This window comes from Bradyrhizobium sp. HKCCYLRH3097, assembly GCF_051167875.1.
GTDB lineage: Bacteria > Pseudomonadota > Alphaproteobacteria > Rhizobiales > Xanthobacteraceae > Bradyrhizobium.
This window is the reverse complement of the sequence record NZ_JBNPTX010000009.1, coordinates 57,672-115,342: the sequence shown is the minus strand read 5'-3', so window position 1 is coordinate 115,342 and position 57,671 is coordinate 57,672. Positions and strand designations below refer to the sequence as shown.

The following is a 57,671-nucleotide window of genomic DNA, read 5'->3' as shown; positions in this document are numbered from 1 at the left end:
CGTGAGGTCGCCGATCATCTCGCGCAGCACGACCAGCAGATTGGTGCCGCCGTCGACGAACAGCGCGACATCGCGACCATTGTGCCGGAACTGAAGTGGGGTCTTGGCCATGCTCTAGCTCTCCTGTCCCGACAACAGCCGCCGCAGATGGACGCCGACCACTTCGCGGCGATACCACGCGCTGGCCAGCGAATTGTCGGTGGGTGCCGTTCCCTCGGCCGCCGCAGCAGCGGCGGCACTGATCGCGCCGGCGTCGAACGGCCGCCCTTCGAGCGCGCGCTCGGCCGCCTTGGCGCGGATGGCGGTCGGGGCCATCGATCCCAGCGCGATCCGCGCGCCGGTCACGCGGCCGCCACTCTGTGGAAGATGCGCCGCAAGCGTGATCACCGATCCGCCCTTCGGCTTGATCCGGGCGATCTTGCGATAGCGGAACGCATCCGCCGACGCAGGACGGATGCACGACACGCCGACCACCAGCGCACCGGCCTGGCGGTCGCGCGATTGCAGGAACTCCTCGATCGGCATGTCCCTGACGCCGAAGCTGCCCTGCAGCGAGACGATGCCGTCGAGCGCCAGCAGCGCCACCGTGAAGTCGCCGAACGGCGCCGGAGCGAACAGATTGCCACCGACGGTCCCCATGTTGCGCACCGCCGGGCCGCCGATCGAGCGCGCCGCCGGATGCAGGAAGGCGAGATCGCGCTCGGCCAGCACGCGGGCGAAGGTGACGCCGGCGCCGATCCTGATGCGCGCGCCTGCCGCATCGATGCCCTGCAAGGTCCGGTCGGTGGCGCGGATGACCGTCGCAATCGAGACGTCGCCCTCATTGAGATCGCGCATGACCAGCGTGCCGCCGCCCAGGTAGCGCGCCGCGCGGTCCGACGACAGCGCAGACGCAGCTTCGCTCGCGGCCTGAAACGTCTTCACCGTGACTGGCATCGATTCACCTCGTCCTCATGCCGCCTGCTTCAGATGCGATCGGATCGCCTCAAAGCCGGCCTGGTAGATGTCTTCTGCCACCATGCGCGACAGCGCCTCGGCCAGCTCGGGCCGCGTCGTGAAGCGGCTCTCCCAGTGCCAGAAGGTGCGATCACCATCGGTGACCGGCAGCAGCCGGACATGGGCGACGTAGTTGAACAGCTGGACCGGCGTATCGAGCAGACAGTAGCTGAAGCTCTGCTCGAGATCGGACAGCGCCAGCAACTGCTCGCGCAGCTCGGAGCCGTCCTTCAGACGAAAGCGCCTGACACAACCGATCTTGTCGGACGTCTGCGAACGCTCGATCGCAGAGGTCGCCACCGCCGGGTGCCAGCGATCATGACCGTTGAAGTCGCGCAGCACCTCCCACACGGCCTCGGTCGGCGCATCGATGATGGTGCTCTTGACCACGTGCGGCACGGCGTCAGCCCCCAAACGCGCGCTTGAGCGCATCGAAGCCGCCCTGGAACACGCCGCCGCCGATCGAAGCCACCAGATCAGCCTCGCGCTCCGGCGCGCAGTCGAACTCGGCGGTCCACTCCAGAAACGTCTTGTCGCCGTCCGTGACCGGTGTCAGCCTGAGGGTCGCGACGTAGTTCGATACGCCCATCGGCGATTCCAGGATCGAGTAGGTGCAGAACATGTCGTAGTCCGACAGGCCGAGCAGCTTCTCGCGAATGCGGTCGCCGTTGCGAAGCCGGAAATCCCTGACGCAGCCGATCTTGTCGGCGGGCTCGCCGCCCTCGATCCGGCTTTCGGCGATCGCCGGATGCCAGTTCGGCAGGCCGTTGAAGTCGCGGACGCGCGCCCACACCCGATCGTTGCGGGCACTCACGACGGTGGAGACGTAAACCCTCGCCATCTCGCATCAACCCTTCTTGCGCGGACCGCGATCGGTCGGCGGCTCGGACGGGCTGCCCTCGCCCGATCCGGCGCCGCCGCCTGTCTCCTTGCGCGCCGAGGTTTCTTTCCGGATTCCCTGCATGTCCCTGGCCTCGCGGATCAGGCCCGGCATCTTGGCAAGGCTGCCGCCCTCGACGCCGATATCGGAGAGAATGGAGTCGATCAGCGGCGCCTGGACGCGGTAGCGCAGCGCGGAGTCGATCACCTCGTCGGTCGCGCTGCGGCCGCCATTGCCGTTGCCGCCATTTCCGTTCAAGCCGTCGACCTGCAGGATGCGGATGCCCTCGATCTTCTCCATCGGCTTGACGCTCTCGCGCACGATGCCCTCGATGCGGTCGAGCAGCTTGCGCCGGAACAGCGAGTAGCGTGCCTGGTCGGTCAGGACGTTCTCGGCCTCGTTGAGCAGCTTCTGCGCCTCCGCTTCGACCGCGGCACGAACCCGCTCGGCCTCTGCGGCGATCCGCGTCTCCTCGGCCTGCTTCTCGGCCAGCAGCACCTCGACCGTCTTACGGCGGCGGGCAATCTCGCTCTCGCGCGCCGTGACGACTTTCTCCGCCGCTTCCGTTGCACGCGAGCGCGCCTCTTCGGCCGCGACCTTGGCCGCGGATTCCTCCAGCGATTTTTGATACAGCGCGATGGCCTTCTCCATCAGCGCAGTCTCGACGTCCTTCTCGCGGTTCACTTCGAGCTTACGCAGCTCGCGCTCGCGGCCGATGCGGGCCTCGTCGAGACCACGATCCGAGGCGATGCGGGCGCGTTCGACCTCCTCACGGGCCGCGATCTCGGCCTCCTGCAGCGACTGGACGCGCGCGACCTCGAGCTGCTCGATCGCCCGGCGACGCTCCAACCGGACGGCCTCCAGCGCCTGCTCGCGCGAGACATCGGCGGTCTCGACCTGCCTGCGCGCGACGATCTCGGCTTCCTTGACCTGACGATCCGCATCGATGCGCTCGGCTCGCTTGGCGGCGAGCTCGATGACGCGGGTTTCGTCGGCGAGCTCGATCGCCTTCTTGTGGTCGATGTTGAGCACCTCGCGCGTCCGCGACGAAGCAATGCGCTCGGCCTCCAGCGCCAGCTCGACCTCGATGCGGCGCCGCTCGACCGCCTCCCGACGCTTGAGATCGGCGGCCTCGACGGCCTCCGTGCGCTCGATCTCCAGGCTGCGCGTCTCCTTCTCCGACTGGATCCGCTTGGCTGTTACAGCCAGCTCCTGGGCGATGCGGGCCGCTTCGATCGCCTCGCGCGAGGCGATGTCGGCCTCCTCGATGGTCCTGACGCGCGCGATCTCCAGCGCACGCACCCGCTCCTCCTGCGCGATACGGCTGGCCTCCGTCGCCTCGCGCGCGGCGATGCCGGCGATCTCGATGCCCTGGTTGCGCTCGATCTCCAGCCTGCGCGTGGCGTGCTCGGCGGCGATCCGTTCCGCAGACAATGCCTGCTCGCGCGCGATCCGGGCGGCCTCGACCGCTTTCTGCGCCTCGATCTCAGCCTCCTGGATGTTGCGCACTTGGGCAATCTCGGTGGCGCGGGTGCGCTCGTCGGAGCTGATGCGCTCCAGATTGACGATCATGGTCTGCGCGATGCGCGCCTTCTCTGTCGCCTCGCGCGCGGCGATCTCCGCCTGCTCGATCGCGCGGGTGCGTTCGATCTCGCGGCGGCGTGTCTCCTCGTCATTGGCGATGCGCGCATCGGAGACGACGCGGTCCTGCTGAATCCTGGCCTTCTCCACCGCCTCGCGCGCGGCGATCTCGGCTTCCTCGATGGTGCGGGTCCGCTCGATATCGCGTTGGCGCACCTCGCGCTCAGATTCGATGCGCGCGGCGTCGATCGCGCGCTGGTTGGCGATCCGCGCCTTCTCGATGTCCTCGCGCGCCAGCAGCTCCCTCTCTTCGACGGCACGCGTCCGCTCGATCTCGCGCTGCCGCGTGTCGCGCTCGGCAGCGATTCGGGCCTCGGCAATCGTCAGTTCGTTCGCGATCCGCGCCTTCTCGATCGCCTCGCGCGCCATGATCTGTGCCTGCTCGGCCTCGGTCTCGCGCAGCGCCCGCTCGCGCGCCACCTCCGTCCGCTGCAGGGCGCGGCGCATCTCGATGTCGCGCTCCTGCTCCAGCCGCGCCGTCTCGCTCTCGCGCTCGATATCGAGCGCCTCGCGCTCAGCTTCGAGGTTGCGGGTGCGAATCTTGATCATCGAGTCCTGCTCGATGTCGTTGCGCAGCTTGCGCTTGCTCTCGATGTCCTCCATCAGCCGCGTCAGGCCCTCGGCATCGAACCGGTTCGAGGGGTTGAAAAATTCGAGATCTGTCTGGTCCAAATCGGTGATCGCCACCGATTCCAGCTCCAGGCCGTTCTGGGCCAGCGCCTCGGCCGCGGCCGCCTTGAGACGGGACACGTAGTCACCGCGCTGCTCGTGCATCTGCTCCATGGTCATTTCAGCGGCAACCGAGCGCATGGCCGAGATGAACTTGCCGGACAGCAGCGCATGCAGCCGCTCCGGCTCGAGGGTGCGACGGCCGAGCGTCGCCGCCGCGATCGACACCGCCTCGCGCGTCGGCTGGACACGAACGTAGAAGTCGGCCTCGACGTCGACCCGCATGCGGTCGCGCGTGATGACGGCGTCCTGCCGCGCGCGCGTGATACCCATCGGCAGCACGTTCATGTTCACCGGCGTATAGTCGTGAATGAAGGGCAGCACGAAGGCGCCGCCATTGATCACGACGCGCTCCCCGAGGAAGCCCGTGCGGACGAAGGACACCTCCTTCGAGGAGCGGTGATACAGCCAGTTGACGATGTAGACCGCGACCACGATGACGATGATCGCAATGATCAGCCAAAGAATCAGCTCACCGATCAGAGCCCCGGACATCTCATTTCTCCCTCAGTCTCTCGTCCGGCGAATGCGGCGCCTCAGCGCCGCTGCTGCCGGATCTCGTGTTGTCGCCTCAGACGCGGCGTGGCCGCGCGCTGATTGCCTTGAAATGTCGTACCTGCTCCGTCAGTGCGCGCTCCACCGGCAGCCGCTCCATCGAGGAGGCGCCGTAGAAGCCATGGCAGTTCTTGGTGTGCTTCATGATGAAGTCGGCGTCGGACGGCTCCGCGATCGGGCCGCCATGCGCCAGAACTAGAATCTCGGGGTTGACACTGAGCGCGGCCGAGGCCCAGCTGTCGATCAGGCCGGGACAGTCTTCGAGCTTGGGCGCGGTCTGCGCGCCGATCGAGCCGCCGGTTGTCAGACCGAGATGGCAGACGATGACGTCCGCACCCGCGATCGCCATGCCCGCGGCCTGGGCTTCATTGAAGACGTAAGGCGTCGTCAGCAGGTCCTTGTCATGCGCGCGCCCGATCATGTCGATCTCCAGCGCGTAGGAAATGCCCGTCTCCTCGAGATTGGCGCGGAAAGTGCCGTCGATCAGGCCGACGGTCGGGAAGTTCTGCACACCGGAGAAGCCGAGCGCCTTCAGCTCATCGAGGAACACATCCATGTCGCGGAACGGGTCGGTGCCGTTGACGCCCGCGAGCACCGGGGTCGACTTCACCACCGGCAGCACCTCGCTGGCCATCTCGACCACGATGGCATTGGCGTCGCCATAGGCCATCAGTCCGGCGAGCGAGCCGCGGCCGGCCATGCGATAACGGCCGGAATTGTAGATCACGATCAGGTCGATGCCGCCGGCCTCCTCGCATTTGGCCGACAGGCCGGTGCCGGCGCCGCCGCCGATGATCGGCACGCCACGGCGCACCATGTCGCGAAACTTCTTCAGCAGCGGTGCGCGCTCATATCTCGGCATGACCATCACCTCGCCTGTCTGCGCCGCGCCGGCAGCCGCCCAAGCATCGGCCGGATGGCGCCGACGACCACTGCTGCGAACTCATTGTCGTTGATGTGATGCGGCACGCGGATCAGGCGCCGGCTCGAGGTCTGCCGTACGGTCTGCTCGAGACTGCGGAACAGCGCCTCATCCGCCTCGCGATCGAAGAACGGCTGCCCGGGCGCATCGAGCGCGGAGACGCCCTTTTCCGGCAGGAGAAACCGGACCGATCCATCCATGCGATTGAGCCGCTCGCCGATCCAGCGCCCCATCTGCGCGTTCTCCGCGGCCGTCGTCCGCATCAGCGTGACCTGCGGATTGTGCACGTGGAATTTGCGGCCGCGGTAGCGCTCGGGAATGGTCTCGGGCGCGCCGAAATTCACCATGTCGAGCGCGCCGACCGAGCCGACATAGGGCACGCGGCTGCGGATGATCGCGCCGAAGCGATCCTCGGTTGCCGGAAACACACCGCCCATCAGCAGGTCGCAGACCTCGGTCGTGGTGAGATCGATCACGCCGGCGAGCATGCCGGACTCGACCAGCTTCTCCATCGAGCGGCCGCCGACGCCGGTGGCGTGGAAGACGAGGCACTCGTAGTCGTCGCGCAGCTCGGCCGTGAGCTTCTGCACCGCCGGCGTGGTCACGCCGAACATGGTGATGCCGATCGCGGGACGTTGCGGTCGGGTGCTGTCAGCGATAGCGGGCTTCCGCTGGCGGGCCATCACCATGCCGGCTAGCGCATGCGCGCCATTGCTCAGCACCGCGCGCGAAATCGAATTGAGACCCTGAACGTCGGTGACCGAGTACATCATCGCGATGTCGGCCGGCCCGACATAGGCGCCGACGTCACCGGATGCGACAGAGGAGATGATCAGCTTGGGCACACCGACGGGGAGCTCGCGCATGCCCGGCGCGACCAGCGACGTTCCGCCGGAGCCGCCCGCCGAGATGATACCTGCGACATTGTCCTGCCGGCGCAGCCAGCGCCCGAACGCATCCGCCATCGCGGTGACGGATGCGCCGCGATCGGCACCGAACACGGCGGGACCGCCGCGCGGATGATTGAGTGCGATCTCCTGGGCCGAGACGTCGCAGCTCGTATGGCGTCCGCTGGTGGAGACGTCGACCAGCCGGGTGCGCAGCCCGTGGCTCGCGACGAGATCGCGGATGAAGCGCAGTTCGTCACCCTTGGTGTCGAGCGTGCCGGCGACGATCACCGCGGGCGGACCTGACGTGATCGGCGCGGCGCGCTCACGGCCCTGGCGCGCGGCCTCGTCAAGTCGGCTGACGCTGGTGGAGAGCGTGCGCGCCTTGGCCTCGATCTGCGCGATCGGCACCGGCTGCGACCAGCGCGTCGGCAGCACGGGATTAGAGACGTAAACCTTTACGGGCGCAGCTTTCGGCGTCGTTGATACCGCCGCACGTGCGGCGGGCCTCTCCTGAACTTCGCCCGTCCCGAGATCGGTCTCGTCGCCGGCATGCTGGCCGACACCGAGCAGGCGCTGCTGCAGTTCGCGGTCGGCGGCGAGCCGGGCCGAGTCGATGATACGGTTGATGCGGCCATTGACCATGATCGCGACGCGGGACGAGATCGCGGTCGCAACGCCGATGTTCTGCTCGATCACGAGCACCGCCATGTCGCCGTCCTGGCTGAGCCGGATCAGCATCTCCTCGACCTGGGCGACGATGACCGGCGCCAAGCCCTCTGTCGGCTCATCCATGATCAGGAGCTGCGGATTGGTCAGCAGCGCGCGCGAGATCGCCAGCATCTGCTGCTCGCCGCCCGACAACTGGCCGCCGCCATTGTTGCGGCGCTCGGCGAGCCGCGGAAATGTTTCGTAGACGCGCTCGACGGTCCAGGCGCCGCGGCGCAGGCCGGCGGCGAGTCGCAGATGCTCGTCGACGCTGAGCGAGCGCCACAGACGCCGCCCCTGCGGCACATAGCCGACGCCGAGCCGCGCGATGCGCGCCGGATTGAGCCCGGTGATATCATTGCCGCGCAGACGCACCGTGCCGGCGGACGGCCGCAGCAGGCCCATGATGCCCTTGCACAGCGTCGTCTTGCCCATGCCGTTGCGGCCGACCAGCGAGAAGACGCCGCTGTCGAGCCGGAGATCGACGCCCTGCAGCGCATGCGAATGGCCGTAGTACACGTCGAGGCCGCGGACCTCGAGCGCAGGCGCGGAGCGGCGGACGTCATTCATGGCCGCCTCCGAGATAGAGCTCCTGCACCTCCGGATCGGATTCGATCTCCTGCGGTGCGCCTTCCTTGAAGATGCGGCCGTTGTGCATCATCGTCACGCTCTCGACGACGCGCAGCGCCACGTCCATGTCGTGCTCGATGATGATGTAACCGATGTGCGGCGGCAGCGACGTCAGGATCTCGACCAGCTCGCGCCGCTCGGTCGGCGACAGACCCGCCGCCGGCTCGTCGAACAGGATGAATCGGGGCGCGCCGGCCAGCGCCAGCGCGATCTCGAGCTGCCGCTGCTGGCCATGGGCGAGCTCCGAAACCAGTTGATCACGCACGGACGTCAGATGCACGGCCTCGATCAGGCGCTCGGCCGCCTGCATCAGGGCGTCATTGGCGCTGGGACGCAGCATCGAGAAGCGCGCGCGCGAGACGCCACGGCATGCCAGATAGACATTGTCGCGCACCGACAGGCCGAGGAACAGCGCCGAGATCTGGTAGGTGCGGCGCAGCCCGCGGCGGATCCGCTCGTAGGGCGGAAAGGCGGTGATGTCCTCGCCGAAGAAGCGGATCGTGCCTGAGGTCGGCAGGAAGTCGCCGGTCACGCAGTTGAACAGGGTGGTCTTGCCGGCGCCGTTCGAGCCGAGCACCGCGCGCCGCTCGCCGGGCCGCACCGTGATCGTGATGTCGGTCAGCGCGGCGAGCGCACCGAACATCCGCGTGACACCGCGCAATTCGAGGGCTGCAGTCGAGCCGAGCGCCGAGAGCCGGTCAGCGACCCTATCCATGGCCGTGACCTCCGGGGCGCGACCTCGGCTCCGATGCCCCGCTGCGACGGCGCCACCGCTCATAGAGCCCGATGACGCCGTCGGAGGACCAGAACACGATAGCGAGAAAGCCGAGCCCGATCAGCAGCCGGAACCGGTTGCCGTCGAGCCCGACCTTCACCAGGAAGTCGAGCGCGAAGGTGCGCAGGATGACGAAGATGAAGGCGCCGATATAGGGCCCAACCGGCCGGGTAATGCCGCCGACGACGGCGACGATGAGAATGTCGATGCAGCGCTCGACCGCGACAGATCCGGGCGAGATCTGCCGATAGTTCCAGACCTGCAGCACGCCACCCATGCCGGCGATCAGGGCCGCGAACGCATAGGCGGCGATGCGATGTGCATTGACGTTGAAGCCGAGCGCGGCCATGCGTCTGGGATTGTCGCGCACACCCTGCAGCGCCAGGCCGAACGGCGCGCGCGACAGATAGAGCACAGCGAAATAGCCCAGTGCGGCCACCGCCAGCGTCAGGTAATAGAACGCGACGTCCATGCGCCAATCGACGCCGAGAAAATGCGGCGTGGCGATCGTGTTGATGCCGGTGTGGCCGTTGAATATCGCCCAGTTCTGATTGGTGAAATAATAGAACGCCGCGCCGATCGCGAGCGTGATCATGATGGTGTAGATGCCCTCGGTGCGTACCGCCAGCGCGCCGCCCAGCGTGCCGAACAGCACCGCGAGCACCAGGGCCATCGGCGTCGCCAACCACCACGGCCATCCCAGGCTGATATTGGCGTTGCCGCTGACGCCGAACACGGCGACCATGTACCCGGCAAAGCCCGCGATCGTCAGCTGCATCAGGCTGACCATGCCGCCATAGCCGGCGAGGAACATCAGGCTCAGCGCGATGGTGCCGAGGATCAGGGTCGTGCCGAAGATCTCGATCAGGAAGAAGCCGTTGGCGATCAGCGGCATGATCAGCAGCAGCGCGGAGACCGCCCAGGCCCAGGGCTGCTCGGTGGCCGACCATGCGGCCGGCTGCCGTGCGGCGCCGCCTGCCAGCATGCTCTCCCGCGCACTTGCCTCCTGGATCAGCGACATCTCATCGCCTCGCCAGGAGGCCCTGGGGCCGCAGCGCGAGCACCAGCACCATGATCAGGAAGGTCACGACGATCGCATAGGTCGGGATGTAGACCGAGCCGAGCTGCTCGGCGAGCCCAATGATCAGCGCGCCGAGCGCGGCTCCCGGGATCGATCCCATGCCGCCGACGATGACGACGACCAGCGAGGCCAGCAAAAAGCGCGTGTCCTCGCCGGGTGAGATCGACTGGAAGGTTCCGCCGACCACGCCGGCAATGCCGGCCAGCCCCGCGCCCAGTGCGAACACCAGCACGAAGACGAGCTGAATCTGCACACCGGTCGCCGCCAGGATCTCGCGATCATCCACGCCGGCGCGCACGATCATGCCGACGCGGGTGCGGTTGAGCGCGAGCCACATCGCGACGCCGATCACGACGGAGCCGCAGAAGATCACCAGCCGCACCAGCGGATACTGCAGGAACACGGCCTCGCCCGACGATTTCATCGCCGTCATCAGCGGCAGCTGTACCGGCCCGATCAGCCAGGCTGGCGTCTGGATCTGATAGAAGTCGCCGCCGAACGCCCACAGCATCAGATCGGCGAACACGATCGAGAGGCCGATCGTCACCATGGTCTGGCGCAGGTCCTGGCCCTCCATGCGACGAAAGACGAGCAGCTGCAGGAGAACGCCGATGGCCGCGACGAGGATGAAGGCGGCGACGAAGGCGAGGATCCATGACCCGGTCGCGGCGGACACGCCGTAGCCCACATAGCCGCCGAGCAGATAGAGCGAGCCGTGCGCAAGGTTGACGTTTCGCATCAGGCCGAAGATCAACGTGAAGCCGCTCGCGACCAGGAAATACAGTCCGCCCAGCGTGATGCCATTGAACACCGCACTCAGGAACACCTTCTTGCGGCCGATCGCCTCCTCGAGCCCCGGCGGCCAGACGGCGAAGATCAGCCACGCCAGCAGCGCCAAGGCGAGAAGAAGAATGAGGGACCAGATCGGGTGACGCTCGATGAAGCGGCTCATCAGCCCGCCCTCACGACAAGAGGGACGGATCCGTCGTCACAGCGGAAAGGCGCATTCAGCCGAAGATCGCCGGGTCTGCCGGCCATCGCTCGTCCTCCCTCGTCGGATCCTTTTGCGGATCACGTTGCCCAGAGTGTAGCGGCAGACGAGAGTGCGCACTTGATCGACAGTCTCTTTTCGCGCGACGCGCAGCAGCACATCAGGCGCGCAGCACCTTTGCAGCGCGGCGATAGTCGGTCGGCGCCATGCCGACATTGCCGGCGAAGAAGCGCGTGAAGCCGCTCTGGGAGGTGAATCCGAGATCGAACCCAATGTCGGCAATCGGTGCTTCCGTTGCCACGACGGCATCGAGCGCCCGCTCCATCAGCAGCGTATTCAGATAGAGATTGGGCGTCACTCCGGTCTGGCTGCGGAACAGCCGATAGAAATGCGGCCGCGATAGTCCGGATTCGCGGGCGATCTGATCGAGCTCGATCTCGGCGCATGGACTGTCCGACATCAGCTTGATGCACTTGCGAACACGAAAATCCGTCACTTCCGCGCATGGCCGTTCGGGCATCTGCTCCGAAACGCGCCAGCTTTCCTCGTAGCAACTGTCGATCAGCTGCCGCAGCTCGCCGTCGAGGCAACCGAGCGATGGCGCGCCACATACCAACGCTGCGGCGCGGCGAATGCAGCGATCGAGCGCGGCGGTCCGCCGGAAGCAGGTACGACCAAACCGCAAGCCCTGCTCGCGCGCGGCCGATGGCGTGAACCACTCCGCATTGACGTAGAGCACGAAGAAGATGGCGCCGTTGCCGACATCGTTCGGCAGGAAATTATGCGGTTCCCACGGATTGACCGCGACGATCCAGTTCTCGCCGATCTGATAATGCTGATCGCAGACGTCAATATCGGCCGGCGTCCCGCCAACGTGAAAGATCAGATGTCCCTCGCGATGGGCATGCACATTGAATGGCCGATTGAGCTGATAAACCGTCGCACGGCCGAAGCGAGCATGAAAGACGGCGAGCGCCCTACTCATCACTTCCTCACCGAAATGGTTCTTATTGTTCGTCAGCGTCGATCATCGCTTGGCAGAAAGCAAGGGACGCGACGACGCGGCCCGAGCCCGCTCGAGCCGCGTCGCCCTCTGCAGAAAGGTCAGTACTTCTTACATTCAGGCACGGTGCGGCTCGGCAGGCCGATCTTGGCGAAGGTGGCGGCATCATATCCCAGCGTCTGGTTGACGTCGGGAATCACCTTCACCACCTTGCTGAACAGCGCGCCCTTGCCGTCGTCGACGACCTCGGTGACGAAGTTGGTGCCGATGGCTTGGCGGTTGGCGTCGAGCTTGATCTTGCCGTTGGGAGCATCGATCTCGATCTTCGCCAGCGCCGCCTTGAGCTTGGCCTGGTTGTTCGACAGATCGCCATTGACCTCGCGCAGCGCCAGGATCAACGCCATGGTCGAACCATAGTAGTTGGTGGCAAGCAGCGACGGGCTCGGGAAGCGCTTCTCCGGCGGGAACGAGTCCTGATAGGCCTTCACGAACTTCTGCCAGCGCGGATCCTCCCAGGTATCGGCCTGACCCGACGCCGCAATCGTACCGATCAGGGCGTTCTTGGCATTTCCCTTGGACGACAGGATGGTCTGGTCGATCATGATCGAGCCGCCCATCAGGTGCGCCTTGCCGCCGGCCTGCTGATACTGGTTGAGGAAGTTGACGGCATCGGCGCCGCCGAGACCGAGATAGATCGCATCGACGTCATCGGGCAGCGCCGCAATCACCGACGCGAAATCCTTGGTGCCGAGCGGGACCCATTGCCGGCTGGTGATCTTGCCGCCCAGGCCGCAGAACTCCAGCGCCAGGCCGAACACCTGGGTGTAGATGAAGGAATAGTCTTCGCCGACGGTCGCGATCTTGCGATAGCCCTTGGTCTCGTAGGCATATTTGCCGAGGCCGACCTGCCATTGGGCGCCGTCCATGTTGAAGCGGAAGAAGTTCGGCGCGGGATCGACATAGGTCGTCTCCTGTGCGCCGGACGCGGCGTTCACGAAGGTCAGCTCAGGGTGCGTCTTGGCGAAGTTCTTGACGGCGATGCCCTCGTCGCCCGACAGCGGCGACAGCAGAATCTGTACCTTGTCCTGCTCGATCAGCTTGCGCACGGCACGGACGGCCGAGTCCGGCGTGGCGTCGGTCGACGCGACGACGAATTCCAGCTCCTTGTCGCCGACCTTCTTGCCGAGCACGTTCAACGCGGTGACATGTCCGCGCATCCCGTCCTCACCGAGCACGGTATAGGTGCCCTCCAGCGTCGCCGTGACGCCGACCTTGATCTTTTCCTGCGCGAATGCCGTGCCGGACAGCAAAAGCGCCGTGAACACGGCGATACCTACACTTCGCATGTGCATCGAACTCCTCCCTTGTCGCCCATTGCTGGGGCACACGAGCGTGTGCCGGCCACTGTTTCTCTGGCCATGTTGGCAGCGGACCTTCCCGGCGCCTCGCGTCATCTCTGACGAGCGACGGTCAGTCCCCATCGACCGCGGAGGCTACCGGATGAGCCGAGCGCGCGTGCAACCCGCCTGGCCTCGACCTTGACGACGAGTCTCATTTTCCATGATGCGACGCGATAAGGGCGTAACGCATTCCGCGTACGTCGCGGTCCCGTCAGTCCCCGGCAAGCGTGGTCGGCGGCCTCGCCGCGCTGCAGAGCCCGAGCAACTCAACTGCCTCGGCCCGGCTCCCTCGGGATCGTCTTGGCGTTCAGTCGCCGCGATCGTACCGTCACCCGGGAGCGACGAATGCGCCGCTTCCGGAATTCCAATCCGCACATGACGATATCGATGCTTTCATTCGGGTGCCGCACGCGGCGCCCGTGGAACGCGAGCCATTTCTCGACCTGCCGCACGACCACGCGGCCGAGGTCCAGCCGCCGCACCAGCTCTTCACGCGTATGCAGCGAGGCGATGTCGACGATGTAGTCGAGCCGCTCCGACATGGTCCGGCCGACGAGCCGCGCGTACTCACTCGATACCAGCAAGGTTACGACCCGCTCAGGCAGATGCGGCTCACCCATTTCCAATCCTGCACTCCACCGTGCCCACCGGCCGACCCGAAAGGTCGGCAATCCGGCAAATGCAGGCACGGCGCCCCCCGATGACAATTCGACCGTGACACGCCAGGGACGGCCCGGTCGCCGCGACGATATCCTTTCGCCTCATTCCACGACGCCGCGCGCGGCGCGCTCATCGTCGCTCTGCACTCGACTTTCCATCACGAGTACACGCGCTCCGCCCGGTCGTGAGACGGCGCTGCATCCTGGTCTCTCCCCGTTGTCGACACGAGCGACTTCGTGATCTCCTGAGCCCGCATCGGCAACACCGAGAGCAGCGTGTCGCTCAGGCCGTGCGAGGTTTCGGCGCAGCCTTGGACATAGACTTGTGGACAAAACGCCGGGCTTGTCTGCAGACGATAGTCGCGATCGAGCGACGCCGACTCGATGTAGCGGCTGATCGGATCGAGACACGCCGGGACCGGAGATCGCTCGTAGCCGGTGGCGAGCACGACGGCATCGTACACTGCCCGGCGGCGGACCTCCTCGTCCTTGTTGACGAACTCGAGCTCCATCCCCCCCGGGACGGCATGAGCTGCGACGATCTCGCTGCGCGGATGGAGCGTCAGCGTCCGAGCCCCGGCGACACGCTGTTGGTACGTCATCCGGTAGAGCTGATCGAGCAGGTCGGGGTCGACCACCGCATAATTGGTATTTCGGAAGCTGCGGACGATCGTCTCGCGTTGCCCGTCGGACCGCGAATGGAAATAATCGGTGTAGTCCGGGTTGAAGATCTCGTTCACGAACGGGCTGCTATCGGCCGGCTTGAGGGCGTGCCCGCGGAAGACCAGATCGATGTGGGCGTCGGGAACCCGTTCGCTGAGATCGAGCGTGACTTCAGCCGCACTTTGCCCGCCGCCGACGACCGCCACCCGCGGCGACCGGCCGTTCGATCCTGCCGCAAGCGACGAGCCGAGATAGCCGCTGGTGTGCACGACGCGCGGATCGATCGCGACCGCTCGGAATACCGACGGGATGTGCGGCACGCCGCCGACGGCGGCCACGAGGTGCCGCGTGACGCGTGACCGTTCTTTCCCGTCAGCCATGCGCGTGAGCACGCGAAGCGCGGTGACGGACTGGCCGGCGTGCACGGGCTCGACAGCCTCGACCGTCTCTCCATACGCAACCATGCCGCTGAACTGACCGGCGACCCAACGGAGGTAGTCGTTGAACTCGATCCGGCTCGGATAGAACGTCTTGCAGTTGGTGAAGTCGAGCAGCCGCCCGGACTTGTGCAGGTAGTTGACGAAGGTGAACGGACTGGTCGGATCGCGAAGCGATACGAGGTCCTTGAGGAAGGAGATCTGCATGTTGCTGCCGGGCAGCAGCATGCCGCCATGCCACTTGAAGTCCTGCTGCTTCTCCAGGAACAGGGACCGGCATTTCAAGCGCTGCTGTCTCGCGCAATCGTCGATCGCGATCGCCAGTGCGAGGTTCGATGGCCCGAAGCCAATGCCGACGACATCATAGTCAGGGGCAGGATGATACGACATGGTGATGCTCCGTCCGCGCTAGGCTTCTGTGGGTGCTTCATTGGTCGCCGGCTGCCACAGCCGGTCGCCGAAGAAGCGCTCGCGCAGCAACATGACCAGGGTTGCCCGCTTGTGTGGGAAATCGAAGTTCTTGAGCCGGGCAAACCCAGCCAGATCCAGGTTGCGCAACTGCTGCGAATGCGCCGCCGCCGGCTCGCCGACGATACGCTCGGTGCGGCAATCGTCGAGGAACATGTAGTGCATGAGCGAGGGAAGCCAGGCCGTGATGAAGCGACGGCCCCGGAAGCCGTCCTCGCCAACGATCACGTGCCAGCCGCGATCATAGTCCGCCGCATCGTAGAACGGCGCGATGCGATTTTCCTTCGCCCAATAGAGCTCGAAATAGCCGAACGGCTGATCACCGAAGGAGCCGATCAGCGGCACCATGTGGGGGTCCGACATGATCCGCGACAGATACTGTCGGTGCTTGTCGATATCCCCCGCTTCATTCCAGAACGAGTCCACCCGCGGATCGTTGAGCCAGCGGTGGACCAGCGGGAGATCGTGAGCGATGTCGACGACGCGAAAACTGACGACGTCGGACAGCCAGGGAATGAAGCGGGCGTAGACGGTGCCGACCGGTTTGGGCGGCCGCCGCGGATGGCGCCTGCCGTCGGTCATAGCGTAGGACAGTGGAAACGCCGGGCGCGCGGCGTCCGTCAGCCAGTTCCCGCGAAGCTGCATCACCATGTCCGGATACAGCGCCAGCCTGCCGTCGGTCGCGACCGCAACGCCGTGTTTCGCCAAGGCCGATGCTGCTGCCGGTTTGTCGTCAAGCGTGATGACGAGCCTCTCGAGCGACGGCGCCCAGCCGAAGACCGCTTCGGCCATTGCCACCACTCCGCGCGACACCCGGCGCCAATCATCGATCCCGTCGTGCACGATCAGACGCGTCAGTTCGCCATCCGGCCGAAGCGACAGCAATGGCGCGCCGTCCGCGATCACCCGGAGCCCGTCATCGTCGCGAACGACCGACATTGTCGCATCGGTTGCGACAGGGAATGTCCGGACACTACCCCTAACGCTCGCAGTCGCGCTCATGCGAACTCCTTCCCTCTCATTGATCTGCACGGGCGCCATCTCTGTCCACTCCCGCTCAGGATGTAGATCGGCCGGCATGACGAAGACAACAAAGCTTGTAGCGCTGCCTTTAGATTAACTACAAAGATGCGGCTCACGGATTCGATGCTCCAAGCGACGGAGCGGGCTCCTGCATAACGGTCGTGAGCGTGCGTTGCCTTTGTGCCGGCTCGCGGCGTTCAGCGGCGTCGCTGGCGTCAATCCGACCGTCGCGCAGGCGCACGATCCGATCGGCGCAGTGGAAGTAGCGATCGTCGTGTGAGATCACGATGATCGTCTTGCCCAGACGTTTGAGGTCGGCGAGCAGCTCGGTGTAGAAGATTTGACGGAACGCCGGGTCCTGGTCGGCCGCCCATTCGTCGAACACCAGCACCGGCCGTCCCTCGATCCAGGCATTGATCAGGGCGAGCCGCTTGCGCTGGCCCGTCGACAGGTCGGTGGTGGAGAATGCGCCGCCATCGATCGAGACCTTGTGGGCGAGCTCGAGACGGTCGAGATAGCGCTGCGCGAGCTCCGGCCGCTGACTGCTCTGCTGCGCCAAGGTGTCGAACAGGAAATAGTCCGAGAATATTGTGGTGAAGAGCTGCCGATAATCGTCGCGGGTCTCGTTGACGACCGGGCTGCCGTCGCGCAGCAGCACGCCGCGGTCGGGCACATAGAGTCCGAGCAGCAGCTTGATCAGCGTCGTCTTGCCGCTGCCGTTTTCACCGACGATGAAGACGATCTCGCCGCGGCGAATGCGAAGGTCGATCGGCCCGATGGTGAAGGGGCGCTCGGACGACAGCGCGGGGAAGGCGTAGGAGACGCCGCGCAGTTCGATCGATTCGATCTGGTCGGCGGTTCGATCCTGCGGATCATCGAGCAGTTCCGCCTCTGCGGCGGTGAAACGGTCCGACAACTCGGCGATCCGGCGCATCGCGACCTGCGCGCGGCCGAGCGACGGCAGCATGCCGATCAACTGGTCGATTGGTCCGCGCATGAACAGCAGCACCAGAACGAAGCCGCTGGACACCGAGGCCGGGCTGTCGGGCCACAGCAGTGGACGCAGCACCAGAGCGGTCCCGATCACCAGGAATAGGAGAACCGTCCCGAGCGCGCGCGCCGTCACGAGCAGATTGATGGCCTTGATCTGCACGTTGCCGATCCGGTCGACCGTCCGGCCGATCAGATCGACATGGACGTGGCGCCGGCGCGGGCGATGCAGGCGCAACTCCTTGGCGCCTTCGGAGATCGCGCGGTAATGCTTCTGCAGGTCGTCTTCGTATTGGCGCGCGAGAGTGAAGCCCATCATTCCGCGCTTGCGGGCGAGGTAATGGACGAACGACCCGAGCGCGATCAAGGCTGCCGTGACCAGGAACAGCGGCCACGACAGCACCGCCAAGTAGATCAGGCAGCCGGCGACGATGACGCCCGACACCAGGAAGGCCGGAAAGAAGAACGCGAAATCGCTGATGGCGTCGACATCCTTGGTCAGGACCGGGATGAGGCGGTGCGACCGATAGGATTCGAGCTGGTCGATCGGCGCCATCAGGATCTTGGCGGCCAGCGACTTGCGCAACGAGGCCACGATCCGCTGGCCGACGACATTCGCGCTGATGTCAGAGCCGACCGACCCGATCACGATCAGAATGCAGAGACCGGCGAACGAGGCGACGAGGCCACCGACGTCGCCTGCCCCTGCGTAGAGGCCGCGGTTCACCACGGCGAGCAGGCCCGCAACGCTGGCGCCGCCGAGGAGACCGAGCAGAATGGCTGCGGCGAGCAGCAGCCAATAGGGCCGCAGCAGGCTTCCGACGCTGGCAACGCCTGGATTGGATGACGTCATCATGGATTGCCGGCTCCCATTCGCGTGGCGAAGACAGCGGCGAGCTTGGCGCCGATGTCGGCGCGGGCGTGCAAAGCGTCCGGAACGACGTTGCCCATGCGCAGGAACTCGTGGATCATGCCGGGATAGACCTTCAGATCCACGGCGGCGCCGGCCGCGCGCAAGCGTGCGGCATAGGCCCGCCCCTCGTCCGCCAGCGGATCGAACTCGGGGAGCACGATCAGCGCGGGCGCGACGCGCGTGAGATCGGACGCGGCCAGCGGCGCAAATCGCCAGTCGTGGCGATCGGCGTCATGGCGGAGATAATGGTCGAAGAACCAGTCCACGGTCTCGCGCTCGAGCAGATAACCCGAACCGTATTTCTCATAGGAGTCCGAGACCTGCTGCGGGCTGAGCCCGGGATAGGCAAGGACCTGAAGGACAGGCTGCGGTAAGGCCCGGTCGTCGCGCGCGGCGATCGCCAACGCCGCGGCCAGCGTGCCCCCCGCACTGTCGCCGCCGATCGCGACCCGCCGCGGGTCGAGGCCAAGTGCAGGCCCCTCGCGCCCGATCCAAGCGAGGGCATCGACGCAGTCCTCGAATGCCGTCGGAAACCGGTGCTCCGGCGCCAGCCGGTAGGCGATCGACAGCACTGCCGCGCCGCTGTCATCGGCAAGGCCCCGGCACAACGGCTGGTGCGAGTCGAGGCTGCCGACGACGAAGCCGCCGCCATGCATGTAGAGCAGCACGGGCATCGGATCGGCGACGTCCAACGGCCGCGCTGCATAGAGGCGCCCGGCAATCTCCGTCGCGTCGCGCATCGGCAGCGCAAGCTGCCTCTCGAAGGCGAGCGGCGGCGGATCGACATCCAGCAGCGGCGAGGAGGCGTCGAAATCGGCACGCGCCTGCGCCGGCGTAAGTTGCGGAAACGGAATGCGCGCGCCCGATTCCGTTCCGAGCTGGATCATCTCGAGCAGTGCCGCGATATCAGGATGAACGCCCATGGTCACCTCATTCAGCCGGTTCCGGCTGCAGAGCCGGTGATGTCTGCGCCGCCTGGTCCGGCTCCAGCCACGCGCCGAGCGCCGCCAGGAAGGATTCGTTGCTAAGGATCGAGAAGTGGTCGTCGCCGACCACGCCCAAATCTGCCGCCTGCGGCAGTCCCGCCGCGAGCCGATCGCGCTGTCGAAGCCGGCCGGAGGTCCACCAGCAGCCGGGCGCTGCAACGAGATCGGCCGGCCATTCGGCCGCCCGAGCCAGTTGCGCGAGGTGGCGCCCGACCCTGAAGGCCGAGACGATGTCGTCGACGCCGAGAAGACCGTCGCGCGGCTGCAGCGGCGCCGTGCCGATTGCATCGACGACCAGGCGCCGGATCACCTCGTCCGTCACCGGCGCATCGCCGGAACGAATCGCCGTCACCTGCGACGCAATGGCTGAAGGCTGCACGCCCGGCGCCGCGACCGACAGCAGCGTCAGCAAGTCGTCGGTCCAATGCCGCCCGGGCGACGGCTGCTCGTCACCATGCGGAACGAAGCTGTCGATCAGCGCCAGGCGCTCGACCCGCTCACCGCGCCGCTCAAGTTCAGCAGCAACCAGGCACGCGACCAGTCCGCCAAGCGACCAGCCAATCAGATGATAGGGTCCCTTGCTTTGCTTCCGCGCGATCTCATCGACATAGTCCACGGCCATTGCCGTCAGCGACTCGTCGGTGAAGGACGGTTCGATCAGCGTCCGGCACTGCAGTCCGATCAGTTGCCTCCGTCCCTCCAGACGCCGCGCCAGCGGCGCGTAGTCGAACACCGTGCCGAAGCCGCCGTGAAGACAGAACACCGGCGGCGTGCCATCGATCGGCGAACTCAGGGGCAGCAGCGCCGACGGCCGCATGGATGATGCTGCGGGCGTGCCGAGCAAGGCGCGAATGGTCGGCTTCTGGAGGAGATCGCGCAGCTTGATCTCGCCATCGAGGATCGGGGCACGGCGAAGGCGCGCGATCACATTGAGGCTCAGGATCGAGTTGCCGCCGAGCTCGAAGAAGTTGTCGGTGACGCCGACTTGCGCAACACCGAGGATCTCCGCCCACAGCTTCGCCATCGAGACCTCGGCGGGACTTTCCGGGGCAATGAACGCGCGCCCGGCTGCGATATCAGGCGCGGGCAACGCCTTGCGATCGACCTTGCCGCTCGACAGCGTCGGCAAGCGCTCGAGCACGATGATGCGGGATGGAATCATGTAGGCCGGCAAAGTCCGGCGCAGCGCGGCAGTCAGCGTTGCAGACAGCCGCTCGGCCGCAGCCGCGGCGGCGTCGCCTGGCGCCCGTGGCGCCACATAGGCCACGAGCTGATTTCCTCCCGCACCCACCACGGCGAGCACGGCAGCCTGCGCGACCGCTGGGTCGCTCAGCAGAGCCGATTGGATTTCGCCAAGCTCGATCCGGAAGCCGCTGACCTTGACCTGATCGTCGCTGCGTCCGAGATATTCGATCGTGCCGCTCGCATCCCATCGCGCAAGGTCGCCGGTGCGGTAGAGACGTGCGCCCTCGTCCGCCGAAAATGGATCCGGCACGAAGCGTTCCGCCGTCATGCCTGGCTTGGCGTGGTACCCGCGCGCGAGCCCGAACCCGCCGATGTAGAGCTCGCCGGCTGCGCCTGCCGGAACGAGATTCAGCGAGCCATCGAGGATGTAGGCGGTGCGGCGGCCAACGGGAATGCCGATCGGCCCATAGGCCTTGTCGCACGCCGTGTTGCCGTCGACCTTCCACACGAGCGGTGTCACGACGGTCTCGGTCGGACCATAGCCGTTGATCAGGATCTGCGGCTTCAACGTCCGCCTGACCTTGTCGAAGCCGGCCTTGGGCATCGCCTCGCCGCCGAACGAATACAGCCTGACGGGCGGCGGATTGCCGGCCTGCTCCACCCACTCTGCGACCTGCTGCAGATAGGCCGGCGGCAGGCCGATATGCGTGATCCGCTGCGCATGAAGCTCGGCGACGGTCCGTTCGGGCGTCCACAGCTCCGCATCGCGCATGACCAGCCGAGCGCCCTGCGACAGCACCGTAAGCCACCGTTCATGCGCGCCGTCGAAGGCCAGCGACAGGAAATGCAGCTCGCTTGCGTGCTCGTCGAGCTCGTAGAGCGCAGCGGTCGCTCGGCAATGCATCGCCAGCGGTCCATGCGCGACGGCGACGCCTTTCGGCCGCCCGGTCGAACCGGACGTGTAGATCACATAAGCGAGACTCTCCGGATGCAGGCGTGGATCCGGCACATGGTTCGGACCGCTGGCGAAATCGAACGAGGCCAGATCGATCGCCTGAACGCCTTCGATAGCGGAGATGTCACGCGCGCCGGACAGCAGCATCCTCATCCCGGAATCGCCCATCACATGAGCGATGCGGTCCGGCGGCAGCTCGGGATCGAGCGGGACATAGGCTCCGCCCGCCTTCAGCACGGCAAGCAGCGCGGCCATCGTCGCTTCGTTGCGCTCGACGACGACGCCGACGCGCTGGTCGGGCCCGAGCCCGGCCTCGACGAGGTGGTGCGCGATCCGGTTGGCGCGACGATCGAGCTCACCGTAGGACAGGTTCCGGCCGCCGATCGTCAGGGCGACACGTTCCGGATCGCGCTGTGCATGATCGCGGATCATCTCGTGGACGAGTGGACGCATCGCGGCAGACGCCGCCCGGCCATTGCAGGCATCTGCGCGCTGCACATCCTGAGCGGTGGACGCATCGATCGCGCCAAGCCTGGCTTCCGGACCTCGTAGCATGGCCGCGAGCAGATGTTCGAATTGCGCCCTCACCTGCTCCGCCTGTTCCGGCGTGAAGTGGCTCGGCATATAGGTGAATTCGACCTGCAGCGTATCCTCGACCATGACGGACAGGTCCATCGGATAGTTCGTGACGTCGACGTTGCGCAGCTCGCCGAATTGAAGCGAGCCGTCGCCCTGCAGCAGGCCTCGGTCGACGGGATAGTTCTCGAACACGATGATGCTGTCGAACATGGTCTCGCCGGCACGCCCGGCCCAGCTCTGGATGTCGTAGAGCGGCGTCTGCTCGAAGTTGCGCATCGCCGCGTTGCGGTCCTGCATGGCGCGCAGCCAGTCACCGATCGTTGCGGCCGGCGAAGGCGTCTCGATCACGGGCAGCGTATTGATGAACAGGCCGATCATCTGCTCGGCCCCGTCGAGACCCGCCGGACGGCCGGCGACGGTGACTCCAAATGTAACGGTCTGCTGGCCGGTGTAGCGTTGCAGCAGCAGCGCCCAGACGCCCTGGATGAGCGTGTTCAGGGTGATGCGCTCGTGCCGGGCGAACGCCTTCAATGCCGCGGTCGCATCCTTGTCGAGCCGGGTGTAGCAGCGCCGGTGTCCGTGCGCGTCGTAGCGCCGCGCGCCGAAGGCATCGGCCAGTTGCGTCGGCTGGTCGAAGGCCGTGAGTTGTCCTCGCCAGAAGCGCGCGGCGGCTTGCGCGTCCTGGGCCAGCAGCCAGGCAACATAATCGCGATAGTGCGCCGATTGAGAGACGAGCGCACGCCCGGCATAGCGCTGCAGGATTTCACCGATGAAGCGAGCCGAGCTCCAGCCATCCATCAGGATATGATGGTAGGTCCAGATCAGGCGATGACGATCGTGGTCGAGCTGCAACAAGCGGACACGCTGCAGTGGCGGCACCGCGAGATCGAACTCGGCGCCGCGCTCCGCGGCCAGCGCCGACGACAGCCGCGCCTCATCGACGGCCTGCCCACGCCAGTCTTCCGTTGCGAACGGCACACTCGCCGCGCGATGGACGGCCTGCAGCGGTGCGCCGGACAGCTCGCGCCACAGAAATCCAGTACGCAGCATCGGATGACAGGCAGAGACCTCCTGCCACGCGGTGCGCAGCCGCTCGACGTCCAGCCCGCGGATCTCGACGCTGACTTGGTTGACATAGACGCCACTTCCGGCATCGCGCAGGCTATGGAACAGCATGCCCTGCTGCATCGGCGAGAGCGGGTAGACGTCCTCGATGCGGTCCCAGTCGACACCGAGCTGCGCGAGCTCCTCGCTCGTCAGCCCCGACAATGCGCCGCGCGCGCGAGTGATTGCGGGCTGGTCGTTCCGCGCCGCCACGCAGGCCGGCGCGAGCAGCTCGATCGTCTGCAGCCGGAACACGTCTCTCGGCTCCAGCTCGAGACCAGCCCGGCGTGCGCGACTGACCATCTGCAGCGAGATGATCGAGTCGCCGCCGAGCTCGAAGAAATTGTCGGTGACGCCGACGTCCGGCTGGTGCAGCAGCTCGGCCCAGATCGCAGCGAGTGCGGCCTCGGTCGGATTGCGTGGCACGACGCGCTGTCCCTGCCCAAGCCGCGTATCGGGCAACGGCAACGCCTTGCGATCGATCTTGCCGTTCGGTGTCAGCGGCAGCCGCGGCAGCACCATCACGCGCGACGGCACCATGTAGTCCGGCAACGCCGACGCGAGAGTCGCGCGCAGCTCGGCTCCGTCGAGCGCATCGTCGCCGCTGACATAGCCGACGAGCTGCCGGCCGCCGCCGAGCTCTTGCGCCACCACGACGCTGTCGCGCACGCCGGGCTGCGTGCGCAGCCGCGCCTCGATCTCGCCGAGCTCGATGCGGTGGCCGCGGATCTTCACCTGATGGTCGGCACGGCCGACATAGTCGAGCAAACCGTCGGCGCGCCACCGCGCCAGATCGCCGGTGCGGTACAGCCGCGCACCGGGATCGCCGAATGGATCGGGAATGAAGCGCTCGGCGCTGAGCGCCGCTCGGCGCCAATAGCCGCGGGCCAGGCCCTCGCCGCCGATGAAGAGCTCGCCTGTCACGCCGACGGGGGCGGGGTTGAGATCGCCGTCGAGCACATGCAGCGTGGTGCTGCCGATCGGGCCGCCGAGGACCGGTGCGGGATCGCGTGCGTCGAGCCGATGGCGCGCCGACCACACCGTGGTTTCGGTCGGCCCGAACAGGTTCCAGGCCTCGCCTCCGAGCGCGAGCAGCCGAAGCGCCAGGTCGGGCGCCAGCGCCTCGCCGCCGCTCAGCAAGCGGCAGCCTTGAGGCAGCCAGCCGCGCGCACCATCGTCATGATCGAGCAGCATGCGCCAGCTCGACGGCGTGGCCTGGATTAGGGTCACGCCATGATGGGCGACGATCGCCTTCAACCTCGCCGGATCGTGGGCCGAGGCGCGATCCGCCAGCACGATCCGGGCGCCATGAATGAGCGGCAGCCAGAGCTCGAGCACCGCGATGTCGAATGACAGCGAGGTCAAAGCGAGCACGCGGTCATCGCGCGCGATGCCCGGTTGCTCAGCCATCGTCGCCAGGAAATTCGTCACGGCGCCATGGCGCACCATCACGCCCTTGGGAAGGCCGGTCGAACCGGAGGTGTAGATGACGTAAGCCAGATTGTCTGGATGGATGGCGACGTCGAGATTGCCGACGTCGACCGAATCTTCTCCAGCCGCCTCGTCCAGCAGCCAGGCCTGGGCGTGGCCGTCCGCCAGCACTGGCGCGAGCTGGTCGTGGAGCGTCGCCTGCGTCAGCAGCAGCTTCGCGCCGCTGTCGGACAGCATGTGCGCGAGACGCTCGGCCGGATAGTCCGGATCGAGCGGCAGATAGGCTCCGCCCGCCTTGAGCACCGCGAGCAGCGCCACCATCATCGTGACACTGCGCTCCAGCGCCAGTCCCACCACCACATCGGGACCGACGCCGTGCTCCCTGAGCCTATGGCCCAGCCGGTTCGCGCGCGCATTCAGTGCGCCGTAACTGATCGTCTCCTCATTGTGCACGAGCGCAATCGCATCGGGCGCGCGCCCTGCTTGGGCCTCGAACTGAGCGACGACATCCGGCGCTATCGCGGCCCCGGCCGTTGCGTTGACCCGCGCCAGCAGCGCGATGTCCGCGGGATCATCAGCCGCAAGACAGCCGACCGCCTGCTCGGCATCGCCAGTGATGGCCGCGAGCAGTTGCACGAACGCCCTCTGCAGCCGCCGAATCTGGGCTTCGTCGAAATGTTGCTGCTGGAAATTGAATACCAGCCGCAGCTCTGCTTCGAGGCCGACGCTCACGAACAGCGGGTAGTTGCTCGTTTCGAGGATCCTCGTCCGGCTGACGCTCACGCGGCCGTCTCGGGTCTTCAAGGCCTCGTCCACCGGATAGTTCTCGAACACCAGGATGCTGTCGAACAGCGGACGCCCTGCCTGGCCCGCGATCCGCTGAATCGCGGCCAGCGGCATCCAGCCATGATCCCGCAAGGCGAGATTGCGATCCTGCAGGTCGCGCAGCCACGCACCAACCCGCCGCTGCGGATCCTCGGCATCGACCACGGGCAAGGTGTTGATGAACAGGCCGACCATCTCCTCGGCGCCAGCGAGCCCAGCGGGCCGGTCCGACACCGTCACGCCGAAGCAGACCGTATCCTGGCCGGTGAACCGACGGAGCAATTGCGCCCATGCCGCCTGCACCACCGTATTCAGCGTGACCCGTTCGCGGGTCGCGAAGCGTTGCAGCCGCTCGCTGAGATCGGCGTCCACCGCCATGGTGAGCGAGCCATGGCCGACGCGAGCGTCGACCGCAGGCCGCGACAGCAGGCTCGGCTCGTCGAGCCCGGCCAACGCCGCTCGCCAGAACTCGGCCGCAGCACCGTGGTCCTGCGCCTGCAGCCATGCGATGTAGTCGCGGTAGCGCGGCGGCTGTCCTTGCAGCGCCCCCTGCCCCTCGTACTGCATCACCTCGGCGATGAATCGGGCCGAGCTCCAGCCGTCCATCAGAATGTGATGATGAGTCCAGATCAGCCAATGCCGGTCGTCGGCGATCCGGATCAGCCTCACGCGCTGCAGCGGCGGCCGCGAGAGATCGAAGCCGTCGGCGCGCTCGCGGTCTGCAGCCGCCATGAGCGCAGCATCCAAAGCGGCCGGAGCGAGCTGCGCCGCCCGTTCCCGCCAATCCTCCGCGACGAAGGGAACGTCGGCATTGCGATGCACGACCTGCTGCGGTGGTCCCGGCAATTCACGCCACAGGAAACCGGTGCGAAGCACGGTATGGCGTTTGCTGACCGCCTGCCACGCGGCTTGCAGCTTGCCGGCGTCGAGACCGCGGATCTCGGCGGCGACCTGATTGACGTAGACCCCCGTGCCGTCGTCGTGCAACGCGTGAAACAGCATGCCCTGCTGCATCGGCGACAACGGATAGATGTCCTCGACCCCGCGCCAATCCAGCGCCAGCGCATCGAGCTCGGCCTGGCTCAGCTTCGACAACGGCACATCGGACGGCGTCACGCCATGGACGCCGCTCGTGCAGTGATCGACCAGCTCACGCAGCGCCGCCTCAAAACAGTCCGCCAAGCTCGCAATCGTTTCGCGGCGTTGACGCTTCCCGCTGAAGCCGAACGACAGCTCCAGACGACCGTCGAGCACCCTCGCGTTGATCGCGATATGGTGGCGCAACGGGCTCGACGCGGCGCGCGACGGGCCGGCGCTCTCTGGCGCGATCGAGAACACCGCCGTCTCGTCCGCGCTGCCATCGACCTGTCCGAGATAGTTGAACCCGATGCGCGGCTGCACGCCCGTCGTCAGCGCCGCGCGATGGGCATCAGAACCCAGGTAGCGCAGGACGCCGTAGCCAAGTCCCCGGCTGGGGACGGACCGCAGCATCTCCTTGGTCGCCTTGATCAGCACCGCAGGCGGCTGCGATCCAGCCGCCAGTCGTACCGGAAACGCGGTCGTGAACCAGCCGATGGTTCGCGACAGGTCGAGCCCGCCACCGAGATCCTCGCGGCCGTGACCCTCGAGTTCGATTGCCATGATCTCCCGGCCCGACCACAGCCACAGCGCACGCGCGAGCGCCGACAGCAGCAGATCATTGACCTGGGTTCTGTACGCCCCGTGCGCCGTGCCCAGCAGACGCGCGGTCAGCTCGGCGTCGATCGCGAGCGGTACGTCGTCGGCGTCTGCAATCGTATCCCGATCCGCATGATCGAAATCGCACGGCACGTCCTCCGTCTGCCGGAGACCGGACCAATGATCCCACTCTGCAGCCGGCACATCCGAGGCCGCGTACGCGCGCAGCGCTGCGCCCCATTGGGCATAGGCGTGCGTCTTGGGCGGCAGCGTCGCCTCTTGCCTACGCATGAGCTGCTCATAGGCAGCCGCGAGATCCTCCAGCAGCACACGCCACGACACGCCGTCGGTCACGAGGTGATGAATCACGATCAGGAAGCGCTGCCCGCCCTCCGGCAGATCGATGCCGACCATCCGCACCAGACGTCCCTCCGCGAGCGAAAGGCTCGCCTGGACCGCAGCGGCGAGCGCGGTGACCGCCTCGCCATCGGCCAGCTCGCACGACCGAAACAGGTCGGAGACCGCCGGCGCCGGCCCGTGCTCGGCGCGCCAGATGCCGTCGATGCGTTCGAAGCGCAGTCTCAGCGCATCGTGATGAGTGACGACGGCCACTGCCGCGCGCCGCAGCACGTCCCAGTCGAGCCGCTGCTGCGGCCGCAGCAGCAAGGCCTGGTTCCAGTGATCGGGCGCCTCCAGCTCCTGCTCGAAGAAACGGAGCTGAATCGGCAGCAACGGGAGTGGCCCGGAGACGAGACCCTGCTCCGCCGTCGTCTCCAACCGGACGACCTGCCGCGCGTCGCGCGCCAGGGCTTCCAGCGTCTGATGCTTGAAGACGTCTCGTGGCTCGATCAGAAGGCCGGCCCGCCGCGCACGACTGACCATCTGCAGCGAGATGATGGAATCGCCGCCGAGCTCGAAGAAATTGTCGGTCATGCCGACATCGGGCTGATGCAGCAGCTCGGCCCAGATGGTTGCCAACGCAGCCTCGGCCGGCGTCCGCGGCGCAATCCGCATCGCTGCAGCGGGCGCCTCCGGCGCCGGCAGCGCGTTGCGATCGACCTTGCCATTCACCATCAGCGGCAGGCGGTCGAGGACCACGATCCGCGCCGGCACCATGTAGTCCGGCAACGTCGCGGACAGCGCGTTGCGCAGCACCTCGCCATCGAGCGTGCCGTCACCGCAGACATAGCCGACCAGTTGCCGGCCAGCCCCGAACTCCCTCGCGATGACGACGGCCGCAGTAACCGATGGCTGCTGCAGCAGCCGCGCCTCGATCTCGCCGAGCTCGATACGGAAGCCGCGAACCTTTACCTGGTGATCGGCCCGGCCGACATAGTCGATGGCGCCGTCGCTGCGCCAGCGCGCCAGATCGCCGCTCCGGTACAGCCGGGCACCGGGAGGTCCGAACGGATCGGGGATGAAGCGCTCGGCCGTCAGCCCGGCGCGCCCGAGATAGCCGCGCGCCAGCCCGTCGCCGCCGATATGGAGGTCGCCCGTCGTGCCCCCGGCGACCGGATTGAGGTCGGTGTCGAGAATGCGCAGGATCGTGCCTGGAATCGGAAAGCCGATCGGCACGCGCGCCCCGCTCGCCGCGCGGCAGTTCCAGAAGCTGGCATTGATCAGCGCTTCGGTCGGCCCATAGCGGTTGTCGAACCGGATTGCTGGGAATACCGCGTAGACTTGGTCCTTCAGCGGGACCGGCAGGGCCTCGCCACCGGAGAACAGGCGCTTCAACGTCACGCATCGCTGAGCCTCCGGCTCAGCCACGAATTGCGCGAGCATCTGCGGCACGAAATGCAGCGTGGTCACACCATGCGCAGTGACCGCATCGACCAGCCGCTTCGGCTCGCGATGGGCCCCCGGCGCCGCGATCGCAAGCCGCGCACCGACCGTCAACGGCCACAGGATTTCCCACACCGCGACGTCGAAGCTGAACGGCGTCTTCTGCAACAGCGTTTCGCCGGGATCGAGCCCGTACTCCCGCTGCATCCAGGCGAGCCGCGCTGCCAGCGCGCCACGCGTGCAGGCCACGCCCTTCGGCACGCCGGTCGAGCCTGACGTGTAGATCACATAAGCGAGGCTCTCGGCGTGGGTCGGACTCTGGAGATCCAAGCTGCCGGTGTCCGTGTCCTGCGAGGCGCGTCTGTCGTCGACGGCGATCAACTCGGCGCCCGCTCCTGCCATGATCTCCGTCAGCCGATCACGCAACTGCGGCTGCGTCAGCACCAGCCGCGCGCCGCTGTCGCCCAGCATCGCCGCGAGCCGCTGGTGGGGATAATCCGGATCGAGCGGCAGGTAGCCGGCCCCGGCCTTCAGAACGGCCAACACAGCCACGACCAGGTCGGGGCTGCGCTCGAACGCCAAGCCGACCGGGGCATCCAGAGCGACGCCGGCCTGCCTGATCTGTCGCGCCAGTCGGTTCGCACGCGCATTCAGTTCGGCGTAGCTGATCCTCTCCTGATCGGAGATCACGGCCATGGCCGCAGGCGACCGTGCGGCCTGCTGTTCGATCTGCGTCACGACGTCGACGAAGCCGTCTTTCACCGTCGGCGCGGCGGGTCCCGAGCTCCAGCCGAGCACCCGGTGCAAAGCGGCGGCATCCAAGCCATGCAGCTCCGCGACGGGGCGGCTGCTGTCGTCGGCGATGCGCCCGAGCAGGCAGGCGAACGCCGCCTGTATCCGCTCGATCTGCACCTGGTCGAACCGGCTGCGATCGTAACGGAAGCCGAGCCGGATGCCGGCGTCGGTCACGAACACCGCGACCGTCAGCGCATAGTTGGTGATCGAGATCTGCTCGGCGCCGCTGGCGCGCGGCCCCCCGCCGGCCTGATCGCGCAGCGCCGCGTCGACAGGATAGTTCTCGAACACGAAGATGGTGTCGAACAGCGGCCGGCCGGCGCGGCCGGCAAGACGCTGGATCTCGTGCAGCGGCATCCAGCCATGCTCGCGCAGGTCGACGTTGCGATCCTGCAAGCTGCGCAGCCAGTCGCCGACCGGCGTTTGAGGTCTCGCGTCCTCGAGCGCGGGCACGGTGTTGATGAACAGGCCGACCGCCTCTTCCACGCCTGCGATCTCGGGCGGCCGGCCGGAGATCGTGGCGCCGAAGCAGACGACATCCTGGCCGGTCAAACGTCGCAGCAGCTGGCCCCATGCCCCCTGCAGAAGCGTGTTCAACGTCACCCGCTCGCGCCGTGCCACGACCTGCAGCCGCTCGGTCTTCACCGCATCGATCACGAGATCGATCGAGGCATGGCCGTCGGCAGGTGCGGCCGGCCCGCCCAGCGCATCGGCCAGCAGGCTCGGCTCGCCGAGCGTCGAGAGCGAGCGCGACCAGAACATGCTCGACGCCTCTCGATCCTGCCGCTGCAGCCAGGCAATGTAATCGCGATAGCGGCCGCGCGGTGCGCCCAGCGAGGCGCCGCCGACATGCTGCATGATCTCGCCGATGAGCCTTGCTGCGCTCCAGCCGTCGAGCAGGATGTGATGATGGGTCCAGATCAGGCGGAAAACGCCGCCGTCGAGATCGATGAGACGGACCCGCTGCAGCGGCAGCCGTGACAGGTCGAAACCGGCGCGCCATTCGGCTGCCGCCACCTCGGCCAGCGCCGCGTCACGCGCGGCCTGATCCATCGAGTCCACACGGTCGCGCCAATCCTCCTCGACGAAGGGAACAGGAGCCTGCCGATGGACGACCTGCTGCGGTGCGCCCGACAATTCTTTCCACACGAACGCGGTCCGCAGCACCGCGTGTCTCGCGGTCACCGCCTGCCACGCCGCGCGTAAACGCGCCGCATCGGCGCCGCTGACGTCGACGGCGATCTGACTGACATAGTTGCCGCTGTCGCCGTCGCGCAGCGCGTGGAACAGCATGCCCTGCTGCATCGGCGACAGCGGATAGATGTCCTCGATATCGCGCCAATCGCGCGAGGCTCCGAGCAGGTCGAGCTCCGGCTGGCTGAGGCCCGACAGCGGAACGTCCGACGGCGTGAGGCCATGTACGCCGCTCGTGCAATGCGCGACGAGTTCGCGCAGCGCCGCGGAATAGCACGCGGCCAGCCGCTCGATCGTCGCGCGGCGATAGCGTCGGCGGCCGAAGCTGAATGTCAGCCTCAGCTGGCCGTCGAGCACCTGGCCGTTGATGCTGAGCCAGCGGCCAAGCGGTGCGCCGGCGCTGCGTGACGGACCCGCGCCTTCCGGCGCGAGCGCGAAGGCAGGGTCAGGGCCGGCGCCGAACTGGCCGAGATAGTTGAACACGATCCGCGGCTCGGCGCCGCCCGCCAGGGCGGCGCGCTGCTCAGGGCTGCCGCAGTAGCGCAGCACGCCATAGCCGAGCCCACGCGCCGGGATGGCCCGTAGTTCCTCCTTGATCGACTTGATGAGCGTGGCATCGTCGCCCGCGCCACCGGCGAGGCGAAGCGGAAATGCGGTCGTGAACCAGCCGACCGTGCGCGACAGGTCGATGCCTTCGAACAGATCCTCACGGCCATGGCCTTCGAGCTCGACCAGGCATTCATCGAGTCCGCACCAGCGGTTGACGGCGCGGGCCAGCGCCGCCAATAGCAGATCATTGACCTGGGTCCTGTAGGCAGCGGGCGCCTGCTTGAGCAGTTGCCCGGTCATGTCGGCATCGAACGACACGACGACGTCTTCGCCATCGGCGACACGATCGGTCTCACCGTGATCCTCGTCGCATGGCAGGCCGCCGGCGGCACTGCGCTGTCTCCAATAGTCGAGCTGATCGGACAGCTCCTCGCTCACCGCGTAGTCTTCAAGCCTCCTGCTCCACGACGCCATGGACTGGCTCTTGGGGGGCAACGCAATCGCAACCGCGCCCTGCGCCGCCTGTCGATGCGCCGACATGATGTCCTCGAGCAGCACACGCCAGGATACGCCGTCGACGACGAGGTGATGCACGACGATGAGAAGCCTCTGGCTGCCGTCCGCGACGTCCATGCCGACGAAGCGCAGCAACGGCCCCTGCAGGGACAGGCTTGCCTGCGCGGCGGCGGCAACCGAGGTGATCTCCGCCGCGTCCTGAACAGCGCGGGTCCAGAGCAGATCGGCGCTCGCCGGCATCGCGCCATATCTCGCCTGCCACGCGCCGTCGCTCTGGAGGAATTGCAGTCGCAGGGACTCGTGATGCGCCACCACGGCCTCGACCGCCGGCGCCAACACCCGCCAGTCGAGCCGTGCCGACGGCACCAGCATCAGCGCCTGATTCCAGTGATGCCGTTCGCCGGCGTCCTCGGCAAAGAAGCGGCGCTGGATCGGCAACAGCGGCACCGGATCGCCATCGCGCGCGAGCGGCTCGGCGGAGACGACCGCCGCCCGATCGCGGCGCGCGACCCGCGCCAGCCCTTGCAGCGTCTGATGCCGGAACAGGTCGCGCGGCTCGATGGCAAGCCCGCGCTGGCGCGCACGTCCGACCACCTGCAATGAAATGATGGAATCGCCGCCGAGCTCGAAGAAGTTGTCGGTCAGCCCGACCCGCGAATGGCCGAGCAATTCAGCCCAGATCGCCGCCAGCTCCAGTTCAGCCGGGGATTGCGGTGCGACGTAGTCGGCCTCAGCAGACAACTGCTCGGGCGCCGGCAAGGCGTCGCGATCGACCTTGCCATGCGCCGTGAGCGGCATCCGCGACATCAGTACGATGCGGGCCGGAACCATGTAGTCCGGCAGTTCCTCGGACAACGCCGCGCGCAGCCCGGTCTCGTCGAGGCCATCCTCGCCGCAGGCATAGCCGATGAGCTGCTGGCGTCCGCCGATCTCGCGTGCCACCACCACCGCCGACTGAACACCCGCCTGCCGCGTCAGCCGCGCCTCGACCTCGCCCGGCTCGATGCGGAAGCCGCGGATCTTGAGCTGGTGGTCGGACCGGCCGACATAGTCGATGACGCCATCGGGGCGCCAGCGCGCCAGATCGCCGGTGCGATACAGCCGCGTGCCCGGTGCGCCGAACGGATCGGGGATGAAGCGCTCCGCCGTCAACGCCGGCCGATTCCAATAGCCGGCCGCGAGCCCCTCGCCGCCGATATGAAGCTCGCCGGTGACGCCGACCGGAACGATGTTGAGATCGCCGTCGAGAACATAGGCCGAGCGCCGGCCGACCGGGCGGCCGATCGGCGCATAGGCGCAGTCGATCTCGGCATCGACGTCGACCTTCCAGACCAGCGGCGTGACCACTGTCTCCGTCGGACCATAGCCGTTGATCAGCTTGCGCGGCCGCAGCGCCTGCCTGACCTTGTCGAAGCCCGATTTGGGCATGGCCTCGCCGCCGAACGAATACAGCGACACGGGCGGCGGATCGCCGCGCCACGCCGCGAAGTCGGCGAGTTGCTGCAGATAGGCCGGCGGAAAGCCGGCATTGGTCACGCGCTCCGCGCCCATCACGTCGAGCGTCTTCTCCGCCGACCAGAGATCGGCGTCACGCATCACCAAGGTCGCGCCGCAGCTCAGCGCGGTCCACAACCGCTCATGCGCGCCGTCGAAGGTGAAGGAGAGGAAGTGCAGTTCGCGCGACTGCCGGTCCATCTCGTAGAGACCGGCGGTGGCGTCGCAATGCATCGCGAACGGTCCGTGCGCGACCGCGACGCCTTTCGGCACGCCGGTGGAGCCGGACGTATAGATCACGTAGGCGAGGCTCGCGGGATGGACATCGACCGCCGGATCAATCTCCGTCGTCTCGGCCGGCATCGCGCCGGGATCGACGACCGCGATGCCCGGCATCGGCGGCCATTGCGATCGTCCCGCCGCATCGACCAGCACGACGCGCGCGCCGGCATCCCGAACGGTGGCGGCGAGCCGCGCCGGCGGATGATCGGGATCGAGCGGCAGATAGGCCGCGCCGGCCTTGAGGACGGCAACAAGACTTGCGACGAGATCGCGCGAGCGCTGCATCGAGAGCCCGACGAGCTCGCCGGGTCGCACGCCGAGCGCCAACAGATGCTGCGCGATGGCATTGGCGCGGCGATCGAGCGCCTGATAGCTGATCGTCTCGGCCCCGAACACCAGGGCTGTCGCGCCCGGCCTCTCCTTTGCGTGCCGCGCGAGCATCCGGTGCACCGGCTGGAACCCCGCGAGTGCGGGCGCGCAGGCATTCCACTGCCTGACGTCGTCGCGCTGCCGGTCCGACAACAGCTCCAGCGCCGCGATCCGCTGCATGGGATCCGCGACCGTTGCCCGCAGGATCGTCAGCCAATGCCCGGCGAGCCGTGCGATGGTCGACCGGTCGAACCGCGCGGTGGCAAAGGAGAACAGCGCCGAGACGTCTCCCGACGGCGCCTCCTCGCTGTCGAGAGCGAGATCGAATTTCACCGTCTCGATCTCTGCCGCGATCGTCTCGATCTGCAATTCGGACGCAGCCGGCGCATGTGCCGGCTCGCGCCGATGCTGATGGTTGTAGAGCACCTGGAACAGGGGCGTCTGGCTCTGGCTGCGCTGCGGCTGCAGCACGTCCAGCAGCCGCTCGAACGGAAGATCCTGGTGATCCTGGGCCTCGAGCGAGGCCTCGCGCAGGGCGTGAATGACGTCGGCGATCGTGCTCCGGCTGTCGATGCGCGTGCGCAGCACCTGGGTGTTGACCAGCAGCCCGATCAGCCGCCGCGTTTCCGACCGGTCGCGATTGGCGAGCGGAACGCCGACGCAGATGTCGCCCTGCCCACTGTAGCGATAGAGCACCAGCTTCAGCGCCGCGAGCAGCACGACGAACAGCGTCGTGTGATGCTGTCGGGCGAGCCCGCGCAGACGATCGGAAAGCTCGGCGCCGAGCGACAGGCGTATGGCATCGCCGGATTGGTCGGTCTGGGCCGATCGGGGGCGATCGAACGGCAGTTGCAGCATGGCCGTGTCGTGCAGCCGGTCGGTCCAGTACCGGAGCTGCCGCTCTTCCTCCACGGCGCCGAGCCACAGTCGCTGCCAGGCGGCGAAATCGGCGTAGTCGACCTCGAGCGCCGGTAGTGAGGCGGTCTCGCCGCGGACGGCAGCGCGATAGAGCTGCCAGAACTCCTCGGTGAGGACCTGCATCGACCAGCCATCGGCGACGATGTGGTGCAGCGTGACCGAGAGGATATGCTCGTGCTCGCCGAGCCCGAGCAGCGCCGCGCGCAGCAGCGGTCCGGATTCGAGATCGAACGGCAGCGCCGCTTCCTCACACAGCAGCCGGCGCGCCTGCTGCTCGCGATCGTCGCCCGCAATCTCGATACGGCGAAGCGCGACCGGCGCCGGCTGGCCTACGATCTGCTCCGGCTCGCCGCCGTCCTGCCGGAACGTGGTGCGGAGCGCGGCATGGCGCATGACGAGTCCGTCGAGCGCCTTCTGAAGCGCAGCGGCGTCGAGACGGCCCCGCAGGCGGATCGCGACCGGCATGTTGTAGGCGGAGCCGCCCGGATCCATCCGCCACAGGAACCAGAGGCGGGCCTGCGCGAATGACAACGGCGCGCGCTGCAGATGCTGGCGCGCGATCGGCAAAATCGACAGATCGATGCCCTTGGCCGCCAACTGCGTCAGGAAGGCGCGCTGCTTCGGCGCATCGAGACGCGCCAACCGGCGCGCGATCTCGCTGAGCTGCTGGGCCTGAAGTCCGGACTGATCATTCATTGGCGAACTCGACTTCCTCAAGCAGATCGAACATGGCGGCGATGTCGTCGCTGCGCCTGTTCGTCGGCGGTTCCGCGGCGAGCGCGGACGCCATGGCCTCGACCGTGGTCAGCTCGAACAACCGCTTCAGCGGCAGCTCCCGCGCAAGATCGCGCTTGATGCGGCCAACGAGCTGGACGGCCACCAGCGAGTCGCCGCCGAGCTCGAAGAAGTTGTCGGTGACGCCGACCTCCGGCCTGTGCAGCAGCTCGGCCCAGATCGTCGCGAGCGCCGCCTCGGTCGGATTGCGCGGGCCGACGCGCCGCGCACGCGGCAGCGTCGCATCCGGCCGCGGCAGCGCCTTGCGGTCGATCTTGCCGTTCGGGGTCAGCGGCAGCTCCGGCAGCACGATCACGCGCGACGGCACCATGTAGTCCGGCAGCGCCGTTGCGAGCGCGGCGCGGAGGTCACTGCCATCGAGCGAGGCCTCGCTGCTGACATAACCGACCAATTGACGGCCGCCGCCGAGCTCCTGCGCGACGACGACGCTGTCGCGCACGCCCGGCAGCTCCCGCAGCCGCACCTCGATCTCGCCGAGCTCGATCCGATGTCCGCGGATCTTCACCTGATGATCGGCGCGGCCGACATAGTCGAGCACACCGTCGGCTCGCCAGCGCGCGAGGTCGCCGGTCCGGTACAGCCGCGCGCCGTCGCCACCGAACGGATCCGGAATGAAGCGCTCGGCACTCAGCGCAGCGCGTTTCCAATAGCCGCGCGCGAGTCCGTCGCCGCCGATGAAGAGCTCGCCGGTGACGCCCACCGGCGCAAGGTTGAGTTCGCCGTCGAGCACGTACAGCCGGGTGTTGCCGATCGGGCTGCCGAGCAACGGCACCGGATTCGTCGCATCGAGGCGGTGACGCGCCGACCATACCGTGGTCTCGGTCGGCCCATACAGGTTCCAGACCTCGCTGCTCAGCGCGCTGAGCCGCCGCGCCAGATCCGAGGCCAGCGCCTCCCCGCCGCTCAGCAGGCGGCAGCCTTTCGGCAGCCACGGAGCGGTTTCGCTGGTATTGGCCGCATCGTGCTCGAGCAGCATGCGCCAGCTCGACGGCGTCGCCTGGATCATGGTCACGCCGTGCCGTGCGACCAGCGCCTTGAGCGCCGCCGGATCATGGGCCGCGGCGCGGTCGGCGAGCACGATCCGGGCGCCATGGGCCAGCGGCAGCCACAGCTCCAGCACGGCGATGTCGAAGGACAACGAGGTCAGCGCCAGTACGCGGTCGTCGGCCGCGATGCCCGGCTGTTCGGCCATCGTCGCCAGGAAGTTCGTCACCGCAGCGTGGCGCACCATCACGCCCTTGGGCAGCCCGGTCGAGCCGGAAGTGTAGATGACGTAGGCGAGGCTCTCCGCATGCCCATCGACGGAAAGATCATCGGTCTGGCCGAGGCCATCGCCGGCCGCCACGTCGAGCAGCCAGGCCTCGGCATCGCTCCGGGCCAGCACCGGCGCGAACCGGTCATGCAGCGTGGCCTGTGTCAGCAGCAGTTTGGCGCCGCTGTCGTTCAGCATGTGCGTGAGACGCTCGGACGGATAGTCCGGATCGAGCGGCAGATAGGCCGCGCCCGCCTTGAGCACCGCGAGCAGCGCCACCATCATCGTGACGCCGCGCTCCAGCGCCAGCCCGACCACCATATCCGGCCCGACGCCGCGATCCCGGAGCCGCCGCGCCAGCCGGTTCGCCCGCGCATTGAGCGCGCCGTAGCTGATCATCTCCTGCCCATGCACCAGTGCGACCGCATCGGGAGTTCGCGCCGCATGGGCCTCGAACTGCCGGTGCACGCAGAGCGCATTTGCATCGTTGGTCGCCATCGCGTTCCAGGCCAGCAGCAGCCGCGCGCGATCTTCGTCCGGAACGACGTCGATCCTGCGCACCGGCGTGTGCGGCGCCGCTTCCAGCGCCAGCGCCAGCTGGTCGAGCGAGTGCTGCATCATCGCGCCGACCCGCTCGGGCGCGACCGGCGCCACGGCCTGGACCGTCAGGTGAAGCCCATGGCCGTCGTCGTCTACCGCCAGCATCAGCGGATAGTTGGTGCGCTCCTCGCCACCGAGCCATTCGACGCCTTGCAGGGACTCTGCATCTGTCCGCGCATCCTGCCTCCGGCCGTGCCGATAGTTCAGGATCGCGGAGAACAGCGGCGTCGGCGGCGCGACGCCGCTGCAGCGCTGGGCCATTGTCAGCGAGGCATGCTCATGCGCCATCAGCTCCGCCAGCCGCCCATGCGCTGCGCGAACGCTGTCCTCAACCGACGTGCCGTCGAGATCGAGCCGCAACGGCAGCGTGTTGATGAACAGGCCCAGGCTGCGGCCGGTATCGTGGCCGGCCTGCATGCGGCCGAGCAGCACGGTGCCGAACACGACCTGATCACGTCCGCTGCTGCGCGCCAGCACCTGGCCCCAGGCGACATGACAGAGGCTGGCGAGGCTCGCGCCAAGGCGCCGCGCCTGCGCGCGCAGCCGCGCGTCGAGCGTAGCCGGCACGGGCAGCCTTGCCTCGCGCGCGCCGTCGCCGTTGCTGCGGACCTCCATCAATCCGAATGGTGCCGTCGGCGCATCGATGTCGGCGAGCATGCTCCGGAAGAAGCGCTGCTGCGCATCCTGCCCGCCGGCCTTGCGGATCTCGGCCACGAGGTTACGGAACGGAATCGGTGGAGGGAGAGCGCTGCGGCGGCCCGCCAGGATCAGTTGCACTTCCTCGTGCAGCGCCTGCAGAGTGGTATGGTCGCCGACCATGTGATGCAGCATGACCAGCAGCAGCAGGCGATCATTTCGTGGGTCGCGGGCGACAACGAGACGCAGCAATGGCGCCTGGGTCAGGTCGAGCCGGCAGGACCTCGGATCGAAGCGGCGCGCCAGCTCGACCTGGGCCGGCTCGTTGCCTTCGAGCTCAACTTCGGTGACGCTTAGCGGTGCCTGGCGCCAGACCACCTGCGCCGGCACCGACAGCCCATCCCAGAGGAACGACGTCCGCAGGACGTCATGCCGGTCGATCACGTCCTGAACGGCCGCAAGATAGCGATCCAGCAGATCACGGCCCGCAAACGCCATCTGCGCGACCAGCACGTAGGGGTCGCCCTCGGTCGCGAGCAGATGATGGAACAGGATTCCCTCCTGCAACGGCGACAGCGCGTAGATGTCCTGGACGTTGGCGACGTCGCCCGGCACACGGCCCACCACGCGGTCGATCTCGCCCTGGCTCAGCGCGATCAGCGGCAGCATGTCCGGCGTGATGACCGGGCTCTGCGCCGTGATCGGGTTGTCAGGAATTGCGGTCTCCTCGCCTCGCCGCAGGCTGGCCGCGAGATCGCGCAGCACCGGCTTGGCGAACACCATCTGCGCATCGATCGTCAGCGCATGGCGCTTCAGCCGGTCCATCATGCGGACGACGAGCAGCGAATGGCCGCCGAGCTCGAAGAAATGATCGTTGCGACCGACACGCTCGATGCCCAGCAGCTCGCGCCAGATAGCAGCGAGGGCCTGCTCGATTTCGCCGTGGGGCGGATCATAGGCGCCACGGCCGAACGCCTCGTCGTCCGGCGCCGGCAGTGCCTGCCGGTCGACCTTGCCGTTGGGTGTCAGCGGAAACGCATCGAGGCGAACGATCGCCGAGGGAACCATGTAGTCCGGCAGACACGCCTGCAATTGCGTGCGCAGGCGCGCAGCCCATGCCCTGGGATCACCTGCATCGTCCGCCGGCACCACATAGGCGATCAGCCTGAGATCGTCCTGCGCATCGCGCCGCGCCAGCACCGCCGAGTCCCGCACTCCGGCCTGCGCATTCAGCCGATGCTCGATCTCCCCGAGCTCGATGCGGAAGCCGCGGATCTTCACCTGATGGTCGTTGCGGCCCAGGAATTCGATGTTGCCGTCGGCGAGATGGCGGCCGAGGTCACCGGTTCGATACATCCGCGCGTCGGACGACAGCCCGAACGGATCCACGGCAAAACGCTGCGCCGACAGATCGGGACGGTTGAGATAGCCGCGGGCAACCCCTGCTCCGCCGATCCAGATCTCGCCGACGGCACCGCGCGGCACCGGCATGCCCTGGGCGTCGAGCAGATAGATCCGCGCGTTGGCGATCGGGCGACCGATTGGGACGACACCGCCGGCGAAGCCGGGCGGACGGCGCCATGCGGTGGCGCAGACGGTTATTTCCGTCGGGCCGTAGGCGTTGAAGACCGCGATCTCCGACGGCAGGGCCTCGAACAGCTCCGGCTTTGGCAACTCGCCAGCGAGAACGAGCACGTCGAGCCCGGAGAGCCGCGCGAGGTCCGAGCGGCCCTGCAGCATCGCCGGCGGCAACGTGGCATGGGTGATGCGATGTTCGGCGAGATAGTTCACCAGCTCCGCCGCATCGCGGTGCTCGCGGCTTCCGAGCAGATGCAGTTCGGCGCCGGCGCAAAGCGCCATGACGATGTCCCACACGCTCGCGTCGAAGCTGAAGGAGGCGAATTGGGCGATCCGGCTGTGCGGACCGGTGTCGAACAGCCCGATCTGGGCCTGCGCGAGATTGACCAGGCCGTGGTGCTCGATCATCACGCCCTTCGGCTGTCCGGTCGAGCCCGAGGTATAGATGACATAGGCGAGGCTGCGCGGCGTCAGGCCACGGGCAACAACATCCGGTGCGCCCTCCGGCAGCCCGCTCCAGGCCGGCGCATCGCTCTCCACATCCACGACCGGACATGCCACGCTGCCGAGCGTACTGGCGCTCGCGCCGTCACAGAGCAGCAGCGTCGGCCGGGCATCGGCCACGGTCTCGCGCAGCCGCTGCGGCGGATAGGTGGGATCCAGCGGCAGATAGGCCGCTCCCGCTTTGAGGACCGCGAGCACGCTGACGATCGCATCGATGCCGCGCTGCTGGCAGATCGCGATCAGCCGGTCCGGACCAGCGCCCAGCGCGACGAGATGATGCGCGAGGCGATTGGCGCGCAGCTCGAGCTCGCGATAGGTCAGGTTGACCTCGTCATGGACCAGCGCCACCGCCGACGGCCGGCGGCGCGCCTGCTCGGCAACGAGATCCTGAATGCAGCAGTCAGGCGGCGTGAACGAGCGCGTGCGGTTCCAGTCATCCAGCAGCAGCGCACGTTCCTCGGCTGGCAGCAGCTCGATGCGATCGACCGGCTGGCTGGTGTCGGCGACCATGGCGCGCAGCGCAGCCAGCAGATAGGTGCGATAGCGCTGCACGGTCTCGGCGTCGAACAGCGCCGTCGCGTAGTTGATCTTGCCGGAGATGCGTCCACCGCTCTCACTGAGATCGAGCTCGAGATCGAACTTGACCTTGTGCTGCTCGGTCGCAAGGCGCTCGACCGCCAGGCCGGGCAGCGCCAATGAACCGATATCATTGCTCTGCCATGCGAACACCACCTGGAACACGGGCGTGTATTCCGGATGCCGCGGGGGCTGGAGCGCCTCGACAAGATGCTCGAACGGCAGGTCCTGATGATCCTGCGCCGCAAGGACGGCCGTCTTCACCCGCTCGATCAGCTCGGCCACAGCAGGACCGCCCGAGAGGTCGAGCCGCAGCGCCAGCATGTTGACGAAGAAGCCGGCCAGGCCTTCGAGCTCCGAACGCATCCGATTGGCGGTCGGCGTGCCGATGACGAGATCCTGCTGGCCGGCCAACCGCGACAGCACGAGGGCCCAGGCGGCCAGCACGATGACGAACGGGGTGGCGCCGAGCGCGATGCTCAATTGCCTGATATCGGCCGAAAGACCGTCGTCGATCTCGACAGGCACCGCGGCGCCGGCGTTGGATCGCGGTGCAGATCGCGCCCGGTCCGTCGGCAGTGCCAGCAAGGATGGCGCGTCGCGCAGCACGGCGGTCCAATGATCGAGCTGCCGCCGCAGCCGATCTGCCGTCAGCGAATGGCGCTGCCATGCAGCATAGTCCGGATACTGAATTGCCAGCGGCGGCAACGGATCATTGCCGCCTGCGACGAAGGCGGCATACAGCGCCGAGAGCTCGCGGACGATGACGCCCATCGACCATCCGTCGGAGATGATGTGATGCTGGCTGAGCAGAAGGACATGATCATCATCGCCCAGGTCGATCAAATGGCTGCGGATCAATGGACCCCGCGCAAGATCGAACGGCGCGCGCGTACACTCATTCAGCAGATCGGCCAGCCGCGTCTCGCGGTCCGGCCGGCCGCGAAGATCGTGCACCTCCAGCGGCAGGCTGGTGTCCGGCGGCAACAGCGCGACCCGCGGCTCGCCCTGCTCGGCGACGAAGACCGTCCGCAGCGCCTCGTGGCGGGAGAACAGCCGGTCGAGGCTGCGGCGCCATGCGCCGATGTCGAGCCGGCCGCGCAGCCGCAGCGCCACATCGATGTGATAGTTGGTACTTCCGTTCTCGAGCTGAGCCAGCAGCCAGAGCTGCTGCTGCGCGAAGGAGAGCGGCAGCGAGCCCCCGCGATCGGCGATCGGGATCGTGTTTGTATCGCGTGTGGGGGCGTTGCGGCCGCGCTGTCGCGCGCGCGAGGCCAACCGGCGCAGCGCCTCCGGATCGAGGTTGTGCAGAAGAGGCTGTCCTGATTGTCCGCTCATGATAGCTCCGCTGTCATCAGGTCCTCGAGTTCACCTTCGGCGAACTGCTGCTCGATCAGTCTGATGGAGAGGACGCGCGCGAACTCCGCCAATTCCGGATGAGCGAACAGCTCGGACAATCGCATCGATGTGCCGAACTCCTGCGCGACACGGCTGAGCAGCCGTACCGCCAGCAGAGAGTGGCCGCCGAGATTGAAGAAGTGATCGCCCCGCCCGACGCGGTCGAGGCCGAGCAGCTCCGCCCAGATGCCGGCCAGCGTGATCTCGATCTCGCCGACCGGAGCTTGATAGTCGGCCCCCGCTTCGCCTTGTGAGGCCAGCGGCAGCGCCTTGCGGTCGACCTTGCCGTTCGGCGTCAGCGGCAGCCGCGGCAGCACGATGACGCGCAACGGCACCATGTAGTCCGGCAGCGCCGTCGCGAGCGCCGCGCGCAGCTCGCCGCCATCGAGCGCGCACTCACTGCCGACATAGCCGATCAGGTTGCTACCGCCACCGACATCCTGCGCGACCACGACGCTGTCGCGGACGCCGGGCAGCGCGCGCAGCCGCGCCTCGATCTCGCCGAGCTCGATGCGATGCCCGCGTATCTTGACCTGGTGATCGGCGCGGCCGACATAGTCGAGCGCGCCATCGGCACGCCAGCGCGCCAGGTCGCCGGTCCGGTACAGCCGTGCACCGGGGCCGCCGAACGGATCCGGGATGAACCGTTCCGCGCTGAGCCCGGGCCGCTTCCAATAGCCGCGCGCCAGTCCCTCGCCGCCGATGAACAGTTCGCCGGCCACGCCGGGCGGCGCCAGATTGAGATTGGCGTCGAGCACGTAGAGCGTGGTATTGCCGATCGGACCGCCGAGCACCGGCATGGGATCATTGCAATCGAGCCGGTGGCGCGCAGACCACACCGTGGTCTCGGTCGGCCCATACATGTTCCAGGCCTCGCCGCTCAGCGCGACGAGCCGCCGTGCCAGATCGGGAGCCAGCGCCTCGCCGCCGCTGAGCACGCGACAGCGACGAGGCAGCGCGGCGGCCCCGTCATGATCGAGCAGCATGCGCCAGCTCGACGGTGTCGCCTGGATCAAGGTCACGCCGTGCCTGGCCACGATCGCCTTCAGCGCCGTCGGATCCTGCGCGGAGGCGCGGTCGGCCAGCACGATACGGGCCCCCCGGGTCAGCGGCAGCCACAGCTCCAGCACCGCGATGTCGAACGACAGCGAGGTCAATGCCAGCACGCGGTCGTCCGATGCGATCCCCGGCTGCTCGGCCATCGTCGCCAGGAAATTCGTCACTGCGCCGTGACGCACCATCACGCCCTTGGGCAGGCCGGTCGAGCCCGAGGTATAGATGACGTAGGCGAGGCTCTCCGGATGAATGGCGAGGTCGAGGTTGCCGGCGTCGCCTCCATCGTCGATGCGATCGAGCAGCCAGGCTTCGGCTCCGCTGTCGGCCAGCGCGGGCGTGAACCGATCTTGCAGCTCGGCTTGCGTGAGCAGCAGTCTTGCGCCGCTGTCGCCGAGCATGTGGGCAAGACGCTCGGCCGGATAGTCCGGATCGAGCGGCAGGTAGGCGGCGCCGGCCTTCAGCACGGCGAGCAGCGCCACAATCATCTCGGCGTCGCGCTCCAGCGCCAGTCCAACCACGACATCGGCGCCGATCGCGCGCGCGCGCAGTCGCCGCGCCAGCCGGTTTGCCCGCGCATTCAGTTCGCCGTAGCTGATTCGGCGGTCGCCGCAGACGATCGCAACCGCGTCCGGGACGGCCTTCGCCCGCGCCTCGATCTGCGCCACGAGGCCAGGCGCCGCGCCGATCGACGACGGTCGGCGTGACGTCTCGCCGATCGCAGCTCCGCTCCAGCGCAGGACGCACGCCAGCGCCTCTCCGTCGACCATGCGAAGGCTGCCGGTCGGACGGGTGGCATCCGCCGAAATCCGCGTCAGCCAGTCTCGCAGCGACGCGCTCACCCGGCGAACCGCATGGTCGTCCAGTTGCGCGCGATCGTAGTTGAAGTCGAGGCGCAGGCCCTCGGGTCCATCGAACACGATGACCGCGATCGGATAGTTGGTCGGTGTCACGTGTTCGACCCGCCCGATCTGTGGCCCGGCACCGTCGCGCGCGGTGAGCGACTGATCGATCGGATAGTTCTCGAATACCATCAGGCTGTCGAACAGCGGCTGCCCGGCCCTGCCGGCCAGGCGCTGGATCTCGTGCAGCGGCAGCCACTCATAGTCGCGCGCCGCGACGCTCTGCGCCTGAAGGGCGCGCAGCCAGTCGCCGGTCGCGGTCTGCGGATGCGCGCGATCGATCAGCGGCAGCGTGTTGATGAAGAGGCCGACCATGTTCTCGGCGCCGGCAAGCTCGGCCGGACGGCCCGAGACCGTGACGCCAAAGCAGACCGCGCTTTGCCCGGTATATTGCCGCAGCAATTGGGCCCAGGTCCCCTGCAGCAGCGTATTCATCGTGATGCGCTGCTGCGTCGCGAACCGCCGCAGGCGAGCCGCGAGATCACCGTCCACGCGCAGCGTCAGCCGGTCATGGCCGCTCGCAGCGTCGATCGCGCGGCTCGCACGCAAGGCGTCGGCGAGCGGCGTGGGCTCGAAATCGCGCAGCGTCTCGCGCCAGAAATCAGCGGCTGCCGCCTGGTCGCGCGTCTGCAGCCAGGCGATGTAGTCGCGGTAGCCGCCTTGCGCCGCCGACGGCGCGGCGCCGCTGATCTGCTGCAGCACATCGGCGAGCAGCCGCGCCGAGCTCCAGCCATCGATCACGATGTGATGATGCGTCCAGATCAGCCACAGCCTGTCTTCGCCGAGCCGGATCAGCCGCAGCCGCTGCAGCGGCGGCCGGGTAATGTCGAAGCCGAGTTCGCGCTCGCGCCGTGCCGCCTCCGCAAGCGCCGCATCGATCTCCGCCGCCGCAGCCCCGCCCGTGATACGGCTGCGCCAATCCTCGTCGACGACGGGCACGTCGAGCTGCCGGTAGACGATCTGCTGGGCTGCTCCGGACAATTGTTGCCAGGCGAACCCGGTCCGCAGCACGGCATGCCGCGCACTCGCCGCCTGCCATGCCGCACGCAACCGCGCCGGCGTCACACCTCGAAGCTCGATCGAGAGCTGGTTGACATAGACGTCATCAGCGCCGTCGCGCAGCGCATGGAACAGCAAGCCCTGCTGCATCGGCGACAGCGGGTAGATGTCCTCGACGGAGCGACAGTCGATGGTCGCGCAGAGCCGGTCGAGCGCCGCCTGATCGAGCCCCGCGAGCGGAACGTCGGACGGCGTGAGACCGCTGGCGCCGCCGAGGCAATGATCGACGAGACCATGCAGCGCCGCGCGATAGAGCTCGGCGAGCCGTTCCACGGTCGCGCGCCGATACCGCCGGCTTCCATAGCGGAAGCCGAGCCGCAGCCGCCCGTCACGCACCTCGCCGTTGATGCTGAGCCAGGCCCGCAACGGCGTGTCGGCGGCCCGCATCGGTCCCGGATTCTCCGCCGCGATCCGGTACGGCGCGGCCGCACCGAGCTGGCCGTCGAAGCGGCCGAGATAGTTGAAGACGATACGCGGGTTCGGCGTCGCTGCCAGCGCGTCGCGATGTTCTTTCGCGCCGAGATAACGCAGGACGCCATAGCCGAGCCCGCGATCGGGCATGGCGCGCAGCGTCTCCTTGACGCGGGTGATGAGCGCACGATCGGTCTCGCTGCCGCCGTCGAGACGCACCGGGAATGCGCTCGTGAACCAGCCCACCGTCCGCGTGAGATCGATGTCCGCGAAGACATCCTCGCGGCCGTGGCCCTCCAGCTCGATCACGACGCCTTCGATCCCGCTCCAGCTCCAGAGCGCGCGTGCCAGCGCGGCCAGCAGCAGGTCGTTGACCTGCGTGCGATAGGCCGCAGGCGCGGCATCGAGCAGCCGTTCAGTCAGCTCCGCCTCGAGGTTCAGCACGACCTCCTCGGCGTCGGCCTCGGCGTCGGTGCCACCATGATCGTCGTCACAGGGCAACTCGCTGCCGCGGGAGGACGCGAGCCAGAACGGCAGTTCGCCTGCGAGCCGATCGGAGGCCGCATGCGTGCGCAGTCGCTGCGCCCAGGAAGACGGCGCGGAGCTCGTGGGCGGCAGGCTGACGGCGGCCGCCTGCCCCGCCGCCTGTTCGTAAGCCGACGCGATGTCCTCGAGCAGGATCCGCCATGACACGCCATCGACGGCGAGATGATGGATGGCGACCAGCAGCCGCTGGCTGCCGTCGCGCATGTCGAATCCGACGGCGCGCAGCAGAGATCCCGATGCCAATGACAGGCTCGCCTGCGCCCCCGACGCGATCGCGCTGACGTCGGCCGGCTCGACTGCCGTGCGGAGCCAAAGCAGCTCAGGCGCAGCAGGCAGGTCGGCCGGCACCGCCTGCCATTCACCCGCGATCCGCCGATACGTCATGCGAAGCGCATCGTGATGCCTCACGACGGCAGCGAGCGCCCGCTGCAGCACGCTCCAGTCGATCCGGTCCCGCGGGATCAGCAGCACCGCCTGGTTGAAGTGATCGCGGTTGGAGATTTCCTCGGCAAAGAAGCGCAATTGGATCGGCAGCAGCTCCGCAGCGCAGGCGTTCATTGCGTTGCGTGCTGCTGCCGGCGGCGTCATGGCCGGCGCGGAGGTGGTCGCAACCACGCCGGCCAGCGCCGCTATCGTCTGCTGCGCGAACATCTGCTTCGGCGTCAGCATGACGCCGCGCTTGCGCAGCCGTGCGATGATCTGCAGGCTGAGGATGGAGTCGCCGCCGAGCTCGAAGAAATTGTCATTGCGGCCGATCCGCTCGCGGCCCAGCACGTCCTGCCAGACGGCGGCGATGGCCTGCTCCACCGCGCCGACCGGGGCGACATACGACGGCACGGCGTCATCGTCCGGCTGCGGCAGCGCCGCGCGGTCGAGCTTGCCATTGGCGGTCAGCGGCAGCCGCTCGAGCACGACGATGCGCGACGGCACCATGTAGTCCGGCAGCATCGCCGAGAGTTGCTGCCGCAGCGCCTCCGGCTGCAACACGACGCCGGCCGCGGCGACGCAATAAGCCACGAGCTCCTGGCGTTCCTGCTCGGCGTCGACGGCGCGGGCCACGACGGCGGCATCGGCGACGCCGTTCAACGAGGAGACGACGCGGCTGATCTCGGCGGGTTCGACGCGGTAGCCGCGCAGCTTTACCTGATCATCGCGCCGGCCCAGGAACACGATCCGGCCCGCTCGATCACAGCGCACCAAATCGCCGGTCCGGTAGAGGCGTTCGCCTGCAGGTCCGAACGGATCGGGAATGAAGCGCTCGGCCGTCTGTCCAGGCGCACCGCGATAGCCGCGCGCCAGCCCGGCGCCGCCCACATAGAGTTCACCGGCGACTCCGGCCGGGACGATATTCAACGCATCGTCGAGAACGTAGGCGCGCAGGTTCGCAAGCGGCAATCCGACCGGCAGCACGCCTTTGGCTTCGGCGTCCGTCCACTCATGGGTCGTCACGCCGACCGTCGTCTCGGTCGGGCCGTAGTGATTGACGATCCGGCAGTGCGGCCGCAGCCGGCGGACCTCTTCGATCAAGCCGGGATCGCAGGCCTCGCCGCCAAGGATCAGCACGTCGCGCGGCAGAACGTCGGCCGAGCGCCGCGCCCGCAACAGGCCGCGCAGATGGCTCGGCACGATCTTGAGGACGCCGATCTCGCCGTCGCGCATCGCTTGCGCAAACGCATCCGCATCGAAGGCGGCATCGGCCGGCAGCAGATTCAAGGTCACGCCGCTCGCAAGCGCGCCAAACAGCACGGTATGGCCGAGATCGGCGGCGACCGTCGAGACCATCGCCATGCCGGCGCCGGCGCGCGGCTGCAGCCGGGACAACAGCGCCTGAACGTAGTTGGCGAGCGCGCCGTGCGACACGGCGACGCCCTTGGGCGCACCGGTCGAGCCCGACGTGTAGATGATGTAGGCGGTCTGCGCCGGATGCGGCCGCGGGGCATCGAACGCGCCGGAGGACGCATCGCCGCGCAGTTCACCGTCGAGCGTATGACACTCCAGCGCCCTCGCCGCAGCCAAGTGCTCGCCGGTTGCGACCAGCGTGCCGATGCCGCCGCCACGAAGGATGCGATCGACGCGCGCCACCGGCCATGCCGGATCGAGCGGCACTGCGGAGCCGCCCGCCTTGAGGACGCCGAGCAGCACCGCGACGAAGGCCGGCGACCGCTCGATCCACAGCGCCACCGGCGTCTCGTGCGTGACGCCGGCCGCGACGAGCATATGCGCGATGTGGTCCGACCAGCGCACGAGCTCGGCTGCGCTGACGGTGTCCCGTCCCTGGCGCAGCGCGATCCGATCATCGCGGCGTGCGAGCGCAATGCCGATCAGATCGAGGATGTCGGTCGCGGGGAAGCTCGTCGCCTCCGCCACGACGGTCTGCTCGACGCCGCGCGCGATCGCGAAGTCGCGCAGCGGCCGGTCGGTGCCGGCCGCGATCTGCCGCAGGAAATCGACGAGCTGGTTCCCGATCCGCTCGACCGTCGTCACGTCGAACAGATCGGTTGCGAAATTCAGGCTCGCATTCATGCCCGTCGGGCCGTCGACGATGTCGAGCGCGAGATCGAAATGCGAGCCGGCGAGATCGACGATGCGCGGCTGGGCGTGCAGGCCGTCGCCGAGCGCAAGTCCGGCAGGCGCGGCCATGTAGTTGAACTTGACCTGGAACAGCGGATTGTGGCCGCCGGAGCGAGTCGGCTTCAGCGCGTCGACGAGACGGTCGAACGGCAGATCCTGATGCGCCAGCCCGGAAATGACCTCCTCCTTCGCCCGCGCCAGCAGCTCGGCGAAGCTCATGCCGTCGGTCACGTCGGCCCGCAGCACCAGCGTATTGACGAAGCAGCCGATCAGCGACGCCAGCTCGGCCTGGCGGCGCCCGGCGACGGGCACACCGACGCGCAGGTCGGAGCGGCCCGAGTAGCGGAACAGCAGCAGCTGATAGGCGGCGAGCAGCAGCATGAACATGCTGACGCGATGCTCCCTGGCGAGCGCGCGGAGCCTCAGCACCAGATCTGGCGCGATCTCCACGTGGATGGTGTCGCCGCGATAGCTCTGTACGGGCGGCCGCGGCCGGTCGAACGGCAATGCAAGCGGCGTATCCGCATCACCGAGCCGCTCGCGCCAGTAGGAGAGCTGCTGCGCGGCCTCGGGGCCGGAGAGCCAATCCCGCTGCCATGCGGCGTAGTCGGCATATTGGATCGCGGACGGCGGCGGCAGCGCCCCTGCCCCGCGCCGGAGCCCGTCATAAAGCGCGGCGATCTCGGCCAGCAGCACGTCGAGCGAGAGCCCGTCGGCGACGATGTGATGCGCCGACAGCAGCAGTTCGTGGCGGTCGTCCGCGAGCTGCATCAGCACGGCGCGCAGCAGCGGGCCATTGACGAGATCGAACGGCCGCGCCAGCTCCTCGCGTGTCCGCGCCGCGACGCGCGACGCGCGCTCCGCCGCCGGGCTGCGCCGCAGATCCTCGACCGCGACGGGAATGTCCGGCGACGCATGGATGACCTGCACGACGCGGCCATCCGGGGCAGAGAAGGTGGTGCGCAGCGTCTCGTGGCGGGCGACGATTTCGGTCAGCGCCTGCACCAGCCGTGCTTGATCGAGCGGGCCGTCGAAATGAACCGTGCAAGCGATGGTGTAGGCCGTGCCGGCCGGATCCATGCTCCAGAGAAACCACAGCCGCTCCTGCGCGGGTGACAGCAGCTCGCGCAGCCCCGCCGGTGCGGGCTGCAGCGGCGGGAGCACTTTCGCGTCCGCGCCGGCCGCATCGATGAGCGCTGCGAGCGCGACGAGCGTCGGCGCATCGAAGAAGCCGCGCAGCGCGAGCTCGACCCCGAACTGCTCGCGCACCATCGCCGCGATCTGAGCGGCCGCGACCGAATTGCCGCCGAGCATGAAAAAGTCGTCGTTGCGGTCGACGGTCGCGCGCCGCAGCACATTCCGCCAGATCAGCGCAAGACGGCGTTCGGTCGCCGTCGCAAGCTTCGGTGACGGCGATGGGTCCGCCGCCTCGCGTCGCCGCTCGAACACCATGAAGCTGTCGAGCGTGCCCTGCGCCCACCTGGCGCGGCAGGCGGACCGCTGCAGCTTGCCGCTGGTGGTCAGCGGCATGCCTTGCGGGTTCAGCAGCACGACCACCGCCGGATATTCCTGCGTCTGCCGCATGACCGAATCGCCGATCGCCTTGATCAACACGTCGGCCGGCGTTCGCCGCAGTACCGCCCTGCCGAACTCGGCGGCGACGCCGATGCCTTCGACGCCATCGATCTCGACCGGGAAGGCCGCGACACGTCCCTTCCGCACCGAGGCCACCTCGGTCTCGACGGCCTGCTCCAGATCGAACGGATAGATGTTCTGGCCGCGGACGATCAGCAGATCCTTGAGCCTGCCGGTGACGACGAGATCGCCGTCGCGGACGAAGCCGAGATCGCCCGTCCGCAGCCAGCGCGCGCCATCGCGAAGGACGAATGTCTGCTGCGTCGCCTCGGGATTGTTCCAATAGCCCTGCGCGACGCTCGGACCTGCGACCCAGATTTCGCCGACCTCATTCGTCCCGGCGTCGGCGGACGCATCGACCCTCATGATGCGCACGGCATGGCCGTCTGCCACGGCGCCGCACGCCATCAGGTCCGTGCCCTCGCCGGCCTCCGCAACGCGGCCACCCGCGAGCGCCGCGGGATCGAGCGTGTGACAAACCGCCCGGCTCGCGCGGTCGCCCGCCGTCACCAGCAAGGTCGCCTCGGCCAGGCCGTAGCACGGCGTCAGCGCGCGAGGATCGAGGCCCGCCGGCCGGAAGCGCGCGGCAAATCGATCCAGCGTCGCGCGGCGCACGAACTCCGAGCCGGAGAACGCGAACCGCCATCGGCTGAGGTCCAGGCGCGCGATCGCTTCGTCCGAGATCCGGTCCGCACAGAGCGCGAACGCGAAGTCCGGCCCGCCGCTGCAGGTGCCGCCGTGGCGGTGGATGGCGTCGAGCCAGCGTCGCGGCTGCTCGAGGAAATTGCGCGGCGACATCAGCACCGCCGTGAAGCCCGTGAACAGCGGATTCAGCAATCCGCCCATCAATCCCATGTCGTGATAGAGCGGCAGCCAGCTGACGAAGACGTCGTCCCTGGTCCCGCCGAGCGCCGCTTCGATTGCGATCTCATTGGCGACCAGGTTCCGGTGAGTGACGCAGACTCCCTTCGGCTGCGACGTCGAACCCGACGTATATTGGAGGAAGGCGATCGCATCGCCGTGCAAGTCCGTCTCGCGCCAGGATGCGGCGGCATCGACCGGCACCTCGTCGACGGCAACAACATGAGCATCGGTCTCGCCGACCGAAGCGACGACGACGTCGCGAAGCCGCGCCTGGGTGAGAATGAGTCGTGGCGCCGCATCGCGCAGGATGCCATCGAGGCGGCTGGCGTAGCGCTCCTTGCCGGTCTCCGGCGGATAGGCCGGCACGGCAATGACCCCGGCATAGAGGCAGGCGTAGAATGCGACGGCATAATCCGGACCGTTCGGCAGCAGAATCACGGCGCGCTCGCCGGCACGCGCGAGCTCCTGCAGATGCGCCGCAAGCGCGCGGATGCGCCGGTCCAGCGCAGCGAATGTCAGCTCGTGGACGACATCGTCGCCTTCAATGAAGCGCAGCGCCGGATGGTCAGCACGCGAGGCGGCATGCTCGCGGAGTCGTTCGACGAGGGTCTGTGTCGGCATTTTCCAAAGGTCCGATGACAACGTGAGGATCGATGCCGCAGGCTCAATTGACGCGATGGGCTCGCGCCATCGCGACGATCACCCTGCGCGGCCCCTTGAATGGCTCGCGCGCGTGCGCCGTCAGCATGTTGTCGAGCATGACGACGTCGCCGGTCTGCCAGGGAAAGACGATCTTGTGCCGGTCGAGCACGGCTCTGACCGTGGCCAGCGTCTCGTCCTCGATCGGCGCGCCGTCGCCGTAGAACGCATTGCGCGGCAGCTCGAGCGGATCGCCGACGATGTCGAGAAGACTTTCCCGAACCTCGGGCGCGAGGCTGGAGACGTGGAACAGATGCGCCTGATTGAACCACACCATGTCCCCGGTCACGGGATGCACCGCCGTCCCCTGGCAGACCTGCCGCGTCCGTAGCTCGTCGCCATCCTTCCATTCGCAGGCGATTGCATGGGAGGCGCAATAGGCCTCGACCTCGGCCTTCGACTCCGTGCCGAACACCTGTCGCCAGTCGACATCGAGTCCACTGCCGTAGTTGCGGACATACATGACGCCCCGCTCGGCGAAGCGGTTACGGATCGCGGCCGGCATGTCGCGATGGATCGACCGGCTGTCGGCGACCGGCGTCTCACCGCCCTGCTGTGCCGCCTGCTCGCAATAGAACCAGATCTTCATCGGCCAGTCGCGCGTATAGGCCTGCTCGTTGTGCAGCGGGATGCTCTGGTGCGGCGGATATTCGGTCGAGGTGTAGACGCCGGCGCTGACCTGCGATCGGGGCGTCGAGCCGAATTCATAGGACAGCAGCGGATGGCCGAAGCTCGCGGCGAAGCTCCTGAACGCCTCGGCGCCGTCGAGATGGAAGCCACGGAAGAGAATTCCGCCGCACGCATAGAGCTGGCGCTCGATCATGTCGCGGACCTCCCTGACGGCCTCCATCAGCGGCTGCTGCGTGCGGCTGGCCCGCAGAAGGAACGGTAGCGATTCTTGTTCTATTTTAGATTGTATTGCGAACATGACTTCTCCCCGTCTCCCGTCGATTTCAGCATCGAAGTTTCTTCACCGGCCGGCTTTTCCGGCTGGGTCGTGCTTTCGGCACGCCGCTCAAGGCCCCGCGCGAGCAACGGCGAGTCCCGGCCATGCCCGACGTGCCAGCAATGCGGCAACGAGCTTCAGCAGATCCGCCTGTCGGCTATGGATGAAGAAGTGGTCGCCCGGCAGCATGTCGCGACCGAACGCGCCGGAGGTCTCGGCCCGCCACGCCTCCAGTGCCTCGGCACGCGTCTCGTCGAGATCTCCGCCGAACACGTGCAGCGGACACGGCAAGGGCCGGCGCCGCCGATAGACGTAGTTCCCGCACATCAGGAAATCGGCTCGCAGGATCGGCAGCGTGCCGCGCATGATCTCCATGCTCTGCAACGCCTCCGGCGGCGTGCCGTTCAGCCTGAGAAGCTCCTCGCGCAATGCGTCGTCACCGAGCGGCTCGCGCCAGCGGCTGCCGTCGCGCACGGCCGGCGCCTCCGTTCCGGACACGAGCAGCATCTGCGGCTTTGGCGCGCCGAGCGCGAGCAGCCTGTGCGCCAGCTCGAAGGCGAGCAAGCCGCCGAGGCTGTGCCCGAACAGGACGTAAGGCTCCGCCAACGGCGTCCCGATCAGTTCGGACGCGAGCTGATCGGCCAATGCTGCCGCGTCCGTTTGCAGCGGCTCGTCCATCCGCGCGCCCCGTCCGGGCAGCTCCAGCGGCACGATTTCGATCCAGGACGGAAGAGCTCTCCTCCAGCGCGCATAGACCATGGCGCTGCCGCCGGCATAGGGCAAACAGATCAGCCGCATGGCAGCCAGCCTCCTTCGCTTCAGGATTCGGCAGAGGCCTGGGCGTTCTCCTGCATGAATTTCCGCAGCGAGAGCGGCCGCATGTCGGTCCACACCTGTTCGATATGGTCCAGACACTCCTTCTTGCTCCCGGTCACGCCGACGGCCGTCCACCCGTTCGGGATGTCCTTGAACGTCGGCCAGATCGAATATTGTTCTTCGTGATTCACGACGACGGTGAAGGTGACGTCCTCTCTGTCGAAGACCATCATGCCCGGCTACTCCTACTAACAAACGACGTTGATGAACTACGAGTAATGCAGTTGATAATGACAGTCAAAAGGATACCGCCGATCGAAGTTTTTAATCTCTCCAAGGTGACACGTAGGTGACGATTCAACATCAGGATGCATCGGCTCCAACGAGATGATTTGCTGACCCGATCGCGTTGTCACCGCGGAGATGATCACGCCTCAACGCGATCGATGAGCTACGCAAATTTTTATCAGATTGTAATTGAACGCCGTCCGCATCGCTCAGACTAACAAGGCCGCCGCACAATGGCCGTGCGGCGGCCTCATCATCGCCAACGCGTATCGACGTCCTAGAAATTGAACGTCGTGGAAACGAGATAGGTGCGCGGCGCCCCCAGGGTGATCACACCGCTATAGGCCGACGCCCAATACGCCTTGTCGAATACATTCTCGACGCTCGCCCGCAGCACGATCGGCTTGCCGTTCCAGGGCGAGGTGAAGGTGTAGCGGGCGCCCAGGTCGACGCGTGTCCAATCCGGCAGCGAGAGTTTGTTGGCCGCGTCGACATATTGTGCACCGGTGTAGACGACCCGCCCCGTGAGCGTCAGATCCCGCACAAACGGTGTATCCCACTCGGCGCCGAGATTCACGGTGAGCTCGGGCACGCCGATCGCCCGCTTGCCGTCCGTCAGGCCGCCCGAAGTCTTCTCCTGCACGCCGTGAATATACGCCACGCCCCCCAACAGCCGCAGCGTCGGCGTGACCTCACCGAATACGTTGAACTCGGCGCCCGTATTTCGCTGCCGGCCATTCAGCTCTTGAGTCAGCACTCCCCCTGAACTCGTGGTAATCACGCTCGGGCGTGAGATATCGAATGCGCTGACCGTGGTCGTGATTCGGCCGAAGTCGACCTTGATGCCGGTCTCGACCTGCTTGGTCTGCCCTGGCGGGAAGACCGTGCCGCTGTTGGCATAGCCGGCGGCAACGACGGTCGGGGTCTGCAGGCCCTCGATGTAATTGGCATACAGCGACACAAACTCGACGGGCTTGACCACGAGCGCATAGGCTGGCGTCCACACCGAGGTGTCCTCGAACGGGCGGCTCGATGCTGGAGTAACGAGATTCGTGACTTCCGTTCCCGCCGTTTGTCTGCGCACACCGACGGTCAGTTGAATCCGCTTGTTCAGCAGCGACATCGTGTCGGAGACGCCGATGCTCCAGAGATTTGCGCCGACGGTCTGATTGGCCTGGAGCGTCGGAAAGCTTGGCAACGCGATGTTGGTCGGCTCGCTGTAAAGGCTCCAGTTGGGCATCTTGCCGGAGACCACCTGCTGGGTATAGGTGCGGTCGGTGATGGAGTAGCCGACATTGACGGCATGGTTGATCGGGCCGGTATCGGCGGTCATGCGCAGGCCAGCCTCCCCGGCGTACGTCTTGTACGTCTCGCTTCCCGTTCCAGGAGTCCCGGACAACAGGCCAGCGTTGCTCGAGAGCACCGGCGACGGATAACGGTAGTTGATGTTGCTGTCGTGATAGCCGAATCCGGCATAGGCGGTGATACGATCGTTGAGATCGACCTCGCCTTTCACCGTCGAGAAGAAATCGGTCGGCGCATAATACGCCCACGGCACCTGGAAATTGGTGCCGGACGACGGTGGCGACGGAATGCTGGTGACAGCAGTACCCACGCCGAAGAATCGCAGCGGCGGATTCAGCTTGTCCGCCTGATAGCCGACATCGGCATCGATTCGGACATTCTCGCCATGATAGTCGACGGCGAGGTGGGCGTTGCCGAACTCGTCGGTCTGCCGGTTCCAGGGGGTATCGCCGTTCGAATACTTGCTGTTCAGCCGTACGCCCCACTCCTTGTGCTCGCCATAGCGGCGGCCGACGTCGATCTGCTCGCCGAATTGCGTCTTGGACGCATAGGTCGCCGTTAGCTGCGTGATGTCGGTGTCGAGCGCGTGCTTGGTGACGAGATTGACGCTACCGCCGACCGCGCCGCCGCTTGAGGCGCCAGTGCCGCCGACCGTCATGCCGTTGAGCAGAGCCGCCGGCCCCTTCAGCAATTCGACCCGCTCGATGAAATTGGCGCCCGTCGAATAATATGGCGCGATGCCGGCGAGGCCATTCAGGGCGTAGTCGCCGCTGTCGTAGTAGAAGCCGCGGATGAACAGGCTGTCGGCGCCGCCGCCGGCGGCTTGGATCGTGCGCACCGAGGGATCATTGATCAGCACGTCGCGGATCGTGCGCGCCTGCTGGTTCTGGATCAGCTGCGAGGTGAAGCTCGTCTGGTTGAAGGGCGTGTTCATGACGCCGCGGTTGCCCAGCAGCCCGAGGCCGCCGCCGCTCGCGACCTGGCCGCCGGCATAGGGCGACGGCGGCGCGCCGACCGTTCCTGTCGACGGCGTCACATAGGCCACCGGGGCGGTCGGCGGCAGGTTGCGCGGAGCGACGCGGCGCTGCTGAGCGGTCCGCGTCGCGGTCGTCTGCGGTCTCGAGGCGGTCTGCCGGACTTTCGGCTTCGGCGCGTCGACGGTCACATCGGGGAGCTTGGTCTGCGCAAAGGCCGATTGAACGCCTCCGACATTCAGCGTGAGCGCCAATGAGCTCACAAGTCCCAACGACATCGTCAATCCAATGTCTTTATCCCAAATGCGACAGACCATCCTGACACCCCGATCATTCCAAGTTCCAACTCGGCTCGTCGGTGGTCCTAACACACAGGTATTTGAGGATGGCGTCGCGCGACGTAGAACTCGTCTAACGAGCGACAGCTTCGCCGAATCGATCAGCTCAATAGGTTGTCGCTACTACGAGATTCTTTTCCCTCCGCTTCTTTGAAGCCTTCAAAAGAAGCGCATGTCGCGGGGAAGAGCGATGCGATCGCGTCGGCTGATACAACTCACGACACCGATCGTCTCGAACTCATCGAAATAATTTCGATCAATCGTACGATGATAACTAATCACATTGCCACTTTTGAATCAATCTTTGCTTTCAAATGCGCCACATCTCCGCCGCGCCACGCGCAGATCGGAGAAGGCATCGAGACATTTGTATCTGCTTGTTTCCAGGCCGGAGCGACGCCGCTCGCGTCGGCGCTCGCTGCGCGAGATCGATCGCGCGCAGCCGACGCAGCGTGCTGCCATCGCGATGACGCGTCGCGCGAGAGAAGACACGTAAGACAAGAGATGCGTGGGATCGTTGGCTGGCCGAGCGCGTCGTTGCCATCGAGCCGCGCGCATAGTCCCGCGGCGCGGATCGAGATCAATGATGCGGGCTATCTTCCGCCGACCGGCGGCGGACGTCAGCGCTCAGAGCGGCCTATCCTGCGTCCCGGCCCGAGCGCCTTGCGCTTCGGCCTTCGCGCCGCGGCTCCGTCTCGTGCCGTAGGCGAGCGACAGCAGAATCGGAATCGACAGTCCGAGCCAGCACAGCGCGTCCCAGAGCCCGTCGCCGAACAGTCCGAAGGCGAGCCCGGCTGCGGCAACCAGACCGATCAGCAGCGGCGCACGAAACACCTGCCAGGTCGAGAGTTGCGCGGCGCGGGCAGATGGCGTCGCCGATGCGGCCGAGGAGCTCATGGCGACACCACCGCAGGCGCTGCCGATGTCACGACG

At 67.2% G+C, this 57,671-nt stretch carries 26 protein-coding genes and 1 pseudogene (2 of these 27 cut by a window edge); all 27 read right to left on the bottom strand.

What is annotated here, in order from left to right:
• Positions 1–111: the start of a (2Fe-2S)-binding protein gene (locus tag ACQR0U_RS21710; RefSeq protein WP_315717444.1), read on the bottom strand. Its footprint begins 369 nt before the window's first position; 111 of the gene's 480 nt are visible here — the first part of the coding sequence; its start codon is at positions 109–111; its stop codon lies beyond the left edge, outside the window.
• Between the two features lie 3 nt (positions 112–114).
• A complete protein-coding gene (locus ACQR0U_RS21705; RefSeq protein ID WP_315717443.1) occupies positions 115–936 on the bottom strand; it encodes an FAD binding domain-containing protein in 822 nt (273 codons plus the stop codon).
• 15 nt (positions 937–951) lie between these two features.
• Positions 952–1,395, bottom strand: coding sequence for an SRPBCC family protein (locus tag ACQR0U_RS21700; protein ID WP_315717442.1), 444 nt, complete (start codon positions 1,393–1,395; stop codon positions 952–954).
• Positions 1,396–1,399: 4 nt separating this feature from the next.
• Complete coding sequence (locus ACQR0U_RS21695; protein ID WP_315717441.1) at positions 1,400–1,837, bottom strand: SRPBCC family protein; 438 nt, start codon at positions 1,835–1,837, stop codon at positions 1,400–1,402.
• Positions 1,838–1,843: 6 nt separating this feature from the next.
• Positions 1,844–4,741, bottom strand: coding sequence for a flotillin domain-containing protein (locus tag ACQR0U_RS21690; protein ID WP_434872250.1), 2,898 nt, complete (start codon positions 4,739–4,741; stop codon positions 1,844–1,846).
• A gap of 76 nt (positions 4,742–4,817) precedes the next feature.
• A complete protein-coding gene (locus ACQR0U_RS21685) occupies positions 4,818–5,663 on the bottom strand; it encodes a phosphoenolpyruvate hydrolase family protein (RefSeq protein ID WP_434872249.1) in 846 nt (281 codons plus the stop codon).
• A gap of 5 nt (positions 5,664–5,668) precedes the next feature.
• Positions 5,669–7,888 carry an ABC transporter permease gene (locus ACQR0U_RS21680; protein ID WP_434872248.1) on the bottom strand — a complete coding sequence of 740 codons (2,220 nt, stop codon included), beginning with the start codon at positions 7,886–7,888 and terminating at the stop codon, positions 5,669–5,671.
• Positions 7,881–8,663, bottom strand: coding sequence for an ABC transporter ATP-binding protein (locus ACQR0U_RS21675; RefSeq protein WP_315717437.1), 783 nt, complete (start codon positions 8,661–8,663; stop codon positions 7,881–7,883). The genes ACQR0U_RS21680 and ACQR0U_RS21675 overlap by 8 nt, the downstream gene beginning before the upstream one ends.
• Positions 8,656–9,744: a branched-chain amino acid ABC transporter permease gene (locus tag ACQR0U_RS21670; RefSeq protein WP_434843877.1), complete on the bottom strand. Its 1,089-nt coding sequence runs from the start codon at positions 9,742–9,744 to the stop codon at positions 8,656–8,658. Before ACQR0U_RS21670 ends, ACQR0U_RS21675 begins: the two co-directional genes overlap by 8 nt.
• A gap of 1 nt (position 9,745) precedes the next feature.
• Complete coding sequence (locus ACQR0U_RS21665; protein ID WP_316226547.1) at positions 9,746–10,756, bottom strand: branched-chain amino acid ABC transporter permease; 1,011 nt, start codon at positions 10,754–10,756, stop codon at positions 9,746–9,748.
• 199 nt (positions 10,757–10,955) lie between these two features.
• Positions 10,956–11,780 (bottom strand): AraC family transcriptional regulator, encoded by an 825-nt coding sequence (locus ACQR0U_RS21660; RefSeq protein ID WP_315827785.1) that lies wholly within the window; start codon positions 11,778–11,780, stop codon positions 10,956–10,958.
• A gap of 119 nt (positions 11,781–11,899) precedes the next feature.
• Entirely contained in the window at positions 11,900–13,150 is a 1,251-nt protein-coding gene (locus ACQR0U_RS21655; protein WP_315752524.1) for an ABC transporter substrate-binding protein, read from the bottom strand.
• Positions 13,151–13,464: 314 nt separating this feature from the next.
• Complete coding sequence (locus tag ACQR0U_RS21650) at positions 13,465–13,818, bottom strand: hypothetical protein (protein WP_316170919.1); 354 nt, start codon at positions 13,816–13,818, stop codon at positions 13,465–13,467.
• A gap of 197 nt (positions 13,819–14,015) precedes the next feature.
• Positions 14,016–15,347 (bottom strand): lysine N(6)-hydroxylase/L-ornithine N(5)-oxygenase family protein, encoded by a 1,332-nt coding sequence (locus ACQR0U_RS21645; RefSeq protein ID WP_434872247.1) that lies wholly within the window; start codon positions 15,345–15,347, stop codon positions 14,016–14,018.
• A gap of 18 nt (positions 15,348–15,365) precedes the next feature.
• Positions 15,366–16,427 carry a GNAT family N-acetyltransferase gene (locus ACQR0U_RS21640; RefSeq protein ID WP_434843896.1) on the bottom strand — a complete coding sequence of 354 codons (1,062 nt, stop codon included), beginning with the start codon at positions 16,425–16,427 and terminating at the stop codon, positions 15,366–15,368.
• A 133-nt stretch (positions 16,428–16,560) separates the two neighbouring features.
• The gene (locus tag ACQR0U_RS21635) at positions 16,561–18,294 is read right to left on the bottom strand and encodes a cyclic peptide export ABC transporter (protein ID WP_434843879.1); all 1,734 of its coding nucleotides are present in this window, start codon (positions 18,292–18,294) and stop codon (positions 16,561–16,563) included.
• Entirely contained in the window at positions 18,291–19,274 is a 984-nt protein-coding gene (locus ACQR0U_RS21630) for an alpha/beta hydrolase (RefSeq protein ID WP_434843880.1), read from the bottom strand. The genes ACQR0U_RS21635 and ACQR0U_RS21630 overlap by 4 nt, the downstream gene beginning before the upstream one ends.
• Positions 19,275–19,281: 7 nt before the next feature.
• A complete protein-coding gene (locus ACQR0U_RS21625) occupies positions 19,282–35,688 on the bottom strand; it encodes a non-ribosomal peptide synthase/polyketide synthase (protein ID WP_434872246.1) in 16,407 nt (5,468 codons plus the stop codon).
• Positions 35,681–40,705, bottom strand: coding sequence for an amino acid adenylation domain-containing protein (locus ACQR0U_RS21620; protein WP_434872256.1), 5,025 nt, complete (start codon positions 40,703–40,705; stop codon positions 35,681–35,683). Before ACQR0U_RS21620 ends, ACQR0U_RS21625 begins: the two co-directional genes overlap by 8 nt.
• Before the next feature lie 102 nt (positions 40,706–40,807).
• Positions 40,808–42,271, bottom strand: a pseudogene (locus ACQR0U_RS21615) (condensation domain-containing protein); the annotation flags it as partial.
• Complete coding sequence (locus tag ACQR0U_RS21610; RefSeq protein ID WP_434843883.1) at positions 42,268–51,993, bottom strand: amino acid adenylation domain-containing protein; 9,726 nt, start codon at positions 51,991–51,993, stop codon at positions 42,268–42,270. The gene ACQR0U_RS21610 and the pseudogene ACQR0U_RS21615, both read right to left, overlap by 4 nt.
• Before the next feature lie 43 nt (positions 51,994–52,036).
• Entirely contained in the window at positions 52,037–52,921 is an 885-nt protein-coding gene (locus ACQR0U_RS21605) for a TauD/TfdA family dioxygenase (RefSeq protein ID WP_315752516.1), read from the bottom strand.
• Positions 52,922–53,086: 165 nt separating this feature from the next.
• Entirely contained in the window at positions 53,087–53,815 is a 729-nt protein-coding gene (locus ACQR0U_RS21600) for a thioesterase II family protein (RefSeq protein WP_315752515.1), read from the bottom strand.
• A 20-nt stretch (positions 53,816–53,835) separates the two neighbouring features.
• Entirely contained in the window at positions 53,836–54,066 is a 231-nt protein-coding gene (locus ACQR0U_RS21595) for an MbtH family protein (RefSeq protein WP_315752514.1), read from the bottom strand.
• 332 nt (positions 54,067–54,398) lie between these two features.
• Entirely contained in the window at positions 54,399–56,678 is a 2,280-nt protein-coding gene (locus tag ACQR0U_RS21590) for a TonB-dependent receptor (RefSeq protein ID WP_315717421.1), read from the bottom strand.
• A gap of 687 nt (positions 56,679–57,365) precedes the next feature.
• On the bottom strand, positions 57,366–57,635 hold the full coding sequence (locus tag ACQR0U_RS21585) for a hypothetical protein (protein ID WP_315717420.1): 270 nt from the start codon (positions 57,633–57,635) through the stop codon (positions 57,366–57,368).
• Positions 57,632–57,671 carry the 3' portion of a PepSY-associated TM helix domain-containing protein gene (locus ACQR0U_RS21580; RefSeq protein WP_434872255.1) on the bottom strand. The gene runs 1,091 nt beyond the window's last position, so the window shows 40 of its 1,131 coding nt (coding positions 1,092–1,131); its start codon lies beyond the right edge, outside the window; its stop codon occupies positions 57,632–57,634. Before ACQR0U_RS21580 ends, ACQR0U_RS21585 begins: the two co-directional genes overlap by 4 nt.

Bases quoted from the DNA above. Each gene is read 5' to 3' on its own strand.
- ACQR0U_RS21705 (WP_315717443.1), bottom strand. From the start codon at position 936: ATGCCAGTCACGGTGAAGACGTTTCAGGCCGCGAGCGAAGCTGCGTCT.
- ACQR0U_RS21695 (WP_315717441.1), bottom strand. From the start codon at position 1,837: ATGGCGAGGGTTTACGTCTCCACCGTCGTGAGTGCCCGCAACGATCGG.
- ACQR0U_RS21690 (WP_434872250.1), bottom strand. From the start codon at position 4,741: ATGTCCGGGGCTCTGATCGGTGAGCTGATTCTTTGGCTGATCATTGCG.
- ACQR0U_RS21685 (WP_434872249.1), bottom strand. From the start codon at position 5,663: ATGCCGAGATATGAGCGCGCACCGCTGCTGAAGAAGTTTCGCGACATG.
- ACQR0U_RS21680 (WP_434872248.1), bottom strand. From the start codon at position 7,888: ATGAATGACGTCCGCCGCTCCGCGCCTGCGCTCGAGGTCCGCGGCCTC.
- ACQR0U_RS21675 (WP_315717437.1), bottom strand. From the start codon at position 8,663: ATGGATAGGGTCGCTGACCGGCTCTCGGCGCTCGGCTCGACTGCAGCC.
- ACQR0U_RS21670 (WP_434843877.1), bottom strand. From the start codon at position 9,744: ATGTCGCTGATCCAGGAGGCAAGTGCGCGGGAGAGCATGCTGGCAGGC.
- ACQR0U_RS21665 (WP_316226547.1), bottom strand. From the start codon at position 10,756: ATGAGCCGCTTCATCGAGCGTCACCCGATCTGGTCCCTCATTCTTCTT.
- ACQR0U_RS21660 (WP_315827785.1), bottom strand. From the start codon at position 11,780: ATGAGTAGGGCGCTCGCCGTCTTTCATGCTCGCTTCGGCCGTGCGACG.
- ACQR0U_RS21655 (WP_315752524.1), bottom strand. From the start codon at position 13,150: ATGCACATGCGAAGTGTAGGTATCGCCGTGTTCACGGCGCTTTTGCTG.
- ACQR0U_RS21650 (WP_316170919.1), bottom strand. From the start codon at position 13,818: ATGGGTGAGCCGCATCTGCCTGAGCGGGTCGTAACCTTGCTGGTATCG.
- ACQR0U_RS21645 (WP_434872247.1), bottom strand. From the start codon at position 15,347: ATGTCGTATCATCCTGCCCCTGACTATGATGTCGTCGGCATTGGCTTC.
- ACQR0U_RS21640 (WP_434843896.1), bottom strand. From the start codon at position 16,427: ATGAGCGCGACTGCGAGCGTTAGGGGTAGTGTCCGGACATTCCCTGTC.
- ACQR0U_RS21635 (WP_434843879.1), bottom strand. From the start codon at position 18,294: ATGATGACGTCATCCAATCCAGGCGTTGCCAGCGTCGGAAGCCTGCTG.
- ACQR0U_RS21630 (WP_434843880.1), bottom strand. From the start codon at position 19,274: ATGGGCGTTCATCCTGATATCGCGGCACTGCTCGAGATGATCCAGCTC.
- ACQR0U_RS21625 (WP_434872246.1), bottom strand. From the start codon at position 35,688: ATGAATGATCAGTCCGGACTTCAGGCCCAGCAGCTCAGCGAGATCGCG.
- ACQR0U_RS21610 (WP_434843883.1), bottom strand. From the start codon at position 51,993: ATGCCGACACAGACCCTCGTCGAACGACTCCGCGAGCATGCCGCCTCG.
- ACQR0U_RS21605 (WP_315752516.1), bottom strand. From the start codon at position 52,921: ATGGAGGCCGTCAGGGAGGTCCGCGACATGATCGAGCGCCAGCTCTAT.
- ACQR0U_RS21600 (WP_315752515.1), bottom strand. From the start codon at position 53,815: ATGCGGCTGATCTGTTTGCCCTATGCCGGCGGCAGCGCCATGGTCTAT.
- ACQR0U_RS21595 (WP_315752514.1), bottom strand. From the start codon at position 54,066: ATGATGGTCTTCGACAGAGAGGACGTCACCTTCACCGTCGTCGTGAAT.
- ACQR0U_RS21590 (WP_315717421.1), bottom strand. From the start codon at position 56,678: ATGTCGTTGGGACTTGTGAGCTCATTGGCGCTCACGCTGAATGTCGGA.
- ACQR0U_RS21585 (WP_315717420.1), bottom strand. From the start codon at position 57,635: ATGAGCTCCTCGGCCGCATCGGCGACGCCATCTGCCCGCGCCGCGCAA.